This window comes from Ketobacter alkanivorans (genome assembly GCF_002863865.1).
Taxonomy (GTDB): domain Bacteria; phylum Pseudomonadota; class Gammaproteobacteria; order Pseudomonadales; family Ketobacteraceae; genus Ketobacter; species Ketobacter alkanivorans.
On the sequence record NZ_CP022684.1, the window covers coordinates 1,575,172 to 1,632,842 of the forward strand.

47 protein-coding genes, 2 tRNA genes, 1 other RNA gene and 1 riboswitch (2 of these 51 only partly in view) are annotated in these 57,671 nt (G+C 51.9%); of the genes, 16 read left to right on the plus strand and 34 right to left on the minus strand.

The features are described 5' to 3' along the window. Positions 1 to 109 carry the end of a fatty acid cis/trans isomerase gene (locus Kalk_RS06785; protein ID WP_101893470.1) on the plus strand. 2,234 nt of this gene lie to the left of the window's left edge, so 109 of the gene's 2,343 nt are visible here — the last part of the coding sequence; the start codon falls outside the window, past its left edge; its stop codon occupies positions 107 to 109. A 75-nt stretch (positions 110 to 184) separates the two neighbouring features. Here Kalk_RS06785 and Kalk_RS06790 read toward each other — a convergent pair whose 3' ends face one another. The 16 genes from Kalk_RS06790 to rlmE form a co-directional block, all read right to left on the minus strand. Further along, entirely contained in the window at positions 185 to 871 is a 687-nt protein-coding gene (locus Kalk_RS06790; RefSeq protein ID WP_101893471.1) for an START domain-containing protein, read from the minus strand. Positions 872 to 1,169: 298 nt separating this feature from the next. Beyond that, positions 1,170 to 3,287, minus strand: a complete 2,118-nt coding sequence (pnp, locus tag Kalk_RS06795; RefSeq protein ID WP_101893472.1) for a polyribonucleotide nucleotidyltransferase — start codon at positions 3,285 to 3,287, stop codon at positions 1,170 to 1,172. Positions 3,288 to 3,515: 228 nt separating this feature from the next. Further along, positions 3,516 to 3,785, minus strand: coding sequence for a 30S ribosomal protein S15 (gene rpsO, locus Kalk_RS06800; protein ID WP_101893473.1), 270 nt, complete (start codon positions 3,783 to 3,785; stop codon positions 3,516 to 3,518). Between the two features lie 79 nt (positions 3,786 to 3,864). Continuing rightward, entirely contained in the window at positions 3,865 to 4,788 is a 924-nt protein-coding gene (truB, locus tag Kalk_RS06805) for a tRNA pseudouridine(55) synthase TruB (protein ID WP_101893474.1), read from the minus strand. 2 nt (positions 4,789 to 4,790) lie between these two features. Further along, on the minus strand, positions 4,791 to 5,210 hold the full coding sequence (rbfA, locus tag Kalk_RS06810) for a 30S ribosome-binding factor RbfA (RefSeq protein WP_267892433.1): 420 nt from the start codon (positions 5,208 to 5,210) through the stop codon (positions 4,791 to 4,793). 7 nt (positions 5,211 to 5,217) lie between these two features. After that, a complete protein-coding gene (infB, locus tag Kalk_RS06815) occupies positions 5,218 to 7,911 on the minus strand; it encodes a translation initiation factor IF-2 (protein ID WP_101893476.1) in 2,694 nt (897 codons plus the stop codon). Positions 7,912 to 7,970: 59 nt separating this feature from the next. Further along, positions 7,971 to 9,467, minus strand: a complete 1,497-nt coding sequence (gene nusA / locus Kalk_RS06820; protein ID WP_101893477.1) for a transcription termination factor NusA — start codon at positions 9,465 to 9,467, stop codon at positions 7,971 to 7,973. A 49-nt stretch (positions 9,468 to 9,516) separates the two neighbouring features. Beyond that, positions 9,517 to 9,978: a ribosome maturation factor RimP gene (rimP, locus tag Kalk_RS06825; protein ID WP_267892434.1), complete on the minus strand. Its 462-nt coding sequence runs from the start codon at positions 9,976 to 9,978 to the stop codon at positions 9,517 to 9,519. A 341-nt stretch (positions 9,979 to 10,319) separates the two neighbouring features. Then, positions 10,320 to 10,396, minus strand: a tRNA-Met gene (locus Kalk_RS06830). Positions 10,397 to 10,527: 131 nt separating this feature from the next. Continuing rightward, a tRNA-Leu gene (locus tag Kalk_RS06835) sits at positions 10,528 to 10,614 on the minus strand. 64 nt (positions 10,615 to 10,678) lie between these two features. After that, a complete protein-coding gene (gene secG, locus Kalk_RS06840; RefSeq protein ID WP_233716840.1) occupies positions 10,679 to 11,080 on the minus strand; it encodes a preprotein translocase subunit SecG in 402 nt (133 codons plus the stop codon). Positions 11,081 to 11,093: 13 nt separating this feature from the next. Continuing rightward, positions 11,094 to 11,843, minus strand: coding sequence for a triose-phosphate isomerase (gene tpiA / locus Kalk_RS06845; protein WP_101893479.1), 750 nt, complete (start codon positions 11,841 to 11,843; stop codon positions 11,094 to 11,096). Between the two features lie 68 nt (positions 11,844 to 11,911). Then, positions 11,912 to 13,255 (minus strand): phosphoglucosamine mutase, encoded by a 1,344-nt coding sequence (gene glmM, locus Kalk_RS06850; RefSeq protein ID WP_101893480.1) that lies wholly within the window; start codon positions 13,253 to 13,255, stop codon positions 11,912 to 11,914. A gap of 24 nt (positions 13,256 to 13,279) precedes the next feature. After that, on the minus strand, positions 13,280 to 14,134 hold the full coding sequence (folP, locus tag Kalk_RS06855) for a dihydropteroate synthase (RefSeq protein ID WP_101893481.1): 855 nt from the start codon (positions 14,132 to 14,134) through the stop codon (positions 13,280 to 13,282). A gap of 15 nt (positions 14,135 to 14,149) precedes the next feature. After that, complete coding sequence (gene ftsH / locus Kalk_RS06860; RefSeq protein ID WP_199768021.1) at positions 14,150 to 16,081, minus strand: ATP-dependent zinc metalloprotease FtsH; 1,932 nt, start codon at positions 16,079 to 16,081, stop codon at positions 14,150 to 14,152. A gap of 127 nt (positions 16,082 to 16,208) precedes the next feature. Further along, positions 16,209 to 16,832 carry a 23S rRNA (uridine(2552)-2'-O)-methyltransferase RlmE gene (gene rlmE, locus Kalk_RS06865; RefSeq protein WP_101893483.1) on the minus strand — a complete coding sequence of 208 codons (624 nt, stop codon included), beginning with the start codon at positions 16,830 to 16,832 and terminating at the stop codon, positions 16,209 to 16,211. A gap of 140 nt (positions 16,833 to 16,972) precedes the next feature. On the opposite strand from rlmE, the gene yhbY reads away from it, so the two are divergent. The 4 genes from yhbY (at position 16,973) to Kalk_RS06885 (ending at position 19,855) form a co-directional block, all read left to right on the plus strand. Beyond that, on the plus strand, positions 16,973 to 17,281 hold the full coding sequence (gene yhbY, locus Kalk_RS06870; protein WP_101893484.1) for a ribosome assembly RNA-binding protein YhbY: 309 nt from the start codon (positions 16,973 to 16,975) through the stop codon (positions 17,279 to 17,281). A gap of 85 nt (positions 17,282 to 17,366) precedes the next feature. Next, positions 17,367 to 18,764 carry an ATP-binding protein gene (locus Kalk_RS06875; protein ID WP_101893485.1) on the plus strand — a complete coding sequence of 466 codons (1,398 nt, stop codon included), beginning with the start codon at positions 17,367 to 17,369 and terminating at the stop codon, positions 18,762 to 18,764. After that, a complete protein-coding gene (locus Kalk_RS06880) occupies positions 18,761 to 19,456 on the plus strand; it encodes a response regulator (protein WP_101893486.1) in 696 nt (231 codons plus the stop codon). The genes Kalk_RS06875 and Kalk_RS06880 overlap by 4 nt, the downstream gene beginning before the upstream one ends. A gap of 60 nt (positions 19,457 to 19,516) precedes the next feature. Continuing rightward, positions 19,517 to 19,855 carry a Spy/CpxP family protein refolding chaperone gene (locus Kalk_RS06885; protein WP_158643348.1) on the plus strand — a complete coding sequence of 113 codons (339 nt, stop codon included), beginning with the start codon at positions 19,517 to 19,519 and terminating at the stop codon, positions 19,853 to 19,855. Between the two features lie 52 nt (positions 19,856 to 19,907). Here Kalk_RS06885 and Kalk_RS06890 read toward each other — a convergent pair whose 3' ends face one another. The 10 genes from Kalk_RS06890 to hrcA form a co-directional block, all read right to left on the minus strand. Then, positions 19,908 to 20,330: a hypothetical protein gene (locus tag Kalk_RS06890; protein WP_101893488.1), complete on the minus strand. Its 423-nt coding sequence runs from the start codon at positions 20,328 to 20,330 to the stop codon at positions 19,908 to 19,910. A gap of 65 nt (positions 20,331 to 20,395) precedes the next feature. Then, entirely contained in the window at positions 20,396 to 20,872 is a 477-nt protein-coding gene (gene greA / locus Kalk_RS06895; RefSeq protein ID WP_101893489.1) for a transcription elongation factor GreA, read from the minus strand. Beyond that, a complete protein-coding gene (gene carB, locus Kalk_RS06900) occupies positions 20,869 to 24,090 on the minus strand; it encodes a carbamoyl-phosphate synthase large subunit (RefSeq protein ID WP_101893490.1) in 3,222 nt (1,073 codons plus the stop codon). Before carB ends, greA begins: the two co-directional genes overlap by 4 nt. Positions 24,091 to 24,108: 18 nt before the next feature. Continuing rightward, entirely contained in the window at positions 24,109 to 25,245 is a 1,137-nt protein-coding gene (carA, locus tag Kalk_RS06905; protein ID WP_199768022.1) for a glutamine-hydrolyzing carbamoyl-phosphate synthase small subunit, read from the minus strand. A 373-nt stretch (positions 25,246 to 25,618) separates the two neighbouring features. Further along, entirely contained in the window at positions 25,619 to 31,789 is a 6,171-nt protein-coding gene (locus Kalk_RS06910) for a fibronectin type III domain-containing protein (RefSeq protein ID WP_101893492.1), read from the minus strand. Between the two features lie 245 nt (positions 31,790 to 32,034). Beyond that, on the minus strand, positions 32,035 to 32,850 hold the full coding sequence (gene dapB / locus Kalk_RS06915) for a 4-hydroxy-tetrahydrodipicolinate reductase (protein ID WP_199768023.1): 816 nt from the start codon (positions 32,848 to 32,850) through the stop codon (positions 32,035 to 32,037). A gap of 35 nt (positions 32,851 to 32,885) precedes the next feature. Next, positions 32,886 to 34,028 (minus strand): molecular chaperone DnaJ, encoded by a 1,143-nt coding sequence (gene dnaJ / locus Kalk_RS06920; RefSeq protein ID WP_101893493.1) that lies wholly within the window; start codon positions 34,026 to 34,028, stop codon positions 32,886 to 32,888. Between the two features lie 147 nt (positions 34,029 to 34,175). Further along, positions 34,176 to 36,143, minus strand: coding sequence for a molecular chaperone DnaK (gene dnaK, locus Kalk_RS06925; protein ID WP_267892441.1), 1,968 nt, complete (start codon positions 36,141 to 36,143; stop codon positions 34,176 to 34,178). A 152-nt stretch (positions 36,144 to 36,295) separates the two neighbouring features. After that, the gene (gene grpE / locus Kalk_RS06930; RefSeq protein WP_101893495.1) at positions 36,296 to 36,898 is read right to left on the minus strand and encodes a nucleotide exchange factor GrpE; all 603 of its coding nucleotides are present in this window, start codon (positions 36,896 to 36,898) and stop codon (positions 36,296 to 36,298) included. An 88-nt stretch (positions 36,899 to 36,986) separates the two neighbouring features. Next, complete coding sequence (hrcA, locus tag Kalk_RS06935) at positions 36,987 to 38,018, minus strand: heat-inducible transcriptional repressor HrcA (RefSeq protein ID WP_101893496.1); 1,032 nt, start codon at positions 38,016 to 38,018, stop codon at positions 36,987 to 36,989. A gap of 133 nt (positions 38,019 to 38,151) precedes the next feature. Between hrcA and recN the strand changes: the two genes are divergently transcribed. Beyond that, positions 38,152 to 39,822, plus strand: a complete 1,671-nt coding sequence (gene recN, locus Kalk_RS06940) for a DNA repair protein RecN (protein ID WP_101893497.1) — start codon at positions 38,152 to 38,154, stop codon at positions 39,820 to 39,822. 36 nt (positions 39,823 to 39,858) lie between these two features. On the opposite strand, the gene fur is transcribed toward recN, so the two are convergent. After that, complete coding sequence (fur, locus tag Kalk_RS06945; RefSeq protein WP_101893498.1) at positions 39,859 to 40,266, minus strand: ferric iron uptake transcriptional regulator; 408 nt, start codon at positions 40,264 to 40,266, stop codon at positions 39,859 to 39,861. Between the two features lie 123 nt (positions 40,267 to 40,389). Between fur and Kalk_RS06950 the strand changes: the two genes are divergently transcribed. Beyond that, positions 40,390 to 40,851, plus strand: a complete 462-nt coding sequence (locus tag Kalk_RS06950) for an outer membrane protein assembly factor BamE (protein ID WP_101896238.1) — start codon at positions 40,390 to 40,392, stop codon at positions 40,849 to 40,851. A gap of 36 nt (positions 40,852 to 40,887) precedes the next feature. Here the strand turns inward: Kalk_RS06950 and Kalk_RS06955 are convergent, their stop codons facing one another. Beyond that, a complete protein-coding gene (locus tag Kalk_RS06955; RefSeq protein ID WP_101893499.1) occupies positions 40,888 to 41,211 on the minus strand; it encodes an RnfH family protein in 324 nt (107 codons plus the stop codon). A gap of 1 nt (position 41,212) precedes the next feature. Next, positions 41,213 to 42,568: a sodium-dependent transporter gene (locus tag Kalk_RS06960; protein ID WP_101893500.1), complete on the minus strand. Its 1,356-nt coding sequence runs from the start codon at positions 42,566 to 42,568 to the stop codon at positions 41,213 to 41,215. A gap of 188 nt (positions 42,569 to 42,756) precedes the next feature. Between Kalk_RS06960 and smpB the strand changes: the two genes are divergently transcribed. The 3 genes from smpB to ssrA all read left to right on the plus strand — a co-directional run bounded on the left by smpB (position 42,757) and on the right by ssrA (position 44,154). Continuing rightward, the gene (gene smpB, locus Kalk_RS06965) at positions 42,757 to 43,227 is read left to right on the plus strand and encodes an SsrA-binding protein SmpB (RefSeq protein WP_101893501.1); all 471 of its coding nucleotides are present in this window, start codon (positions 42,757 to 42,759) and stop codon (positions 43,225 to 43,227) included. A gap of 78 nt (positions 43,228 to 43,305) precedes the next feature. Then, positions 43,306 to 43,704, plus strand: coding sequence for a DoxX family protein (locus tag Kalk_RS06970; RefSeq protein WP_101893502.1), 399 nt, complete (start codon positions 43,306 to 43,308; stop codon positions 43,702 to 43,704). A gap of 98 nt (positions 43,705 to 43,802) precedes the next feature. Beyond that, positions 43,803 to 44,154: a transfer-messenger RNA gene (gene ssrA, locus Kalk_RS06975) on the plus strand. 129 nt (positions 44,155 to 44,283) lie between these two features. Here the strand turns inward: ssrA and Kalk_RS06980 are convergent. The 3 genes from Kalk_RS06980 to Kalk_RS06990 all read right to left on the minus strand — a co-directional run bounded on the left by Kalk_RS06980 (position 44,284) and on the right by Kalk_RS06990 (position 48,350). Beyond that, the gene (locus Kalk_RS06980) at positions 44,284 to 45,561 is read right to left on the minus strand and encodes a glycosyltransferase (RefSeq protein WP_101893503.1); all 1,278 of its coding nucleotides are present in this window, start codon (positions 45,559 to 45,561) and stop codon (positions 44,284 to 44,286) included. A 321-nt stretch (positions 45,562 to 45,882) separates the two neighbouring features. Further along, positions 45,883 to 46,305 (minus strand): hypothetical protein, encoded by a 423-nt coding sequence (locus tag Kalk_RS06985; protein ID WP_101893504.1) that lies wholly within the window; start codon positions 46,303 to 46,305, stop codon positions 45,883 to 45,885. 11 nt (positions 46,306 to 46,316) lie between these two features. Beyond that, positions 46,317 to 48,350 carry a M64 family metallopeptidase gene (locus Kalk_RS06990; protein ID WP_158643349.1) on the minus strand — a complete coding sequence of 678 codons (2,034 nt, stop codon included), beginning with the start codon at positions 48,348 to 48,350 and terminating at the stop codon, positions 46,317 to 46,319. 313 nt (positions 48,351 to 48,663) lie between these two features. Then, positions 48,664 to 48,759: riboswitch (cyclic di-GMP riboswitch) on the minus strand. Between the two features lie 256 nt (positions 48,760 to 49,015). Between Kalk_RS06990 and Kalk_RS06995 the strand changes: the two genes are divergently transcribed. The 5 genes from Kalk_RS06995 (at position 49,016) to Kalk_RS07015 (ending at position 54,680) form a co-directional block, all read left to right on the plus strand. Continuing rightward, positions 49,016 to 49,921 (plus strand): LysR family transcriptional regulator, encoded by a 906-nt coding sequence (locus tag Kalk_RS06995; RefSeq protein ID WP_101893506.1) that lies wholly within the window; start codon positions 49,016 to 49,018, stop codon positions 49,919 to 49,921. A 146-nt stretch (positions 49,922 to 50,067) separates the two neighbouring features. Then, a complete protein-coding gene (locus tag Kalk_RS07000; RefSeq protein WP_101893507.1) occupies positions 50,068 to 51,711 on the plus strand; it encodes a L,D-transpeptidase family protein in 1,644 nt (547 codons plus the stop codon). Between the two features lie 37 nt (positions 51,712 to 51,748). Next, complete coding sequence (locus Kalk_RS07005) at positions 51,749 to 52,678, plus strand: M15 family metallopeptidase domain-containing protein (protein WP_158643350.1); 930 nt, start codon at positions 51,749 to 51,751, stop codon at positions 52,676 to 52,678. A gap of 297 nt (positions 52,679 to 52,975) precedes the next feature. After that, positions 52,976 to 53,911 carry a dienelactone hydrolase family protein gene (locus Kalk_RS07010; protein WP_158643351.1) on the plus strand — a complete coding sequence of 312 codons (936 nt, stop codon included), beginning with the start codon at positions 52,976 to 52,978 and terminating at the stop codon, positions 53,909 to 53,911. Positions 53,912 to 54,002: 91 nt separating this feature from the next. Further along, positions 54,003 to 54,680, plus strand: a complete 678-nt coding sequence (locus tag Kalk_RS07015; RefSeq protein WP_158643352.1) for a hypothetical protein — start codon at positions 54,003 to 54,005, stop codon at positions 54,678 to 54,680. Positions 54,681 to 54,695: 15 nt separating this feature from the next. On the opposite strand, the gene Kalk_RS07020 is transcribed toward Kalk_RS07015, so the two are convergent. After that, positions 54,696 to 55,415 (minus strand): P-loop NTPase family protein, encoded by a 720-nt coding sequence (locus Kalk_RS07020; protein WP_101896239.1) that lies wholly within the window; start codon positions 55,413 to 55,415, stop codon positions 54,696 to 54,698. Between the two features lie 306 nt (positions 55,416 to 55,721). Between Kalk_RS07020 and Kalk_RS07025 the strand changes: the two genes are divergently transcribed. Next, positions 55,722 to 56,750, plus strand: a complete 1,029-nt coding sequence (locus Kalk_RS07025) for an AraC family transcriptional regulator (protein WP_101893511.1) — start codon at positions 55,722 to 55,724, stop codon at positions 56,748 to 56,750. A 30-nt stretch (positions 56,751 to 56,780) separates the two neighbouring features. Here the strand turns inward: Kalk_RS07025 and Kalk_RS07030 are convergent, their stop codons facing one another. After that, positions 56,781 to 57,671 carry the 3' portion of a hypothetical protein gene (locus Kalk_RS07030; protein WP_158643353.1) on the minus strand. It continues 402 nt past the right edge of the window, so the window shows 891 of its 1,293 coding nt (coding positions 403-1,293); its start codon lies beyond the right edge, outside the window — the gene reads right to left on this strand; the stop codon is at positions 56,781 to 56,783.

Sequence of the window (57,671 nt, forward strand, 5' to 3'; positions counted from 1 at the left end):
CAGTTCCCCCAGGTTCTGGCGGTTCAGCGATGAACTACATCAGGCTTATCAACAGGCGAACCCCATCTCATTCGGTTACTTGGACTACAACCGCCTTGATAACCGCTAACACAAATCACAGGCAATAAAAAAGGGGCTATATTTAGCCCCTTTTTTATCTCAATTTTCGAGTCGTTGCGCTGAACTATTGTGTCATCGCAACCTTGCCACCAACGGGCTCTTTGATAAATGCAAATTTAGCACCTTCGTATTTGCCCAAGGCCGACGCTTTTAAATTTTTAATGGTGTTGTAGGGCATCTCATAGGTGAACATATCCAACAACCAGCCCTGAACATCACCACCCGGATCATAGTCAGAAGTGTATGCCACTTCTACCATGCCACCACTTTTTGGCGTGAGCACCCACTCTGCCTCAAAGCTGGGGCTGCGGATCATGCTGCTATCTTTGTTCAAATACTGTGGTTCTGAAAACACCTTTTTGGTAACCACTAAGGTTTCAGGATTCTGTTCCCAACGTGAATACAGTACGCTGTCGCGATCTCTTTCAGGCCAAGGTGCATCTACTACTGTATAGGTGATGCTTTCTTTTTCACTGATGTCTTTCAGTTTCTCAACCTTCGCGACCTTGTCCATCCACTCGGGAAAAGCAGAGTGATCAGACAGGAAAGACACCAAACTGGAAAGACTGGCCTTCACATTGGTGACCACTTTCACTTGTTTGAGGGGGCTGCTTTGAGATTCTTTGGTATAGAGCTGAATCCCGTTTTCATCCATGTCCAACTGCCAATCATTGGCGAGCGTCACACTTGAAAAAAGCAAAGCTGAAGACGCAACCAGTGCTCTGAAGCTACTCATTTTTTGCAATGGCATATTCCCTTTCCTCCGGAATTATTGTTCTTTTTAATACTCTGTAGTTACTGCGTAGCCATCTTTGAGCTACTTTTAATCAATTACTAACACTTCATCTTGCACCGTAAATGCTGCAGTAATCATGCGTATGTCAGTACATCGCATCAAGCAATAGACGTAAGTATTGTCATCTAAAGTGCCTGTTAGGGTACGCAATGCCCCTTACAAACACAACTGTATTTTATATAACCAAGTGTAAATAAAAAGGGAGCTGTTAGCTCCCTTTTTTATAGCTACCTATACAATATAGCTATTTTGTTTACTCAGCAGAACCGTCTGCGGCCTGATCGGCCAACGCTTCTTTAATACTGAGCTTGATGCGGCCACGATTGTCCACATCCAACACTTTTACGGTTACTTCCTGACCTTCCTGCAAGTAATCACTTACGTTGTTCACACGATCCTCAGCAATTTGAGAAATATGAACCAAGCCGTCAGTACCAGGGAAAATGTTAACGAAAGCTCCAAAATCAACAATCTTCTGCACCTTACCGGTGTACAGCTTGCCAACTTCAGCCTCTGCGGTAATACCTTCAACCATAGACAACGCCTTTTCCGCAGCTGCCTGATTCTGGCCGTATATACGAACCTGGCCATCATCCTGGATGTCGATTTCTGCGCCGGACTCTTCACAAATACTGCGAATCATCGCGCCGCCCTTACCGATGACATCACGAATTTTGTCCGGATGGATCTTAATGGTAAGGTAAACAGGAGCATCTGACGACAAGGTGCCGCGTGGAGCAGCCAGAACCTTGTTCATCTCGCCCAATATGTGCAAACGGCCTTCACGCGCCTGATTCAATGCCGTTTCCATGATCTCTTCGGTAATACCGGTGATCTTGATATCCATCTGCAATGCAGTGATACCATTGTCTGTACCGGCCACCTTGAAGTCCATGTCGCCCAGATGATCTTCATCACCCAGGATGTCGGACAGAATTGCGAAACGCTCGCCTTCTTTCACCAAGCCCATGGCAATACCAGCAACCGGTGCCTTGATCGGAACACCAGCATCCATCAGCGCAAGGCTGGTGCCGCAAACCGAGGCCATGGAAGAAGAACCGTTGGACTCAGTAATTTCAGATACAACACGCATCGCATAAGGGAAATCTGCACTGTCAGGCAACATAGCCTGAACACCACGGCGAGCCAGGCGACCATGCCCGATCTCTCGACGCTTGGGGCCAAGCTGGAAGCTGATTTCGCCTACGCAGAAAGGAGGGAAATTGTAATGCAGCATGAAAGGATCAGTTTTCATACCTTCAATCGCATCGATGTTCTGCGAATCACGCAAGCTGCCTAATGTAGCAGCTACGATGGCTTGAGTTTCACCACGGGTGAACAATGCCGAACCGTGGGTTCTAGGCAACACACCCACTTCCACACTGATTGGACGAACGGTTTTCTGATCGCGACCATCAATACGTGGCTTACCTGACAGGATATTTTCCCGAACAGTCACGTATTCCAAGTCATGGAATGTGTCTTTGACTTCACGTTCCGTAGGAGCACTTTCGTCTTCTGGTTTGCACAGGGCAGCAACGGCATCGTTACGCAACTCGCCAACACGTGTGTAGCGTTCCTGCTTATCGTGTATCTGGTACGCCTCTACCAGCTTCTCGCCAACCACAGACTTAACAGCCTGAGTCAGGCTTACATTTTCTTCAGGCGCTTTCCAATCCCATGAAGGCGTCGCCACTTCAGCGGCAAATTCCTTAATGGCGGTAATCGCCTTCTGCATTTCCATGTGACCGAACAGAACGGCACCCAGCATTTGATCTTCGGTCAGCTCTTGCGCTTCGGATTCAACCATCAACACGGCTTCGTCGGTTCCTGCCACAACCAGATCCAGTTGCGATGTTTCCAACTGCTTATAGGTTGGGTTGATCATGTACATACCATCGGTATAACCGACACGGGCAGCACCTATCGGCCCCATGAAAGGAATGCCGGCGATCGCCAAAGCAGCAGAAGTACCAATCAACGCAGCAATATCGGGATCAGTCTGCTTGTCAGTAGACATTACCGTAGCAATTACCTGAACTTCGTTAGTAAAGCCTTCGGGGAACAGTGGACGAATAGGACGATCAATCAAACGACAGGTTAAGGTTTCCTTTTCAGTAGGACGACCTTCACGCTTCATAAAGCCGCCGGGTATACGGCCAGCAGCATAGAATTTTTCCTGATAGTTTACTGTCAGCGGGAAGAAATCGACTCCCGGTGCAGCTTCTTTTCGGGCAACGACTGTGACCAGCACGGAGCAAGATTCAGTGGAAACAACGACAGCGCCGGTTGCCTGACGGGCAACTTTTCCTGTTTCCAATACAAACGTCTGATCACCAAATTGAAATTCTTTTTTAACCACTTTAAACATTATTCACCTTCCGTTTCGAGACTTCGGCACAACTCGTTTCCAATGATGTCTTAATTCTGTAGCCGAAGTTTTACCAGTATTTTCAATGTTATTAGAGCACTTAAAAAAACACGGCACTGATCCGAAGATGAGTGCCGTGTTTTTTAGCGTATCAGGATCGCACCTTTCGCGCAGAGCACATGCTTTGCGGACAGGTGAACCCTGAATATCTGCCTGGCCAATGCATCATTAACGACGCAGACCCAGCTTGCCGATCAGTGAAGTATAACGATCCAGATCCTTGCGCTTCAGGTAGTCCAGCAACTTACGACGCTGGTTAACCATGCGGATCAGGCCACGGCGTGAGTGGTGATCCTTGTTATGCGCTTTGAAGTGACCTTGCAGCTGATTGATCTGAGCAGTCAGCAGGGCAACCTGCACTTCTGGGGAACCGGTATCGCCTTGACCACGTTGATGATCAGCAACAACTTGAGCTTTTTGTTCAGCACTTAATGACATTGTGTTTTCTCCAATATGCTTGCAAAAAAACCAACCGGACCACGCATATTTACAGTTCGATCGGCTACTACGTTAACAGCTAATTGCTGTTACTTATTAAGCGTCGGGGAGCCACTTTCCCATCGTCCAGCACCTCGCCAACGCCAATAAACTCTTGATTGGGGCCAATCATCTTGACCCAGCCCTCTACAGGGGCACCCGGTATTTGCACGGGATTACCATTACGCAGGTAAAACGCGGTGGATTCCGACAGCTCCAGCTCCGGCCAGTGATCAGCACTGGTACCCAAAGGCAGAAGCAGCTCATCCAGTGCCTTATGTCCACCAGAATCAAGGACTTGCGACAGTGTTTCCACAGTAACAGCCTGCTCCAGCGTATAAGGCCCAGCTTGTGTGCGGCGCAATTCTACCACATGCGCCAGGTTACCCATAGCGGCAGCAATATCTTCCACAAGATTACGTACATAGGTACCTTTGCTGCACGAAACCGCCAGACTGAAATGGGTCGCATCAAACTCCAGCAATTCTAGACTATGAATGCGTACCTTGCGGGCAGGTCGCTCCACTTCTACACCTTGACGAGCCAATTTGTACAGTGGTTGACCATTATGCTTGAGGGCTGAATACATAGAAGGGATCTGTTCGATCTCCCCGGTAAACTGTTCCAACACCGGCAGCAAAGCTGCCTGGGTCAAGCCATCGGTAGAACAGCGCTCTACCACTTCGCCATCAGCATCAGAGGTATCTGTGCGTTCGCCCCACTTTGCTTTCACAACATAGGCTTTGTCTGCATCCAGAAGAAACTGGGAAAACTTGGTCGCCTCACCAAAACACAGCGGTAATACACCAGTCGCTAATGGATCAAGGCTGCCGGTATGCCCTGCTTTAGCGGCACCGTACATACGCTTGATCCGTTGCAGGATTTCATTGGAGGTACAGCCAGGTGGCTTATCCAGCACCAATACGCCATCAATGGCCCGGCCTCGATTTCGTCGTTTTGCCAAACTTATTCTCCGACCGATTCGCCAGGCTCATCATCACCATGCCGGGCTTTATCTTTCGCAACGGCTTGATCAATAAGACGTGACATTCGAGGACCATCCACGATGGTGTGGTCATAGTGAAAACGTAAGCGAGGCATAACGCGCAACTGAATACTTTTGGCCAAAAGACTGCGCAGGAAACCAGCGGCATGATCCAGCACCTCGAGGGATTCCTGCACGTTTTGATCTCCATCTATGCCCATAAACGTGACATAAACATCGGCGTACGCCAGATCTTTACTAACGTTCACACTGTTAATAGTCACCATACCAACCCGAGGATCCTTGATCTCCCGCTGCAATAGCATGGCCAGATCACGCTGGATCTGGTCAGCTATTCGATCAGTACGTTTGTAACCCCGAGCACTGTGACGCAATGCCAATTACCTCTTATATGGTACGAGCTACTTTTTTCACGCTGAAAACTTCGATCTTGTCGCCAGCTTTCACATCGTTGTAGCTCTTAACTGCGATACCACATTCGATACCAGCATTAACTTCGTTCACGTCATCTTTGAAGCGACGCAGCGATTCCAATTCACCCTGGAACACCACCACATCATCACGCAGTACGCGGATAGGTTTGTTTCGATAGAGCGTGCCTTCAATTACTTTACAACCCGCTACCGCACCAAACTTAGATGAGCGGAACACATCACGCACTTCAGCCACACCCATAATTTCTTCACGCAACTCAGGTGCAAGCAAGCCAGACATAGCATTCTTAACATCTTCAATGATGTCGTAAATAACGCTGTAGTAACGCAGCTCGATGTCTTCTTCCTGGCACAGCTTACGCGCTGAACCATCGGCACGAACGTTGAAACCAATCACTACCGCACTGGAAGTCAACGCCAGGTTGACGTCGGACTCGTTGATACCACCAACCCCAGACGACACGATATTGACTCGAACTTCATCGGTAGACAGATCAACCAATGCGGTCTGCAAGGCTTCCAAAGAACCCCGCACATCGGTTTTCAATACGATATTGACCGAGGCTGCTTCGCCAGACCCCATGTTCTCGAAGATATTTTCCAACTTGGTGGCTTGCTGGCGAGCCAGACGGTTATGGCGCAGTTTCTTCTGACGGAACTCAGCCACTTCACGTGCCTTACGCTCATCAGGTACGACCTGGAACTCTTCTCCGGCATCAGGCGCACCGGCCAGACCCAGGATTTCGACCGGAATTGACGGGCCAGCTTCTTTAATCGGCTTGCCGTTCTCATCCAGCATGGCTCGCACGCGACCAAAGTGTTCGCCCGCCAGTACCATATCGCCGTGATTCAAAATACCGTTTTGAACCAGCAGGCTGGCTACCACACCACGCCCTTTATCGACGCGAGATTCGATGACAATACCTTTAGCTGCCCCGGTGGACACCGCTTTCAGCTCCAGTACTTCTGCCTGCAGCAACACTGCATCCAACAGCTCATCGATGCCCATGCCGGTGTGAGCAGACACGTGCACAAACTGAGTGTCGCCGCCCCACTCTTCAGAGATAACTTCTTTCTGAGAAAGGTCAGACTTAACCCGCTCAGGGTCAGCGTCTTCTTTATCCATTTTGTTAACAGCAACGATGATCGGCACGTTCGCCGCACGAGCGTGATCAATCGCTTCTGCTGTTTGCGGCATCATGCCATCATCTGCCGCTACCACCAGGATAACGATATCTGTACAGGAAGCACCCCGCGCCCGCATTTGCGTAAATGCAGCGTGTCCGGGTGTATCCAGGAACGTAATCATGCCGTGGCCGGTTTCAACGTGGTATGCACCGATATGCTGCGTTATACCACCCGCTTCACCTGCTGCTACGCGGGTACGACGGATGTAATCCAGCAATGACGTTTTACCATGATCAACGTGACCCATAATGGTGACAACGGGGGCACGCGGAGACTTATCGCCTTCAGACTGAGAATCTTCCAAGTGCTCGACCAGGGAATCCTCAACGGCGTCCTCGCTGACCAGTTTCACGTTGTGTCCAAACTCTTCAACAATCAACTGCGCAGTATCACGATCGATGGACTGATTCATCGTTGCCATGATGCCCAAGTTAAACAGGGATTTGACAACGGAAGCACCTTTTATAGACATCTGCTGCGCGAGGTCGGACACGGTAATGCTGTCGCCCAACGCCACTTCGCGCACCACAGGGCCAGTAGGATTCTGGAAGCCATGTCGATTAACTCGAGATGCCGATACTTTAGGAACGATTCTTCGCTCCGGCTGCTTATCTTTACCCTTTTTCTTCGGCACTTTTCGGGCACGCTTAGCCTGACGGGCTTCGCGATCAAGGCTGTCTTCAAACGCACGCTTAACAATGGCGTCCTTCTCTTCTTCCAACAGCACTTCTTCTTTAGTTTCAGGCTCTTTGCTGCGCCCTTCCAACTCACGAGCTATGCGACGAGCTTCTTCCAGAGTGCGCTGGCTGGCTTCTTCTTCCGCTTTTTTACGAGCTTCCTCACGACGCTTGGCGTCTTCAGCACGGCGCGCATCTTCGGCCGCCTGCTCTTCAGGGGTAAGCTCCGGCTTCTCTGGCTTTTCGGCCTTTTTAGGCGCTTCTTTCTTAGCAGGAGCCTTTTTGCTCGGCTTTTCAGCTGCTGGTTTCTCTTCAGCTGCCGCCTTTTTGGCTTCTTCGGCCCGGCGCGCTTCCTCGGCAGCTTTTTTCTCTGCCTCGATGCGTTCTTGCTCGGCTTTCTTCGCCGCTTCTTCTGCTGCGCGCGCTTCCTCTTCCAAACGAGCTGCTTCTTCTGCTTTGGCTGCCTCTTCAGCTTCTACCGACGAGCGCTTTACATAGGTACGCTTCTTACGCACTTCAACGTTGACGGTTTTGCTGCGACCCTGAGAGCCGCTCACTTTCAGAGTACTCACACTCTTGCGCTTCAAGGTGATTTTCTTGGGTGCGGAATCAGATTCACCATGGGAGCGTTTCAAGTGCGCCAACAGTTGCTCTTTCTCATTATCCGAGACAGCTTGCGCTGCGTCTTTGTGAGCCAGCCCCGCGTCTTTCATTTGCTGCAATAAGGTCTCTACGGGTACACCCACGACATCTGCTAGCTGTTCGACGGTCACTTCTGCCATATCAGCGTCTCTCACTCCTGTTCTTCGTGCCTGTTAGTTGCTTGGGGTTAAGGATCAGGTTATTCCTGACCCTCAAACCATGGGGCACGTGCAGTCATAATCAATTGCGCGGCGCGTTCTTCATCAATGCCTTCGATGTCTAAAATATCATCGACGGCTTGCTCAGCCAGATCATCCATTGTGATGATACCGGCCTTGGCCAGCGCGTAGGCGGTGGTTTTATCCATACCGTCCATATTCAGCAGATCTTCAGCAGGCGCCTGCTCGCCTTCAAGCTTCTCTTCTGATACCAATGCTTTGGTCAGCAGAGCGTCTTTGGCCCGACGACGCAGCTCATCCACCACATCTTCGTCGAAGCCGTCGATTGACATCATTTCTTCTTTTGGTACGTAGGCCACTTCTTCCAGACTGGTAAAGCCTTCTTCAACCAGAACAACTGCCACATCTTCATCAATGTCCAGATCGTTCATGAAGCGCTCAACCAGCTCTCCGGCTTCTTCTTCTTGCTTGCTCTGGGCCTGATCGATGGTCATTACGTTCAGATCCCAACCAGACAGTTCGCTGGCCAAACGGATATTCTGACCACCTTTACCGATAGCCTGAGCCAGTTGTTCTTCATCTACTGCGATGTCCATGGCGTGACGATCTTCATCTACCACGATCGACACCACATCAGCCGGTGACATAGCGTTAATCACGAACTGTGCAACGTTGTCGTCCCACAGCACGATATCGATACGCTCACCACTTAACTCGTTGGAAACCGCTTGCACCCGGGCACCACGCATACCAACACAGGCTCCCACAGGATCCACTCGCTGATCGTGGGTTTTCACCGCAATTTTGGCACGTGCACCTGGGTCGCGAGCCGCACCTTTAATTTCAATCAAGTCTTCGCCAATTTCAGGCACCTCGATCTTGAACAGCTCGATTAACATCTCAGGGCGTGTGCGGCTCACAAACAATTGCGGCCCACGGTTCTCACGATTCACATCATGCAGTACCGCGCGAACACGATCGTTCATGCGAAACGTTTCACGGGGAATCATTTCATCACGGGGCAGCAGAGCTTCTGCGTTATTGCCCAGATCGAGGATGACGCTGTCTCGGGTCACTTTCTTGACCGTGCCGCTAATCAGTTCACCAATGCGATCCAAATAGGCTTCTATGACCTGCTGACGTTCGGCCTCACGGACCTTTTGGACGATAACCTGCTTGGCGGTCTGGGCGGCAATACGACCAAAATCGATGGATTCAATCGGCTCTTCCCAGGTGTCACCAATATTCAGGGACTTGTCCACGTCATGGGCTTCATCAAGCGTCAAATGACGTCCGGGGAATTCGAAGTCTTCATCGGCCACAACGTGCCAAAGACGATAGCTATCGTAATCACCCGTGACCCGGTCGATATTGACTCGAATCTCTACATCATCGGAAGGGAATCGCTTTTTAGTGGCCGTTGCCAGCGCCAATTCTACTGCGCCGAAGATCACGTCCTTATCAACGCCTTTCTCGTTAGATACGGTATCCGCTACCATTAATATTTCTTTGCTCATTTCACTGCCTCACCCTGAGACTGCGCACGATAGAGTATCTATCAGCACGTTAGTCGAATATTGGGACCAGGTTTGCCTTATCAATTTGGTTGATGGAAACGGTCAGCTGCTGCTTATCTACTTCAAAGGTGAGCGAATCATCTTTCGCTTCCAACAGCTTGCCGGTGAAATTCCTCATGCCGTTAATGGCCATCTGCAAACGAACTTTGATCAACTCTCCTGAATAACAGGCGAACTGATCAAAGTTGAATAGGGGTCTGTCCATGCCTGGAGAAGATACCTCCAGGTTGTACTCGCCACTGATTGGGTCTTCTACATCCAGCACTCCACTGACCTGATGAGACGCTGCCTCACAGTTTTCAATGGTTACGCCATCTGCAGAATCTATGTACACACGCAGCACAGAGTGTGGCCCCTGGGACAAGAACTCTATGCCCCATAGATCCATCCCTACAGCATTGACTGCGGGTTCTAGCATTTCTCTCAGAGATTCGATTCGTTTTGAGGACACGTAATCCTTGGCTCTTCTCTTAAATCACAAACAAAAAGTGGGCACCAAGGCCCACGACTGTTTGGCCTGAGGTGGTCGGTTGAGACTGCCTGCGGCCAAAACTTATCCTAACAAAAAGCCCCTATATGTAGGGGCTTTTTATAATTCTTACTACTAGCTCTGCTCGGATAAAACCTAAACTTGCAAGGCTTTAACCCAGTCCCATCGGCTGCGGATTATAGCAATGATTGACTCAGCGCTTCAACCACAATGCCATACTGCAAACAAACTAAAGAGACTTCAGAGTCGCTTCAGTGGTTTAACAGGGCTGGTAACTCCTGAAAAACCACTGAGCATTTGATTGGTAGCGGGGGCTGGATTTGAACCAACGACCTTCGGGTTATGAGCCCGACGAGCTACCAGGCTGCTCCACCCCGCATCGACAAGACGCGCATCTTAGAGACTTTATTTTGACCTGTCAACACAATTCCAAAAATAAAGGTTCATCTAAGTGCTGGTAATTAAAACTATTTTTCTAACAACCCCCATTACGGCGGGCGCTTTGAATAATGGTGCCGAAGGCCGGACTTGAACCGGCACGACCAGAAGGCCACTACCCCCTCAAGATAGCGTGTCTACCAATTTCACCACTTCGGCGGGGAGGCATAATTTAACGGATAACGCGTTGACGTTCCACAGAAATTACGCCTGATTCGTGCATTTATTCTACCGGGGCGGACTCTACAGGCGCATCTGCCGCTTCGACAGCGGGTGCAGCAGGCACGTCTGAAACCGGCTCAGCTTCTTCTTGATACTGAGGCACATCGGTTTCTACTGCTTGCTCTACCTGCACATCCGGCGCGTCAAAAGAAAGCTCGCCTCCTGCGGCTTTGTCCCGGGCAATATAGGCGAGCCCTAAACAAACCACAAAAAACACTCCAGCAAGAAGCCATGAGGATTTAGTCAGGAAGTTGCCCGTACCGGCACTGCCAAATACGGTTTGGGATGCTCCCCCACCGAACGACGCTCCTGCATCAGCTCCTTTACCCTGCTGTATCAACACCAGACCGATCAGGGCCAGCGCCACACACACCAACACGATCAACAATACGGTTTCTATCATTTTAATTTCCTAATTACTCTGCCGCCTGGCAGATCGCCAAAAATTCTTCTGCGTCCAGTGACGCACCACCGATCAACCCACCATCAATATCGGCACAACTGAAAAGCTCTGCCGCATTGGATGCTTTAACGCTGCCTCCGTAAAGGATCGACAGCTTTGAAGCTACTGCTTCATCCAGGTCACGCAGACACATGCGCAATATTTCATGCACTTCCTGCGCCTGACCCGGGGTGGCCGTAAGGCCTGTACCAATAGCCCATACCGGCTCGTAAGCCAAAATAGCGCCAGCAAACGATGCTATGCCTGCTTTATCAACAACCGCCATCAGCTGCTGCAGCACAACGGTATTCGTTTCACCCGACTCACGCTGCTCCAGAGTTTCTCCCACACAGAGAATGGGGGTCAACCCAGCAGCCAATGCAGCGCAAAATTTATCCGCTATCACGTCATCCTGCTCGGAAAACAAGGCCCGCCGCTCAGAGTGCCCCAGTATGACATGAGTGCAACCAAAGTCTTTCAGCATCTCCAGCGAGACTTCGCCAGTATAGGCACCGGCGGTATGCTGGCTTACATTTTGTGCCCCCCACTGTATAGGTGAACCACTCAGCTCATCTGATACCTGGGACAAATAGGGAAACGGCGCACAAACAATCACTTGCGTACGGCCAGGAGCCAAGCCGGCCTTGAGTCCACGCAACAGGGATGCAACGGTCGCCTTGGTGCCGTTCATTTTCCAGTTGCCTGCTACAACAGCTGTCCGCATGCCATTCCGCCTCCAATTTAACAAGGCGGCAATGGTAGCGAAGAAGGTGTCAACATACAAGAATGGGGTTAGGTGCGAATGACCTCTTCCACCACATCGGCGATCTGTCGGCACAATGCAGCCACTTCATTGGCATTATCGCCTTCCACCATCACCCGAATTAGAGGTTCTGTTCCAGATGGGCGCAACAAGACACGCCCCCGCCCGGACAGTTGAGCCTCTGCCGTTTTCACTGCGTCCTGAACCTGCGGGATGCTGACGACTTCGCGCTTTTCAGGCAGGCGTACGTTGATCATAACCTGGGGCAACTTGGCCATGCCGCCACGCAACTCCGCAAGAGTCTTATTCTGGGCCATCATCACCGCAAGCACCTGAAGGGCCGACACGATGCCATCTCCGGTGGTAGTTTTATCCAGACACACAAGGTGACCTGACGATTCACCACCCAACAACCAGCTACGATCCCGCAATTGTTCCATTACATAACGATCACCGACACTGGCCCGAATGAAATCTATACCCAACCCTTGCAAGGCCAGCTCGAGCCCATAGTTACTCATCAGCGTGCCAACCACCCCCCCTTGCAGGGCGTTATCCTGTTGACGGCCCTGGGCAATGATAAACAGAAGCTCGTCACCGTCCACCAACTCGCCCTCTGCATCCACCATCAATACGCGATCACCATCACCATCAAAGGCGATGCCCAGATCAGCCCGCAGCTCCAGTACTTTTTCCTGTAACAGTTCAGGGTGAGTGGAACCACAGTTGAGGTTGATATTGAGCCCATCTGGCTTCACAGCCATGGGAATAACTTCAGCGCCCAGCTCCTCGAACACCGCAGGGCCCGGAGCGTAGGTCGCCCCATTGGCGCAATCAACCACTACGCGCAGGCCTCGCAGTGAGAGATCCCGCGGGAAAGTACTTTTGCAGAACTCGATATAACGACCACGGGCATCCTCCAGCTTCCGGGTCTTACCGATCTGATCGGAAGGCACCGTATCCATGGGCAGATCCAGATAATCTTCAATGGCATGCTCCACGTCATCGGGCAATTTTTTGCCCTCGGTACAGAAAAACTTGATGCCATTGTCGTAGTAAGGGTTGTGAGAAGCGCTGATCACGATACCTGCCGCCGCGCGGTAAGTTCGCGTTAGATAGGCAATGGCCGGGGTCGGCATTGGCCCCAGCAACATGACATCCACACCGGATGCGGACAAACCTGCCTCCAGCGCGGACTCGAACATGTAACCGGAGATACGCGTATCCTTGCCGATAAGTATTTTCTGCCGCCCCTCACCGGTGGCAAAGACTTTTCCCGCCGCCCAACCCAGCTTAAGCATGAATTCAGGTGTAATAGCGCCTTTACCCACCGCCCCACGAATACCATCGGTTCCAAAATATCGCTTGCTCATTATTTTTCCTTAAATCGCTATAAACTACGCCGTCTCCAGCACAGCGGAAACTATCTTTAGCGCATCCACCGTGGGCCCTACATCATGCACCCGGATGATACTGGCGCCGTTGTGCGCTGCAATGATGGCAGCAGCCACACTGCCATGGAGCCGCTCATCTACATGCTTGCCCAATATCGCGCCAATCATAGATTTGCGCGACATCCCTACCAACACGGGGAAGCCTAACGCCACCAGCTGATCAAGATGCTTCAACAGGCTGAGATTATGTTGCAAACTTTTGCCAAAGCCAAAACCTGGGTCCAGCAGGATACGGTCATCGACAATCCCCGCATCACGGCAGGCACGGACCCGCTCCATAAGATAGCCAGCCACATCGCTCACGACATTACTGTATTGAGGATTATTCTGCATTGAAACAGGATCACCCTGCATGTGCATAAGACAGACGGGAAGTGTGCTGTTTTTTGCACACTCGAGGGCTCCCTCTCGCTCCAGGGCTCGCACGTCATTGATCAAACCGGCACCAGATGATTCGGCCTCCGCCATCACAGCGGGCGTACTGGTATCGACAGAAATGATCGCATCCACTTCAGCCGCCAGCGCCAGCACCACTGGGATCACCCGATCCAGTTCCTCTTGCTCTGAAACCGGATCGGCTCCCGGACGCGTAGATTCACCCCCCACATCAATGATAGCGGCACCCTGGTCAACCATGCGCAGAGCCTGGCTGATGGCTTGCTCATGATTGCAGAATTTTCCACCATCGGAGAACGAATCAGGCGTGACATTGAGCACACCCATAACAGCAGGTTTTGACAGATTTAAAAAACGGCCTCCGCACTGGAGACCGTTTGGGGGCGAACCTTTTTCGGGCATTCGCTTATCTTGATGTTAATGAGTGTTGGCGGGGCCACCGATGGAACCGGTGCTTGAATCATCCTGCTTTTCTGTCGCAGACGTATCCACCGCAGGGCTGCCACCGGTAGGGCCTTCATTGGAATCATTCCAACCCTTAGGTGGTCGCGGCTTACGGTCGTTCATAATATCCTCTATCTGCTGGGCATCGATGGTTTCATACAGCATCAGTGCTTCAGCCATCGCGTGCAATCTCTCCATATTTTCTTCTAATATGGTCTGCGCCCGCTGGTAGCATTCGTCAATTATCTTACGAACTTCAGCATCAATTTCTTTGGCTGTCTGGCTGGACACCATTTTGCGCTGAGTATATTGGCGACCCAAAAAGACTTCGCCTTCATCCTCTTCGTAGCTCAGTGGCCCCATCTTCTCCGACAACCCCCACTTGGTGACCATATTGCGGGCGATCTCAGTGGCACGATGAATATCGTTGGAGGCTCCGGTGGTAACACCATCCCGACCTAAGGTTATCTCTTCGGCAATACGGCCACCGAACAATGAACAAACCATGCTTTCGAGGGCGCGCTTGCTCTGACTGTATTTGTCTTCCAAGGGCAGATACATGGTCACACCCAGCGCACGACCACGGGGAATGACGCTGACTTTGTATACCGGATCATGCTCAGGCACCAGGCGCCCGACAATCGCATGGCCTGCTTCATGGTAGGCTGTATTGAGTTTTTCTTTCTCGGACATGACCATACTGGTGCGCTCAGCGCCCATCAGGATCTTGTCTTTAGCTTTTTCAAATTCATTCATTTCCACCACGCGCTTACTGGCACGGGCAGCGAACAAAGCAGCTTCGTTGACCAAATTGGCCAAGTCCGCGCCGGAAAAACCGGGTGTGCCTCGGGCAATAGCCTTGGCATCCACATCGTCGCCCAAGGGCACTTTGCGCATGTGTACTTTCAGGATCTGTTCTCGACCCCGGATATCCGGAGCAGATACCACAACCTGGCGATCGAAACGACCAGGACGCAACAAAGCGGAATCCAGTACATCCGGGCGGTTGGTAGCGGCAATAACAATAACGCCATCGTTGGGCTCGAAGCCGTCCATTTCAACCAGCAACTGGTTCAGAGTCTGCTCACGCTCATCGTGACCACCCCCTAAACCAGCTCCACGGGAGCGGCCTACCGCATCGATTTCATCAATAAAGACGATACAGGGTGCTTGCTTTTTCGCCTGCTCGAACATGTCACGAACGCGGGACGCGCCCACACCCACAAACATTTCCACAAAGTCGGAGCCTGATATGGTAAAGAAAGGCACTTTGGCCTCACCCGCTATGGCTTTAGCCAACAGGGTTTTACCCGTACCTGGCGAACCCACCATCAGCACGCCGCGCGGGATCTTGCCGCCAAGGCGCTGGAATTTTGCAGGGTCTCGCAAAAACTCTACCAGCTCTTGCACTTCGTCTTTGGCCTCATCACAACCGGCAACGTCGGCGAACGTGGTTTTGATCTGATCTTCGCTTAATAAACGAGCACGACTCTTACCGAACGTCATGGGGCCGCCACGACCACCACCGCCGCCCTGCATCTGGCGCATGAAGAACATGAAAATGGCAACGATCAGGATAATCGGGAAACAGGCAACCAACAGCTGAGCCCACAAGCTCTGCTTTTCAGGAGCGCGACCTTCAATAGCAACGTTGTTTTCCAACAGCATTGGCATCAAGTCAATATCAGCAATAGCGGGTAAGACGGTTTCGAACTTCTCGCTGGTAACGGTTCGACCGGACACTGTCTCACCATCAATGACCACTTTGTCCACCTGGCCATTCTGTACGTATTCAATAAACTGAGAATACGGAATCGCCTGGGAGCTGGTATTGGCGCTGAAATTATTGAAAACGGAAAGCAGGACAATTGCGATCACAACCCACAAAATTAGGTTTTTTGCCATATCGTTCAAGGGTTTACCCTCTCTTCACATTCGTCATGAGCGAGTCAGACGAGAATACTTATTACTGCGTTTAATGACCTACATTACTACACAATAGACGCTTACACCATCTTTCGCAGGAAACAGGTCACGAACCTAGAAACCCCTTACCAAGCAGATACACTTCCTTGGAGCGGGGCCTTGATGCGTCGGGTTTGCGGGTAATCAGCTTACCAAAACAACGCTGCATATCCTGACGGTATTCGGGCAACCCTGCTCCCTGGAATACTTTGACCAAGTAATCTCCGTTTTTGTTCAGTACTTGCTTCACCATATCTAAAGCAAGCTCAGCGAGATACATACCACGGGGCTGATCAACCGCATTCACCCCACTCATATTGGGGGCCATATCGCAGATTACAAGGTCAACGGGGCGATTTCCTATAATTTCAAGCAGTTGTTGATAGACCGACTCTTCACGGAAGTCGCCCTGCAGGAAGCTGACTCCGGCAATGGGATCCATTTCCAGAATATCCGAGGCAATCACCAAGCCATGATCACCCACCAGCTTGGCGGCTATCTGGCTCCAGCTTCCCGGCGCAGCCCCCAGATCCAGCACCGTCATCCCGGGTTTGATCAGCTTATCCTTTTCGTTTATTTCCAACAACTTATAAGCAGCTCGCGAGCGCCAGCCCTCATCTTTGGCTCGTTGCACATAGACATCATCAAAATGCTCACGCAGCCATTTACCACTGGTTTTGGATCGCGACAAAACCTACCTCACCTAATTATTCGAATTACCAAGCGCCTATTTTGCCTGATGGCGCTCTGCGCTGCGAATTTTTTGGTGTCCTGAGCCGGACTGCTCTACAATACGCGCCCGGTGACTTTCAGGTAGGCAGGTAAATTTCCATGGCTTTGACTCAAGATCAGAAAAAACGCTTTCGCAAGCTGGCCCATCATTTAAAGCCGGTGGTTATGGTGGCGGAAAACGGCCTGTCCGAAGGGGTTATGGCAGAGCTGGAGCGCGCCCTGGAAGACCACGAGCTGATCAAGATACGCATTAACGTGCTGGATCGAGACGAAAAAGTCGCCATCATTGAGGAAATCTGCAAGCAAACCCGTGCCGAAAAGGCCCAGGTGATCGGCAAAATGGCTGTGATTTATCGCCCGGCCAAGACACAAAACCCAAAGCTGTCGAATCTGCTCCGCTTCCAGTAGCAACCGCTGCTGATCAGCCCCTCTCCAAAGTTCTTGGACATTTTACCGGTATACTGACTCTAGAGATCAAACTTGAAGAGTCAGTATGTCCATCCATAAAAAGCTTGCTCTAATCTTTATTGCATTCAGCTGCGTGCTGATTATTTGTATGGCGCTGCTGGTTAAGTGGAGCTTCCAGCGCAGCTTTACGGATTACGTGCAGGAACAAAACCGCACCCGCCTGCAAGAAACCGCGTTGCGCCTGGGAGACTACTACCGCCAGACCGGAAGCTGGGCATCCTTGCGTGACAACCCCCGACTATTGCGACGACTGGCTGGCCGCTCGTTCCACGAGCAAGCACAGGACACAGGAGAACACCACACCAAAGAGGAACACCCACGCAAACCCAAACCGCCATTGCGCGCCCTGTTCCTGCTGGATGCCAACAGGCAACCGGTGGCAGGCGAGCACATAGATACCGCATCGACCAGAGCAGCCATCCCGATCGAAGTAGACGATGTTGTTGTGGGCTATACCGGTTTCAAAGTGGGCCCCAGACCATTCAGCATGACCGATGAGCGCTTTGCCAAGCGTCAGGGCGAACATTTGCTGCTGATCTCTGTCACGGCCGTGATTCTCTCGCTGATGTTCGCCCTGCCTTTATCACGCTTTTTGGTGAACCGCATTAACCTGCTGGGTCGACAGATTCGACTGCTGAGTGAAGGCCAGTTTGACGAGCGAATCACGCTGAGCGGTCACGATGAGTTGTCGCAACTGGCCAATCATTTAAATCATCTCGCCCTCACATTACGGCAAACCGAACAATCAAGGCGCAAATGGGTAGCCGATATCTCCCACGAGCTGCGCACACCTCTGGCCACCTTGCGTGCCCAGCTGGAAGCCATCGAAGACGGTGTTCACCAATACAACGATGCAACGCACACTCGATTGGCTAATCAGACCCATCGCCTACAACAGCTGGTTGAGGATTTGTACCAATTGTCACTGGCGGATGTTGGGGCTTTGCAATACAAAAAACAAAACTGTAATGCAGTGCAGCTGCTGGACGAGAGCATTCAACCATTCAAGCAACGCTTTGAACAAGCCGGGCTCTCGCTGCGCTGCGACTTCGAACTGGACGATAATGCGCTTCTGTTCGCCGACCCGCAGCGAATTCAACAGCTTTTCAATAACCTTTTGGAAAACAGCCTGCGCTACACCCGCGCGCCGGGCGAAATCAGGATTGGTGCCCTCTGCGAACACAGCAACTTGATCATCACCATAAGCGACAGTGCGCCGGGGGTACCGGAGCCGCAACTGCACCGTTTATTTGAGCGTTTCTTTCGTGGGGAAAGCTCACGCAATAGAGACACTGGCGGGGCGGGGCTTGGTTTGAATTTGTGCCGCACCATTGTGGAGGCCCATGAGGGCACTATCACCGCTCGCCACAGCAAACTCGGCGGCCTCGAAATCATTATAAACGTGCCGATGGATTGCCCATGAATCGCATTTTTATCGTTGAAGATGAAAAAGATCTAGCCCACCTGCTTGAGGACTATCTGCGACACCATCAGTTTGACACCAAGATTGCGACCGACGGCAATGACGTCATCAGCGGGGTAAAAAACTTTGATCCGGATCTAATACTGTTGGATCTGATGTTACCCAACAAGGACGGCCTCACCCTGTGCAAAGAAATTCGCAGTTTCAGCACGGTGCCGATCATTATGGTAACCGCCAAGGTAGAAGAGATCGACCGCCTGCTGGGATTGGAGCTGGGGGCCGATGACTATATTTGCAAACCTTACAGCCCCAGGGAAGTAGTCGCTCGCGTGAAGGCTGTTCTGCGCCGCGCCGCGCCGTTGCAGCCGGGCGCAGACAGACCCCCATCGGCATTGATCATGGATGAGGCCTCCCTAAGCGTATCCCTGTTGGGCCGCCCGCTGGCGCTGACCGCAGTAGAATTCCGCCTGCTCAAAGCCCTAAGCGACGACCCTCGCCGCATTTTTAGCCGCGATCAATTAATGGATCGCATCTACCGCGATCATCGCATTGTGCATGACCGCACTATTGACTCTCACATCAACAAGTTGCGAAAGAAGCTATCGTTAGCGTGCCCGGAACACGAGGTAGTGCATTCGGTATACGGCATCGGCTACAAGTATGAGCTTCCACATTCTTTGGATAATTACTGAGTTTTTGTTGCACAGAGTGCGACGACAATGACTCCACACTTAAACGAAAGGAGCTACACCATGAGAACATTTATAGCACTGGTAATCAGCGCAGTGATTGCCATCCCCGTATTAGCCATGCCCCCTGGCGACGGCAGCCACATGCTGAAAGGTTTAACTCGGCATTTGGATCTATCAGAGGAGCAGCAAGCCCAGGTCAAAGCCATTCTTGATGCGAAAAAGCCTCAAATGGATGCAATCCACAAGCAAATGCAGGCATTGAAAGCTGAAACTGATGGTGAAATCAAAGGCATCCTGACCACGGAACAAGTTGAGAAATTTGAGTCTATGCAGGAAAAGCGCAAAGAAAGATTCAAGGAAAAACGGGAGCATCGCAAGGAAAAGCTCAACAAGGAATAGACTGAAACCAATATCTTAACCTGTAAAACGCCGCCTCCCCTGCGGCGTTTTTTTATTCTGTATGCAAACGCACTGACACAAAATAACCCAACCCCAATAGCGATTGCAGCACGCTGACCCAGCTGCGATATTGCAGCGTCTGAGATAGATCCTGCATCAACATCATCGCCAGAGAAAGCCCGGCAATTACAACAACGAAGCCCAGCGGCATCCACTGGCCCGCCGCAGCGCGGCCCTGAGCCAGCCTCACCACAATCAACACCGACGCCAAACCCAACACCACCAGCCACTGCAGGGTTTGCACCGATTCAGGCACCTGCAGATCACCCCCATTTTGGAAATATGGCATCCACACCAGCACAAACAACCATACCGCGCCCAACAGCAGAGTCTCCAGCGCCTCCATCAAAAAACGCGGCGATACCATGGCAGGTTGGTCTGGCGCAGCGCTGGTTTGAACGGGAATTTTTTTCATAAATAAAAAAGGGCGGTTAACCCGCCCCTCCTGTTGATCATCGCAAACCTTTACGGGCGCAAATCTTAGATATGCTTAACCTTGAGGATCTCATATTCAACTGTACCCCCAGGGGTGTCCACAGCCACCTCATCCCCTTCGAACTTGCCAATCAAGCCGCGGGCAATCGGTGAATTCACCGACAGCTTGCCTTGCTTGATATCGGCTTCATCGTCACCTACGATCTGGAAGGTTTTTTCTTCTTCCTTATCCAGGTCGTATAAATCCACCGTCACACCAAAGATCACCTTACCGGTGTAATCAATTTTGGAGATATCGATAATTTGGGCGTTACCCAGCTTACCTTCGATCTCCATGATACGGCCTTCCGCGAAACCCTGCTCTTCTCGGGCTGCGTGGTATTCCGCATTCTCTTTGAGGTCACCGTGCTCACGGGCTTCGGCGATAGCCGCTACGATTCGGGGCCGCTCCACTCTCTTCAAGTGATCCAGCTCTTCGCGTAGCTTCTCCGCACCTTGTACGGTCATTGGAAATCGATTCATGATTGCAGCTCCGCGTGCAGATCTTGTAAACGTCGAACGGTAGTTTCCACATTAGCCTCCAGCGCAGCACAGATAGCCTGAGCGCCTGCTATGGTGGTGGTGTAGCATACTTTGCTTTGCAGGGCCTCGCGGCGGATATGATAAGAATCTGCCACCGCCTTGGTACCCTCGGTGGTATTGATAATCAAATCCACTTCGCGATTCTTGATGGCGTCCACAATATGGGGGCGACCTTCTTTCACCTTGTTGATGGATTTCACCGGTAAGCCTGCTTCTTTCAATACCCGTGCGGTTCCACCGGTGGCAATCAGTTTGAAACCGAACCCAACGAGCTTGCCAGCCACCTCAAGCGCGGCTGGTTTGTCGCTTTCGCGCACGCTGATAAACACGCTGCCTTTGGTAGGCAGCTTTTCACCTGCCCCCAGCAATGCCTTACCGAATGCCTCACCAAACTGGTCACCTACACCCATCACCTCTCCGGTGGACTTCATCTCCGGCCCAAGAATGGGGTCGACTCCCTGGAATTTGGCGAAGGGGAAGACGGCCTCTTTTACAAAGTAATGCTTGGGTACGATTTCGCTGGTGAAGCCTTGCTGTTCGAGGCTGATTCCAGCCATACAGCGGGCAGCCACTTTGGCCAGGGACACACCGATGCACTTGGACACAAAAGGCACCGTACGAGAGGCACGAGGATTCACTTCCAGCACGTAGACTTCGTTACGCTTAACGGCAAACTGTACGTTCATCAAGCCGACCACGCCCAGTTCAAGGGCCATCTTGCGGGACTGATCACGCATGATGTCCTGCACTTCCTGGTTGAGGCTGTATGGCGGCAGGGAGCAGGCAGAATCGCCAGAGTGAACACCGGCTTGCTCAATGTGCTGCATCAAGGCTCCGATAACAACCTGCTTACCGTCTGAAACGGCGTCCATATCCACTTCGATGGCATCATCGAGGAAGCGATCCAGCAACACCGGCGCATCATTGGACACGCTGACGGCTTCTGTCATGTAACGTCGCAGCTCGGATTCCTTGTAGACGATTTCCATCGCTCGGCCACCCAACACGTATGAAGGGCGCACCACCAATGGATAACCAATATCTTCAGCAAAGCGCACGGCCTCTTCGGTAGAGCGCGCTGTACGGTTGGGCGGCTGACGCAGCCCCAAGCGCTCTATCATTTGCTGGAAACGCTCACGATCCTCGGCCCGGTCGATGGCGTCAGGGGTGGTGCCAATAATAGGCACACCTGCAGCTTCCAATGCGCGCGCCAGTTTCAGCGGGGTCTGACCGCCGAACTGAACGATGACGCCCTTGGGCTTCTCCAGATCAACGATAGCCAATACGTCCTCAAAGGTTACCGGCTCAAAATAAAGCCGGTCAGAGGTATCGTAATCCGTCGAAACCGTCTCGGGGTTACAGTTCACCATGATGGTTTCATAGCCATCATCACGCATGGCAAGTGCCGCGTGCACACAGCAATAATCGAACTCAATGCCTTGACCAATACGGTTGGGACCACCACCCAGAACCATGATTTTGTCACGATTGCTGGGTGCAGCTTCGCACTCTTCCTCATAAGTCGAGTACATATAGGCAGTTGTGGTCGCAAACTCGGCTGCACAGGTATCAACGCGCTTATAGACAGGCTTGATGCCCATCTCCAATCGGCGCTGGCGTACCTGCTTTTCGGACACACCCAGCAGCTTGGCCAGGCGGGCATCCGAGAACCCTTTTCGCTTTAGTTGCCACAGACGATCTCTGTCAACGTCACTGATGGCGGTTTTTTTCAGCGCCTGCTCATCGCGGATGATGTCTTCGATCTGCACCAGATACCAGGGATCAATACCGGTGAACTCGTATATGTCTTCGATGGGCAAACCCGCACGGAAAGCATCACCCAGCACCCAAATGCGATCCGGGCCTGGCGTTTTAAGCAGGTGACGCAACTGATCTTCTGCATCATCGGCTTCCAGATCCAGGTAGGGATCAAAGCCGTCGACGCCCACTTCCAAGCCACGCAGCGCTTTATGCATGGACTCTTGGAAGGTACGGCCAATGGCCATGACTTCGCCCACTGATTTCATCTGGGTAGTCAGTACCGGTGCAGACTTGGGGAATTTTTCGAAATTGAAACGAGGAATTTTGGTCACAACGTAATCGATGGAGGGTTCGAATGACGCCGGGGTGTTACCGCCGGTAATGTCGTTCTGCAACTCATCCAGGGTGTAACCCACTGCCAGTTTGGCAGCCACTTTGGCAATCGGGAAACCGGTGGCTTTGGAGGCCAGTGCCGAGGATCGAGATACCCTTGGGTTCATCTCGATCACCACCAGACGCCCTGTCTCTGGGCACATGCCGAACTGCACGTTGGAGCCACCGGTTTCTACGCCGATTTCGCGCAGCACGGCCACCGAGGCATCCCGCAGGATTTGATATTCTTTGTCGGTTAGGGTTTGAGCCGGCGCTACGGTGATGGAGTCACCGGTGTGCACCCCCATCGGATCAAAGTTTTCGATGGAGCAGACAATGATGCAGTTGTCGTTTTTGTCCCGCACCACTTCCATTTCATATTCTTTCCAACCGATGAGGGACTCGTCGATCAACAGCTCATTGGTGGGAGACAGATCCAGGCCGCGTTCACAGATTTCCATGAATTCTTCGCGGTTGTAGGCGATACCACCGCCAGAGCCACCCATGGTGAAGGAGGGGCGAATGATGCAGGGGAAACCCAGCATATCCAGCACCTGCAACGCTTCTTCCATGCTGTGAGCGATGGAAGCGCGGGGCGTTTCCAGGCCGATGGCTTTCATGGCGTGATCGAAACGCTCACGATCCTCTGCCTTGTCGATCGCATCCTGGCTGGCACCGATCAGCTCACAACCGAATTTTTCCAGTACACCGTTTTTGGCCAGATCCAGGGCGCAGTTCAGCGCCGTCTGCCCGCCCATGGTGGGCAATACGGCATCGGGGCGCTCCTGCTCAATCACTTTGGCAACGGTTTTCCATTCCACCGGCTCTATATAGGTGGCGTCGGCCATGGCTGGGTCGGTCATGATGGTGGCGGGGTTGGAGTTCACCAGAATGACCCGGTAGCCTTCTTCACGCAGGGCTTTACAGGCTTGCGCGCCGGAGTAGTCGAATTCGCAGGCCTGACCGATCACGATGGGACCGGCACCCAGAATCAAAATACTTTTTATGTCAGTACGTTTTGGCATTGCATCCTACCGTTGGCGTTAATTGGCTTGCTTGGCGCTTTCTTGCATCAGTTCAATAAAGTGATCAAACAGCGGCGCTGCATCGTGCGGACCGGGGCTGGCTTCCGGGTGACCCTGGAAACTGAACGCCGGTTTGTCCGTACGGTGAATACCCTGCAGAGAGCCATCGAACAATGAGCGATGGGTTGCACGCAGATTGGCAGGCAGGGTTGCTTCGTCTGCCGCAAAACCGTGGTTCTGGCTGGTGATCAGTACAGTATTGTCATCCAGATTCTTAACCGGGTGATTGGCACCATGATGGCCAAACTTCATTTTTACCGTCTTGGCACCGCTGGCCAGCGCCAGCAACTGATGGCCCAGGCATATTCCAAACACCGGAATGTCGGTTTCAAGAATGGCTTTGATGGCGTCAATGGCGTAGTCACAGGGCTCTGGATCGCCGGGGCCGTTAGACAGGAAAATACCATCTGGATTCATGGCCAGCACGTCGCTGGCGGGGGTTTGTGCAGGCACTACCGTGAGGTCACAACCGCGATCCACCAGCATGCGCAGGATGTTGCGTTTTACGCCGAAATCGTAGGCTACTACTTTAAATGTGCTGGCTTCTGGCTTGCTGTAGCCTTCGCCCCAAGCCCAGCTGCCTTCTTTCCACTGGTAAGCCTCTTTGACGGTGACTTCTTTCGCCAAATCCATGCCTTTCAAGCCACCGAAACCTTTAGCGGCGGCAATGGCTGCGGCTTCGTCGATGTCACCGGCCATGATGCAACCGCCCAGAGCGCCCTTCTCCCGCAGGATTCGGGTGAGTTTGCGGGTATCTATGTCGGCAATACCGAGGATATTTTTGTCACGCAGGTATTGATCCAGACTCTTCTGGCTGCGCCAGCTGCTGGCCATCAAGGGCAGGTTGCGAATGATCAGGCCGGTGGCCCAGATCTGAGCAGACTCTTCGTCCTCGTCGGTTACGCCGGTATTGCCAATATGGGGATAGGTCAGGGTGACCATCTGGCGGGCATAGGATGGGTCAGTCAGGATTTCCTGATAACCGGTCATCGCTGTATTGAAAACTACTTCGCCTACGGATTGCCCGTCTGCGCCAATGGATACACCCCGAAACAGGGTGCCGTCTTCTAGGGCCAAAATGGCTGGTTTGTTCAAGCCAACCTCCATTGCTGGTCGATGCGGGTGCAGAGCACTGTGTTAGAGCAATAAAACACCAGTTGCAAAAAAGCGGAATAGATTTGGTGAGATCCATCCCGCTTCCTAATATTGTACACTGGCTTGATCATATCAAGTCGTTGCGGCCGGGCAATCTACTCTTTCTGCTGAACTCTGGGCCGAACAATACCCGGCTTGATACAGTTGACTGTTAAGCCTTTCGATATTGTAAGTAGATGAATATGGCAGATGATGGCAGCCCGACCATAAGCTGATCGGGCGGTATTTTATCGAATAGACACCAGTGCGTCTACGCTTTTATGGACATGAACAACAAGGCTTGGGGGGTGTGCTGGATCACACCCCGATCACCTTAGCGATACTCTATGTGTAACGTCGGCGCAGCGGCCCTTTCACCGTTGTATGACTCAACAGTTCTGGTGCCACTACCAGTGAAGATAAATGACATCGCGCCGCCGCTGACCCAGTCACCACGATCCACCAGCACCTGAATCAGGCTGGACAGATCGGCGGTGTTGAAACGCTGATCCACGCTCCAGGCACCGGATATATCCCACTGCACGCTGGACACCAGCGTTGTACGGTTGGTGATATTGTAGGCATCATTACTGAAAGTAACGGGGTTTGCGCTGTCCTCTGCCGTGATACTGATAAAGGCATCGCCCGACGAGGCTTCATCAACTTCGAAGGTTATATAGGCATTGACGATTTCAGCGTTGGCAGGAATCGCCACGCCCTGGAACCTGACCCCTACGGTTTGCAGGCTGTAGCCCACTTCATCGACGATCTCAAGATCCGAGCTGTACAACTGGATGGAGCCATCGGCCTGCTCTTCGGCGTCGTCTTCGGACAATGAAACCTGAATATCCAGGGTTTGCACGACAGAGTCGATCACGACCACGGCAGAGGTGGACTCATCTGATTGGTTACCGGCATAGTCATAGGCTCCAACCACATAGGTGTAGCTGCCTACCCCCAGGCCTGAATCCACAAAACCGCCCGCACCTGACTGATCCGATACCTGTACACCATTCCGGTATACCCAATAACCAGCAACACCGGTATTGTCGGTAGAGGCTGCCCAGTTTACCAAGACATCACCATTGGCTTGCAGTACAGCACTGACGCCCTGAGGCACCGAGGGCGACTCGATATCAGGGGCCAGCACCGTAACAATGACGCTGTCGCTGGCGGTAAATTCACCGTCGTCCGCAGACAGTTGCAGTTCATAGGTGCCTTCCGCCATGAAGGTGGCATCGGTTACCGCTGCCATATCATTGCTGAAGGTAACACCGGCCGGGCCTGAGAGAACAGTCCAGGATAGATCCATATAGCTGGTCAAACCATCATCAATGAGGCTGCCATTCAAGGTTATGGTGTCCGCAGGCAAGCTGAGCAACTGATCCGCTCCCGCATTCACCACTGGCGCCTGGTTAACCGGCTCGCCTTCGTAATATTCAATGTGCAGAACCGGAGCCGCTGGTCGCTCACCGTTATAGGACTCTGCTGTGCGAGTGCCCGTGCCGGTAATGACAAAGCCCAGTGCGTTGCCAGCCCCCCAGGTAGAGCTGCTTACCAGAGGCTGAATCAGGCCTGCCAGATTCGGAGACTGGTGCACTTGATCAACCGACCAGGCGGGTAACGCATCCCAGATCACACTGCCAGCGGTTGCACGGGAGGACACGTTGTAGGCATCCGCCGTGAAGGTGGGCATATTGGCTTCATCTACAATGGCGATGGTCAGGGTAGAGGCACCGGAGCCCGCTTCATCGGCTTCGAATTGCAGCCAGGCATTGGTGATCACCACCCCTGCTGGCAGCTGCACATCGGCAAACCGCAAGCCAACGCGCTGGTTACCCATACCCACTTCGTCGACCAGCTCAAGATCCGTGCTGTACAAATCCATACGACCATCTTCGCCTTCTTCCACATCGTCTTCGCCTGCGGAAATAGCCACATCCAGCGTAAACACTGCATCCGGAATAAACGGCGTAGTAACACCGACGGTGAACGAGTAAATTGATTCATTACCCGCTGCATCCAGCGCGCTGATCTGGTATTCGTAGTAGGTTTCAGAATCCAGACCCACGTCTGTAAAAGTGAGATCAGCAACTTCTGCTATCTGCAGGGCGCTACGGTAAACACGATAGGCCACCACGCCGACGTTATCAGTCGCAGCATTCCAGCTCAGCGTTACCGAGGCATCGCCGTTTGCCACGGCGACCACACCAACAGGTGCGTCGGGTGCAGTTGCATCCGGTGCGGTGACGGTAACGGTTACGGTGTCAGACACGATGAACTCACCATCATCGACACTGAACATCAGTGTGTAGACGCCCGCATCGCTGAAAGTTACCTCAGGTGATGCCACATCAGGCGCTGAGAACACGACCATTGCCGGGCCTCCTACCTGACTCCACTCCACGGTCACGGGAGTCACGCCATCATCGGCATAGGCACCTGACAATACCGTCACAGGGCTGGACATGGACACAACCAGATCGCTGCCGGCATTGGCTACCGGAGCCTGATTCACCGGATCACCCTCGTAGTATTCAACGTGCAGTATCGGTGCGGCTGTGCGCTCGCCGTTATAAGATTCCGCGGTGCGGGTACCGGTTCCGGTGATCACAAAGCCCATAGCATTGCCTGACACCCAGCCTGGGTTGTTCACCACTTGCTGCACCAGCCCGGCGATATCCGGGGTAACGTGATTCTGATCCACGCTCCAGGCTGGCAGCGAGTTCCACTGCTCTGCGGCCGTCACGTTGCGAGATGAGATGTTAAAGGCGGCCGAAGTAAAGGTGGGCGTGTTGGCTTCATCAATGGCTCGAATGTTCAAGTTGGTAGCAGAACCGCCAGCCTCATCAGCCTGGAATTGCAGATAGGCATTGGTGATGATGGCACCAGCCGGTACCGGCACGCTGGCGAAGCGCACACCAACGGTCTGGTTGCCCATGCCGACTTCATCCACTAATTCAAGATCGGTGCTGCCCAGATCTATGCGACCATCATCTGCTTCTTCTGCATCATCGGTACCGGTACTTACAGCCACATCAACCACTGTGACTGAATCCGGTACGAACGGTGTGGTAGCGCCATCGGCAACCGACAAAGGCGAAGTATTACCTGCTACGTCCACAGCAAGAACCTGGTATTCGTAATAGGTTTCAGCGTCCAAGTCGGTATCAACGTACTCCAGCCCGGCCAATTCCACCAGCAGAACGCCATCCCGATATAAACGATAGAGTTGAATGCCTACGTTGTCGGTGGCAGCAGACCAGCTGACGGTAATGGAACCCACACCACTGACTGCCGCGGTGAGGCTGTCCGGTGCTATCGGCGCAATCAGATCAGGCTCAGAAACGGTTACTGTAATACTATCGGCGGCCACAAATTCACTGTCATCCGCTTGCAACTGTAATACGTAAACGCCTGCCGTGGTGAAGGTTGCAGTAGTGGATGCCGACCCCGGTGCGGAAAAACTCACTGTGTCCGGCCCGGAAATCACGCTCCACTCTAGATCGAGCGAGCCACTTAAGCCGTCGTCGGTAACAGAGCCGGTCAGCGCTAGCTGATTGTCAGGCAGAACCAGCACTGCATCTGCGCCAGCATCTACAGTTGGTGCCTGATTAACCGGCGCGCCTTCGTAGTATTCAATATGCAGGGTGGGAGCGGCGGCTTGCTCGCCATTATAAGATTCCGCTGTGCGGGTGCCTGTGCCGGAAACCACAAAGCCCATGGCATTACCCGCAGCCCAGCCAGGGGTGTTGACCACAGCCTGAACCAAAGACGCGATGCTTGGAGTCTGGTGTTTCTGATCCAGCGCGTTCCAGGCTGGCAGGTTGTTCCAGGCAACCGAGCCCATTGTGCTACGGGAGGTGATGTCGTAAGCAGCTGTGCTAAACGCGGCAACGTTGGTATCGGCAAAAATGGCGATATTCAGGGAGGTAGCTGAACCACCGGTTTCATCGGCTTCAAATTCCAGCCAGGCATTGGCAATGGTGGCTCCGCTGGGCACAGGCACACCCACAAAACGCAACCCTACATGCTGATTACCCATACCTATTTCATCGACCAGTTCCAGATCGGTGCTGCCCAGGTCAATGCGGCCATCATCGGCCTCTTCCGCATCATTGTTACCAGAGCTGATTCTAATATCCACCATAATGCCTGGCAGCGGCGCAGCGGGAACCGTGACAAACTGAACAGCGCTGAGGGCTGACACGTTACCAGAGAAATCTTCGGCCTGGATCTGATAACCATACTCGGTAAGCTCGGACAAGCCGACATCCATATGGGTCAAGGCAGCCAGATGGGCCACTTCAACACCATCACGATACACATAATAAGCCTGCACCCCGGTGTCATCCGTGGCGGCTTCCCAGGAGATAGTCACCGAGCCATCATTGGCTGCAGACAGCTGGACGTTAGCAGGTACGCTGGGAGCGGTAACGTCCGGCGCGTACACCGATACCGTTACCGTATCAACAACGCTCAATTCGCCATCGCTCACGCTCAGTTCCAACTCATACACACCGTCCATAGGGAAAGTCGCGGTAGGAGAAAGGCTGTATGCATCCGAGAACACAACAGAATCGGGGCCACTTACCTGACTCCAAGTGCTGGTTAATGTACCCGCAGGCAGGCCATCATCGGCGGCACTGCCACTCAACATAAGCTCGTATGTTGGCAACAGCAGGGTTGCATCATCACCAGCATCCACCATCGGTGCTTGGTTGACTGGCGGGCCCATTATGTATTCAACGAACAGGCGTGGCGCAGCATAAGGCGATGCATCATAGGATTCCGCTACTCGACGACCACTGCCGGTAATCACAAAGCCCAGGTTATTGCCACTTTGCCAACCCGCACGATCCACCAGCTCTTGTACAACAACAGCGATATCCACCGATGCGTGCAACTGACCCACCGTGTTCCAAGAGGGCAATGAATTCCAATCAGCATAAGCAACGGTTTGGGGGCGACTGGAGATATCAAAAGCGTTACCACTGAAGGCAGCAGGTGCATCCTCTGCCAGACCGCGAATGGTCAGTGACGTTGGCTCGGAACTGGTTTCATCGGCTTGGAATTCCAGCCATGCATGCACGATCTCGACACCGGCAGGCAACGCAACACCCTGGAAGCGCAGCCCCACATGCTGAGCGCCACGGCCACCGTCTTCCACCAATTCCAGATCGCCGCCAAAGCGATCCACGCCACCGTCGACAAATTCTTCTGCATCGTCAGCACCGCTGCTGATCTGCACGGCCAACAGGGCCTCAGACAGGGTCACCACAACCCCGCTGGACAGGTCGGAGACATTACCGGCAGGATCTTGCGCCTGCACTGTGTACCAATAAGTGGTCGCTGCATCCACCATGAAATCGCGATAGAACAGATCCGTGGTAGTGGTCAGCAGGACATCGTTTCGATAAATATTATAGTGTTGGACAGCGATGTTGTCGGAGCTGGGCTCCCAGGCGAGGGCAACCCCGGTATTACTTAGCGTGGAACCTTGCAGGTTAAGTGGAGCAGTCGGTGCCTGGCTGTCGGCCGCCGTAACGGTGACAGTCATAGTATCCAGACTATTGAGCACACCATCAGAGGCAGTCAGTTGCAGCTCATAGGTGCCGACTTGAGGAAATGTAACCTGAGAACCCGGTGATGCAGAATTACTGAACAGCACTCCAGCAGGGCCAGATACCTGAGACCAGGCAGAAGTCAGCGTGTCTGAAGGCAAACTATCATCCACGATACCACCGGCCAACGTTACAGTATCGGCTGGCAGGCTGATGATCCGATCACTGCCGGCATCAACCTCGGGGGCGTAATTACCCTTGGCGGCTGAATGCAGCGCTGCCGCTCCAGCCAGTTCGGGCACACCCAGCTGTGGATAAGCAGGGTTGTACCAAGCCACATCACCGTTTTCCATCAAAGGAGAGGTGAGGAATACTCGGTAAACGCTGGCTCCTTCTGCCACGCCGAGATCCGACAGGTCGATATAAGCAATGGTGACCTGAATACAGTTATTGTAATAGGGCGTGGGCATGGCCACAGGATCAGAAATAACGGTCACAGAGCCTGGGGCATAGGGCGCTTGAATGGACGCTTTGTCCAAACCAACCCGAACCGAGTTGGCAGTACCGATCTGGAACACGGCCAAGTCATTGCCGGGGTTATTCACCACCACGTTATCGGTAAACGCCAACTCGATATATTGATAAGGAGGGGCGGCACTGTTGTAGTCGCCATTGGGGCCCGGCTCCATATCATGGTAGCCGTAGTTGATCCAGGTGTTGAGATCGCTACCGGCAATAGCCTCATCAATAGAGGCGGGAACGACACCACCACACCCGGTCAGATCACCGGTAAAATCGGTGGAAAGCACCCGGTCTGCAAACGCATTATCGTCGAAACTGATGCCGCCAAACTCGATAGCGGCCTGAGACCATGAAGCACTAACACTAGCAATCGTGAGCAAGGCGGGCTTTATCCACGATTTAACAGAAATGATGGTCATTGTCTGATTTCACCCTTAAAGCGTCTAAATAGGAACGTCAGTATTATAATGAAAGGGCTTTCTGCAAAAATCAGACCATAGAATAAAGGCAATACTTTTCAATAAGTTGCATTGCATTCAAGATAAAAAAGGAGGGGAAACTGTAATTTTTTTCGACAACAAAAACGATTAGGAAAGAGCCAGATATGGCCAAGATGGATTGAAATAGGCGCCACCCTGCCCGGCAGCGCCTCAACGTCAGACGTTCAGCGCAGACCTAATACGTCCTGCATGTCATAAAGACCCGCCGCTTTGCCATCCAACCAACGACAAGCACGCACTGCGCCCCGCGCAAAGTTCATACGGCTGGTGGCTTTATGGGTGATCTCTACCCTTTCGCCGTCGGCTGCGAACATCACTGTGTGCTCACCCACGATGTCACCCGCCCGAACTGTCGCAAAACCGATGGTGTTGCGGTCTCGAGGGCCATCCTGTCCTTCACGCCCGTAGACTGCGACCTGCTTCAGGTCACGGCCCAGGGTTTCGGCAACCACTTCACCCATACGCAGAGCCGTTCCGGAAGGGGAATCCACTTTATGGCGGTGATGGGATTCCAGCACTTCGATATCCACCTCATCACCCAGCACCTTGGCGGCAATTTCCAGCAACTTAAAGCACAGATTGACCCCCATGCTCATGTTGGGCGCGAACATAATGGCTGTTTTCTGGGCAGACGCGGCCAACTGAGCCTTTTCATCATCATTGAGGCCGGTGGTACCGATGGCCATTTTCTTGCCATGCTCGGCACAGAATCGGGCGTTGGCTACCGTGGCAGCAGGTGCCGTGAAATCGATCAGCACGTCGAAATCATCTTTCACCGCCTCAAGACTGTCCGCAACAGTAACACCCAATTTTCCGATGGCTGCCATTTCACCTGCGTCCGTCCCGATAAGAGAATTGCCGGGGCGATCAATGGCGGCGGTCAAAGCCACCCCCTCACCTTCTGTAATAGCCTGAATCAGGGCACGCCCCATGCGGCCAGCAGCGCCAATAACGGCGACTCGTACGTCAGAATTGCTCACGATTCTTCCTTCAAATTAATGGTTCTTAGCGGCCCTTAAAGCATGTCATCAAAGAACGATTTCACGCCGTCGAACCAGCCACTCTTTTTCGGCGACTGACGATGGCCTTCTTTTTCCAGGCTCTCCTGGAACTGTTTTAACAATTCTTTCTGCTCTTTGGAAAGGTTAACCGGCGTTTCAATGATAACTCGACACAGCAGATCGCCCGCGTTGCCACCGCGCACCGGAGTCACACCTTTGCCACGCAGACGGAACAGCTTTCCTGTCTGAGTTTCGGTAGGAATCTTCAGCTTAACGCGTCCATCCAGCGTGGGCACTTCCAGCTCACCACCCAAGGCGGCATCCACAAAACTGATGGGCACCTCAGTATACAGATCCTTGCCTTCACGACGGAAAATTGAGTGATCACGTACGGCTACCTGCACATACAAATCACCGGCCGGGCCACCGTTCATACCGGCTTCACCCTCCCCTGCCAAACGAATACGGTCGCCCGTGTCCACGCCTGGAGGAATTTTCACCGACAGTGTTTTACGCTTTTCTTTGCGGCCCTGACCATGACAGTCGGAGCAAGGATCTTTAATTATTTTGCCCTGGCCACGACAGGCCGGACAGGTCTGCTGCACGGAAAAGAAGCCTTGTTGCATACGCACCTGACCAACACCACCGCAGGTGGTACAGGACACAGGACTTGTGCCTTTCTTGGCACCAGAACCGTCACAGGTATCACAATGCACCATCGTCGGCACACGAATCTCTACGCTGGTGCCTTTTACGGCTTCCTCCAGATCCAGTTCCAGGGTATAGCGCAAATCCGAACCGCGATTATGGCGCGATCCGCCGCGGCCACCCGCTCCACCGCCACCAAAAATGTCGCCGAACACGTCACCGAATATATCGCTGAAACTGGCACCACCTGCACCGGCATGGAAACCGCCGCCGCCCATATTGGGGTCTACCCCGGCATGACCGTATTGATCGTATGCTGCTCTTTTTTGTTCATCAGAGAGCACTTCGTAGGCTTCGCTGGCTTCCTTGAACTTGGCTTCGGCCTCTTTGTCGTCCGGGTTACGGTCCGGGTGAAACTTCATGGCCAATTTGCGGTAGGCCTTTTTGATTTCCGGCGCTTCCGCAGATTTGCTAACCCCGAGTACTTCGTAAAAATCTCTTTTCGACATGCGTTCAGACCAATGTAATAAGTTTAATGGTGGAAAGCGTGAGAGCTTGACGCAAGAGCGCGGAGACAGGGCTCCGCGACTCGTTAACGCCTTTAGTAAACTAGCGAGGGGACCGGCTCACCAAGGAACCGGCCCGCCCCGTCACGCTTACTTCTTGTTTTCGTCCACTTCTTCGAACTCGGCATCAACCGCGTCATCGGCAGCACCGGCATTACCGGAATCTGCCGCAGCGTCAGTAGCCTGGGCACCGCCTTCGGCTTGCTGCTCAGCATACAACCGCTGGGCCAAGCCGGATGAAGCTTCGGTTAGGGCTTTGGTTTTGGCTTCGATATCGTCTTTATCATCGCCTTTCAATGCCTCTTCCAGTGCGGTAATCGCTGCTTCGATGGCCGTTTTCTCATCTGGCTGAACTTTATCAGCAGCTTCTTCCAGGGTCTTCTTGGTGGCGTGAATCATGCCATCAGCCTGATTGCGCACGGTGACCAGCTCTTCGAACTTGCGGTCTTCCTCAGCGTGAGATTCCGCATCGCGTACCATTTGTTCGATCTCTTCATCATTCAAGCCCGAAGAAGCCTTGATGACGATGGACTGCTCTTTACCGGTGGCCTTGTCCTTCGCGCTAACATTCAAAATACCGTTAGCATCGATGTCGAAGGTCACTTCGATTTGCGGCATACCGCGAGGTGCCGGTGGAATGTCGGAAAGATCGAAACGACCCAGCGACTTATTCTGGGCAGCTTGCTTACGCTCACCCTGGCACACATGCACGGTTACTGCAGTTTGATTGTCATCTGCTGTGGAGAAGATCTGCGATTTCTTGGTCGGAATCGTTGTGTTCTTCTCGATCAGGGACGTCATCACGCCACCCATGGTTTCAATACCCAGAGTCAGAGGGGTTACGTCCAGCAGCAATACGTCTTTTACATCACCCGCCAGAACCGCCGCCTGGATAGAGGCACCCACGGCAACCGCTTCATCCGGGTTCACGTCTTTACGTGGCTCTTTACCGAAGAAGTCTTTTACCTTCTCCTGTACCAGAGGCATACGGGTCTGACCGCCCACCAGGATAACCTCGTTGATGTCAGACGCTTTCAAACCGGCATCTTTCAATGCTGTAGCACAAGGCTTCAGCGAGTCCACCACCATTTTCTCAACCAGTGATTCCAACTTGGCGCGGGTCAGCTTGATGTTCAAGTGTTTCGGGCCAGAGGCATCGGCAGTGATATAAGGCAGGTTCACTTCAGTCTGCTGACTGGAAGACAGTTCGATCTTGGCTTTCTCGGCAGACTCTTTCAGACGCTGCAGAGCCAAAGGATCGTTGTGCAGATCGATACCGGAATCTTTCTTGAATTCATCGGCCAGATACTCGATCAGGCGCAAATCAAAATCTTCACCACCCAGATGGGTATCACCGTTGGTGGCCAGCACTTCAAACTGGTGCTCACCGTCCACTTCAGCGATTTCGATGATGGAGATATCGAACGTACCACCACCCAGATCGTAAACCGCTACCACGGAGTCGCCACGTTTTTTATCCATACCGTAGGCCAGGGCCGCTGCGGTAGGCTCGTTGATGATACGCTTGACATCCAAACCAGCGATGCGGCCGGCATCTTTAGTGGCCTGACGCTGGCTGTCATTAAAGTAGGCCGGTACAGTGATTACCGCCTCGGTTACTGGCTCGCCCAGATAGTCTTCTGCGGTTTTCTTCATCTTTTTCAGAATTTCCGCAGACACCTGAGGAGGCGCCATTTTCTTGCCCTGCGCTTCTACCCAAGCATCACCATTATCGGACTTGATGATTTTGAATGGGGCGCGCTTGAGGTCTTTCTGCACCTCGTCGTCAGTGAACTTGCGACCAATCAGACGCTTCACTGCGTACATGGTGTTATGTGGGTTGGTTACCGCCTGACGCTTAGCGGATTGCCCCACCAGGATTTCTCCATCTTCGTTATAAGCAATGATGGACGGGGTGGTACGATCACCTTCGCTGTTCTCGATAACCTTGGGCTTGTCGCCTTCCATTACCGCTACGCACGAGTTGGTTGTACCCAGGTCGATGCCGATAATTTTACCCATTTTAACTCTCCGCTGATTCGCTCGGTGCGGGCTTATAGCCCGTTTAATGTTTAAAAAACTGTTTAATTACTGTGTTCGAGGGATTGGCTGTATTAGCCTCACCCTGTGTCTGGTTACCTAGATGGGGACTGACGCCATCTTTTCAAGGGTTCTGCAATGTTCCTGCTGCAAACCGCTCACCCCGCAGATCAACCGGCTTTAGACACCACCACCATGGCGGGGCGCACCAATCGACCTTTCAGCACATAACCCTTCTGCATCACTGCCATAACGGAGTTAGGCTCCATATCGGGGTTAGGCACCATGGACATCGCCTGATGCAACTCAGGATTGAAGGGCTCGCCCATTGGGCAGATCTGCTCTACACCGTGTTTACTCAAGGTGTCCACAAACATCTTCAGAGTCAGCTCGACCCCGTCGCGCATCCCCTTAACCACCTCGTCCTCCAGGTTATCTGCCGCATCCAGGGCTCGCTCCAGGCTGTCGATCACAGGCAACAGATCCGAGGAAAACTTGTCCAGCGCGAACTTGTGAGCATTCTCCACATCCCGCTCGGCACGACGGCGCACGTTCTGCATCTCGGCCTGAGCCCGCAACACCGACTCAGACTGATCATTGATTTTGGCCTGCAACGCGGCAACTTCTTCCAACAGGGATTCGACTGTGGGCGCTTCCAAATTTTCAGTGGCTTCAGCTGAATCCGCTGCCTGCTCTACCGCTTCCGGCTCCGCTGCCTGGATTTGCTCTTCTTCCTGGGGTTCCTGGGGGCGCGTCGCTTCATCATTGGACATAAAGAATTCTCCAAATAAAACAAAAACTTACCTTAAGCCCTGCCAGACAGAGCCAGATAGTCGTAAAAATTTGAGAGCTATATGGGGATTAATTGGCAGGCTTCAAGGCCGCACTGAGAATTTTTGCAGTCAAATCAACCATGGGGATAACTTTCTGGTAGGGCATACGGGTAGGGCCGATCACCGCCAGCACTCCCAGCACCTCATCCTCGGTGCCATAAGTAGAGGACACCAGACTGCATTCATCCAGCATATGGTAGCCGGACTCCTGCCCGATGAAGATCTGCACACCGTCTGCTTTAACACAATGATCCATAAGATCCAGCAGATCCCGTTTGCGCTGGAAGGCATCAAACAGATCCCGCAGGCGATCAACCCCCTGATGATCCACCATACCCAGCAGATTCGACTGGCCAGACACCACACATTCCGATTCATTGGGGCTTTGAAAACTCTGGGATGCCACCTCAATCACTGTCTGCATCAACGAATCCATGCGGACTTTGTCATCCTGCATGGAGCACAGCAAACTGTCGCGAATCCGCCCCAGCGCATTACCAATAAAGTGCTGATTCAGATAGTTGGCTGCCTCCTGCAGCTCCGATTCGCTGTAGCGGTGGCTGGTGGTAATGATGCGGTTCTGCACCTCGCGGTCATTGAGCACCAGAATCACCAGCACCCGATTGCCCTCCAGCGGCAGAAACTCCACCTGTCGCAAGCTGGAGCGATCACTCTTGGGCACCATAACAATGCCCGCCATGGAGGTAAGATCGGACAGGACTTCAGACGCCTCCTCCATTAATTCCTGTGGCGTTTTGTCCGGCAACAGGCGCTTTTTCACCTGATCAACGTTATCAGCCCCCGGCGATGACACCGTCAGCAGAGTATCCACAAACATGCGGTACCCCAACTGCGTGGGCACCCGCCCGGCAGAAGTATGGGGAGAATGGATCAGCCCCCGCTGCTCCAGCTGGGCCATTACATTACGGATTGTGGCGGGGCTGGCGGAGTTGACCATAGCCTGCGCAATGGCTTTTGAGCCCACTGGCTCGCCATCCTGAATGTAGCGCTCAACCAGCGCTTTCAGCACCTCTTCCGCACGGTCTATTTTGGCTCGCATCAAGGTCCTGTCATATGATTGAATTGCAGCAACATTTTTTGATTCTAGCGCGGCTTTCCCGATGGCGACAAGCCGCCATTTTCTCTAATATGGGTCACTCACCCGGATCAAACAGGCGCGAACACGTCCAATCATGCTCACACACATCACCATAAGCAACTTCGCCATTGTCGAACAGCTGGATCTACACATCCCCAACAAACTCACGGTGATCACCGGAGAAACCGGGGCCGGTAAATCCATCATGATTGATGCACTGGGGCTCGCCCTGGGGGATCGCGCCGAATCGGGCTCGGTGCGCCATGGAGCCGACAAAGCCGAAATCCTGGCCACGTTCGACATCAGCAACAACCGGGATGCCCGCGACTGGCTGCAGTCCCGCGATCTGGACGCCGATCACGAGTGCATCCTGCGCCGGGTGGTATCCGCCGACGGCCGCAGCCGCGCCTACATCAACGGCACCCCCTCCCCCATCCAAAGCCTGAAAGAGCTGGGGGAGATGTTAGTAAGCATTCACGGACAACACGAACACCAGTCCCTGCTGAAAAAAGACACACACCGCGCCCTGCTGGATGAATTTGCCGGACTGAACCCCCAAGCCAAAACCGTTGCCGAAGCCTTCCGCCACTGGCAAAAGCAACAGCAGGCCTACGAACACTTCCGCGATCATGCCAAAGAAATGCAGGATCGCGCCGACCTGCTGCGCTTCCAGATCAGCGAGCTGGACGAACTGAAACCACAGGCGGACGAACTGGCAGAGCTGGAAGCCGAACACAAAAAACTGTCCAACGTTGACGCCCTGATGAGTCGCGGACAGCAAGCCCTTACCGGCTTAAGCGAAGGCGACTCCACCGTGGTGGATCTGGCTCAATCCATTTTGCACCTGTTAAAAGACATGCAGGAAGACGACCCGGACCTGAAAGACGTAACCGAGATGGTAGACAGCGCCCGCATCCAACTGGAAGAAGCCGGTTCCAGCCTGCGCCACTATCTGGATGGGCTGGACATCGACCCGGAACGCTATCAGGAACTGGATAACCGAATTTCCAGCTACTTCCACTTAGGCCGTAAACACCGGGTTGACCCACACCAACTGGCAGAGTTATGGCAGGAACTGCAACAGGAGCTGGACGCCATCGACGGTGGCGATGAGAAACTGGCCAAGCTGGAACAGGCTGCCAACCAGTCCCGCCAGGACTACCTGGGCGCGGCGGAAAAACTCTCCAAAGGCCGCAGCAAAGAAGCCAAAAAGCTCAGCAAACTGATTACCGAAAAAGTACAACCCCTGGGCATGCCCGGCGCGGAATTCCAAGTGGATTTACAGGCACTGGAAGCAGAACAATACAACGCCCACGGACTGGAACTGGTGGAATTTATTGTTCGCACCAACCCGGGCCAACCCGTCAAACCTTTAAATAAAGTGGCGTCCGGCGGTGAACTGTCCCGCATCAGCCTGGCGATTCAGGTTGCTTGTGCCGCCAAAACCAATGTGGCCACCCTGGTGTTCGATGAGGTGGACGTGGGCATCGGTGGTGCAGTGGCACAGATCGTAGGCAATCTGCTGCGAAAACTGGGGCAGGATAACCAAGTGCTCTGCGTCACCCACTTGCCACAAGTTGCAGCTCAGGGACACACCCATCTGCACGTCAACAAACAAACCAGCAAAAAGCAGACACACACCGACATCGCCGAGCTGTCACAGGATGAAAAAGTGGCGGAAGTCGCCCGTATGCTGGGGGGCTTGAAAATTACCGAACAGACATTGGCTCACGCCAGAGAGTTGATTGAGGAAAGCCAAGGCTAACAGCCATGGCTTCCTCGGATCACAAGAACGTGCTGGCTATTTTTTAGGCTTAACGTACAACACAAGCTTGTGATCCACCAGATCAAAGCCATGCTTTTCGGCAATGGTGTGCTGAAGCTGCTCGATCTCATCATCGACAAATTCAATGACCTGACCAGAGTCCACACACACCATATGGTCATGATGATCACCCTTATCCAGCTCGAAAACTGCATGCCCCCCATCAAAATTCAAGCGGCTCACCAGCCCGGCACTCTCAAACTGCGTCAATACGCGATAGACCGTGGCCAGCCCCACGTCGTCACCGGCTTCCAGCAGGGCCTTATAGACATCCTCCGCACTCATATGATGGCTGTCAGAAGCCTCCAATATCTGCAGGATCTTGACCCGCGGCAAGGTAACCTTCAGGCCAACCTTACGTAATTCCACATTTTCATTTGTCATAGGGATCTTTCTTCGTTTTCCGGTTTCTAATAAAACCGGGTTACCTGTATGATGTTCGTTTTTTGCGAAGATAGTGGAAAACCAAACCAGATGCAAAACTTGTTGAATTGTTTACGTTCCACAATGAAGATTCCTGCACTGATAGTGCTTGCCGTCGCCCTGCTGGTCAGCGGGTGCAGTTCACTGCGCTTTCCTGGGGTATTTCGAATCGACGTTGGCCAAGGCAACCTGATCACCAAAGAGATGATCGAAAAACTCCGCGTTGGCATGACACCCAGACAAGTAGAGTACGTTATGGGCTCAGCCATGATCACGGACACCTTCCACCCGGATCGCTGGGACTACCTATACAGCCTGGAGACAGGCAAAGGCATTTTGGTACAAAACCAACTCACTCTTTACTTTGATAACGAACGCTTGGCTCGCATTGACACTTCCCGCTACAAAGATCCGGAAGCCCTGAGAAACGATCTCCTGAAACAAATGGGCCTGCCCGTTCCTGCGGCCAACGCACCCGCTGCAGACTCAGAGATTCAACCCAAACCCGAACCCGATACAGCCCCACCAGAAAACGCAGAAGCCTGACGCAACACTGAGCAGGCTTTCTACCGACCGGCCCTGTTAGGCCCCGCCGTCAGCCCCCTGCTCTTCCGCCGCTTTTTTCGCAGCCCGCTTCTTACGCACCTCTTTCGGATCAGCAATCAACGGCCGATACAGCTCAACCCGCTCACCGTCTTCCAGCAAGCGCTCTTTAGGCTTGCGCTCGGCCTTGCCGAACACCCCCATTGGAACCGAATCCACATCCAGACCCTCAAACTTACTGCTGATGCCAGACTGCACCACAGCATCGTACATGGATGTGCCTTTCTTCACTGTTAACGGAATAATCATCTGCTTTTCGGGCAAAGCATAAGCCACTTCCACTTGAATCATCGGTTCACTCATATCATTCCATCAACTTATTGAACATCACCACTGCCACACCCACCGGCGCCACAAACCGCACCAGAAAAAACCAGGCCTTATATATAGAAGGATGATCGATATCCACTTCGGACCGCACAATGGCGCGATCCATTACCCACGCCACAAACACACAAATCAACAGCCCGCCCAAAGGCAACATAATATTGGTGGTTAGCTTATCGAAGAAATCAAAAATACTGTTATCAAAGATCTTAACATCCGACCAGATATTAAGAGACAGCGCACAGGCCACACCCAACACCCAGGCTGTAACCCCCACAATTAGAGCCGCCACTCCACGATTCATTCCCAAGGTTTCTACGGCCCAGGCCACCGCCGGTTCCGCCAGCGAAATGGCCGAACTCCAGGCCGCCGCCACCACCAGCACAAAGAACATCGTACCCAGCACCACCCCTCCGGGCATCTGGCTAAACGCTATAGGCAATGTCTGAAACATCAACGAAGGCCCCGCCCCAGGCTCCAAGCCATTGGCAAACACAATGCTGAAAATCACAATACCGGCCACCAATGCCACCAACGTATCCAACAGCCCCACCGTCACCACCGTGGACGCCAGATTCTGCTGCCGCGACATATAAGCCCCGTATGCCATGATCGCCCCCATACCCAGACTTAAGGTAAAGAACGAATGCCCCAGCGCACTCAGGATCGCCTCCTCAGTCAACTTGCCGAAATCAACCCTAAACATAAAACTAAGGCTGTCCGAGAACGAATCCAGCGTTGCGGAATAGCCCAATAACAGCAGCAGCATCACAAACAGCAGCGGCATCAACCACTGCACCGCCATTTCCAAACCTTTATGAATACCGTTAGCCACAACCACCACCGTCATGGCCATAAACAGCGTATGCCAATCCACCAGCTTGCCAGGATCACTCACCAGGTTGCCGAACTCCCCGCTGATCATCTCAGCATTCTGGCCTTCAAAAGTACCCGAAGCCATCAGATAGACATAAGAAACCGCCCATCCGGCCACCACACTATAGAAAGAAAGAATAAACAGGCCCGCCAATGCCCCCAGCCAGCCAATACCACCCCAAAAAGGCGTCGCTTTCGCCTCATTGGCCAGAGTATGCATACTGTTAATCGGGCTGGCACGCCCACGACGCCCCAGCAGAATCTCCGCCAGCATGACCGGAATACCAATCGCAAAGATAAAAAACAGATAGATCAGAACAAAAGCACCACCGCCGTTCTCCCCCGCCATATAAGGGAACTTCCAGATATTACCCAACCCAACCGCAGACCCTGTGGCCGCCAGAACGAAGGTCCAGCGTTTGGTCCAGATACCATGTATCGATTGCTGCTCAGACATTGAATGTCCCTTTTACGAAGCACAACATTATTAGGATTATTGAGCGCATTTTCCTTGCGTTTGGTCGGCCTGTCAAAACAACACCCTGTATTACTTGGGTTTCCAGGGTCAAAAGCCCTATACTTAGCCCCCTGCCCCGGGTTGAACAACCCAACGGCATGCTGTCTTACGCAACCCATTCGGAAACTATGTCAAAGAAGAAACCCGGCGGTGGCTCAACCATTGCCCTGAACAAAAAAGCCAAACACGAATTCTATCTGGAGGAACGCTTCGAAGCGGGCGTTGCCCTGGAAGGCTGGGAAGTCAAAAGCCTCCGCGAAGGCAAAATCAGCTTCATGGACAGCTACGTGCTCATGAAAGACGGCGAGGCGTTCCTGTTCGGCTGCCACATATCGCCCCTGCCCACGGTATCCACCCACTTCGTGCCAGATCCCACCCGCACCCGCAAGTTGCTGCTGCACCGCAAAGAGCTGGGGCGAATCTTTGGTGCCATCGCCAAACAACAACTTACCTGTGTGCCGCTGGCTCTGTATTGGAAAAACGGCGTTGTGAAATGTGAAATAGCCTTGGCCAAAGGCAAAAAGCTGCACGATAAACGCGCCACCGAGAAAGAAAGAGACTGGGATCGAGAAAAGCATCGAGTGCTGAAAACAGGCTAGACGCAAACAGTCAACCAATATTGACCATTTGGCATTTCAACGCTACAGTGGGGCCTCAGATCGAAAGGTACCCACTCCATGCTCATCACTGCACAAATCCTTAGCACCATACTCGGCCTCTTCTTTTTAGTCACCGGTTGGCTTAAAACCAGCGGCCACCCCCACATGATCGAAGAGTTCGACAAATTCCAATACCCCCACTGGCTGCGCGTCGTGGCTGGCGTACTGGAACTGATCAGCGCCCCAATGATGCTGGCGGTCTGGTGGTCACCCGCGCTCGCCAGCCTGGGCGCATTAATCATTAGTGCCGTGATGGTGGGTGCCGCCTACACCAACTTCGTCAAACGGCCCGCTGTGTTCGGCTGGGGCACACTCGCCATCCTTGCGCTGTGCCTTGCCCCTGTAGCAATACACTGGACAGAAACCGAACAAACTTTGCACCACATACTAAGCGTTGTGTTTCCGCCCTCGCCTTAACTATACCCGACCAGCCAGTGAACTTTTCCTGACGGGCGAGGTCGAAATGAGCGTAACCGTTATATTAAATATCGTGGACGTGTTACAATCGAAAAACTGGGGGCGACATTGGCTTCGACGTTGATTACAAACCCTTTGGTGCATGTCGTGTGGGTAGCAACACACGTACTTCAAGTGCTGCAAATGATAGTTGCAAACGACGACAACTACGCTTTAGCCGCTTAAGGCTAAACCGCCACAAGGGCTTGCTTGTGGGAACGAAGTGGCGGTAATTAAACACAAGATCGCGGCGCGGCCTGCCTGGTGCCAAACCGCTAAAACCTTACAGGCTGGCTTTTTACTCCCTGTCTAGTCGGGTCGTAACGAGCGAGATTAATAGACAAGACTAAGCATGTAGATCCTTAGGCAGCGGATTGGCGGACGCGGGTTCGATCCCCGCCGCCTCCACCAACAACGAAGCCCCTGCAGCGATGCAGGGGCTTTTTGTTTTCTACGCTGGGAAAGACAGCCGGGATGCTGCTATCACAACTATCAGGTGAGCGGCTTTTTCTCAGCCATTCCCTCATGGTTTCGCGCTACTTATTCCGGATCATTTTGTGCAGAGTTTTTTAACCGGTTTTTGGCTTCAATCCACTGCGACATATAGCGCGTACTTTTCAAACTGTGATGTCTCAGCATCTGGCTGTAGAAGTGCGCCTGCCGGTGCTCATCCAGCGTTGCCCTTAACTGGGTAATCCGCTGTTTCAAACGCGGTGCGTGGGTGGCAAATGAAAAGCGCTGCTCCAGTAACCCTAAGCCATTACGGTGCAGGGGCAGCCACTGATCTTCATTCTGATACAGACCCACCGCAGCTAACGCAAACGCCTCTGGCGTATCGGCCACCACAGCACATGGCGGGGCATCATCACCGTACATGCCTTCGGCACCGATGCTGGTGGTGACGGCAGGCGTGCCATTGCGGGCTGCATCAATCAATTTACCTTTAAGACCGGCGCCAAAGCGCAGCGGGGCCAGCATCACCCGTGCCTGCCCCACCACCTGTTGAGCATCCGGGGCCCAGCCTTTCACCAGAAAACCACTACGATCATTGTGGAGCTGTGTGGTTTTTTTCGGAGGGTAGGCGCCGTAAATATGCAGCTCCGCCTGTGGCAGTTGCTGGCGGATTAACGGCCACAAAGCCTCTTTTAAATAACGTACCGCGTCCCAGTTGGGTTCGTGGCGGAAATTACCGATGGACACAAAATGCGCCCGCTGTGCAAACGGCACGGTGCTTTGTGCATTCGTCACCTCTTCCATAAACGGCACGTACAGTAACTGAGTCGGCGGCGCCTGAAAAAAGCGGGTTAAATATTCGATTTCTGCTTCGGAAATCATCAGCGACACATCGCAGCGCAGTATAGAGGCCACCTCGCGCAGGGCTAGCTCGCTGTGACGGAATTCAATGTCAGGAATAAGCGGCATGTTGAGGGGCTGCCGCTTCAGCTGGGCGGCGCGGGCATGGCGCAGGCAGTGAAGATCTTCGGAGTCCAGCACACGCAATGCCCGCGGGCATTGCTCTTCAACGCGCCAGCCGAATTGTTCTTCCATCATAAATCGGTCGAACATCACCACATCCGGCTTTAGATCACGAATGAAGCCGTCAAAAGAGGCGCAATTCAACGCCAGTGCCACGGCCTCGATATCAAGTGCTGCCAGATCAGGGGCATGGGGACTGGCCTCCGCAGGCGTTCCATACACCACGCGATAACCATCCTGCTGAAAGGCTTGGATCAGCTGCAGCAGGCGGCTGCCTGCCGCAGAGGATGCGGGTTCCGGCCAGACATAGCCGATGACGAGTAATACGGGGGATACGGACATAATTCAGCTCAGAGTTAAACGAGCCTACATTATACATGTGTACCACCAGCGAGCAGGATAACGATGCACGACGCCATCTCCTGGTGGCGTCGAAAGGTTAACCACCAAGGAAGACAACGTCCTCTACCGCACACCCTCTCGTAGCTATGAGCTACGGTGGAATGGCATCTCTGGCACCTTACAGCACACCAGCTCAAACTATAAACCTGTCTGATTAGTTACGCGCATAATTAGAGTTTTCCAGCCCTCCGTATTGGGCCAAACTTCATATTAAATTTATGGCCAAACTTTTGGATGCGCCCATTCAGTTGGGGTATTTTATTACCAAACCTTATCAACAACCAACAAACGTTGTAACTCCGATGATTGCTCCATCTCGCTTATACTGCCTCGAAATAACTCAACACGATCTACATTCTGCGGATTAGGTATTTTTAGTATGTAGCTATCAGGCGCTTGGTAATCTTGTAGCGCTTCCACGGGTAACGCAGCGAGGCGAAGCCAACTGTCTTCCAAGAAATACTCATAAACTTGGCCACCTGAGTTGTTGTAAGCAACCACCCGAATGAACTGTTCTGCGGGGGCATTGCGTTCGGCGGCAACATCTCTCGTAGTTGTCCATGCTTTAAACAACCTATGGTTTTGATGTTCTACCGTTATTTGCAGCATAAGGGTGTCGGCATGGCTCAATGCAGATACGAACAACGCTGATACAAGTACAATCTTTTTAGTTACATTCATCATAAAAATTTCCCTTATTGAGCTGTGACTTGCCAATGGATTTCTGTAGATGAGTAATTATCCACGTCCTTCAGAATCGTTCCGCTCTGGTCGGTCACCACAGCGACAACTTCATAGCTCCCCTGTTTAAAATATGGAATTCTAAATTGCTTATCAGGGCTGCTGGCCATCAACATACCATCAACATACCAATCGACTTTCTGAATGCCAAATTCATGCACAGACTCTACCGAGAAAAGAGCGAGTTCGTTTCTACTATGAAAATACATCTGCGTAGTATCCGGAATCGCTGTATGCACCGGTTTGGCTTTACTGTATACCCGTAACGCCCAGGCTTCACTGTTGACTGCGTGAAACGGATTGCTTCCCGCCGAATTCATTTGTGAATTTATTGTTGGCCTCCAAACCCCGGAATTCCGATAGTTACCGCCTTCATACAACCCGACTTTGCCTTCACCTTCAGTCAAGTGCGCGGTAGGTTCGAGCCAGTGCCGCCATTTTACCGTTTCAAGGTCGTTATTAATGGTTATATTTGCATTGCCGGGTTCAGTAGTTCTTGGCTCCGACGATCCACCATATTCATCAGCCAGTCCGCCAAAGGAATGCCCTAGCTCATGAATACTCACACCAATGCTTGTAGGCGTTGCTGTCGATGTTGCAACACCACCAGCAACACCACCGTATTTCGTGCTATTAACCAACACAAGCACCGCATCGTACTGAGGGAAGTGCTCTGCGGCTACGCCTTTCGCAATAGTGCCATTCGCACTAACAACTCTGCTTGCACTGCTACAGCCTTTGCAAGACTCAAAGTATGTATCCTTTTCTATAGCAGGCTCAACTGAGCGGTCTGTTACCCCCGACTCATTTGATACCACACCCACCGCATGAATGTTCCAAGCCGATTGATGTATAGCGATTTCATGAAAACTCAAATACTTTTCTACAAAGTTTAGTACGGTTTGCTTGAACTTAGCTGCCTCTTCCTCTGTGAAACCATCACCGAGAACCACTAAATCTACGCCTTCACCATCATGTCGACCGATGAGAGTAACCGGCCCAAGGCCATCCCAGCGCTCTGCCGTGGGCAAAACAGAGTAGCTGTCCGTACACACCTGCTCACCACGGGCCGGCGTACCCTTAGCCGATACGGGGGTAACACAAGCCGATATCAACCTGCCAATATCGGCCTCTGCGGGTGTGTATCTGCGTTGATCAAATGTGACATCTCCCACCTGCCAAACTACTTCGCTGCTTCCTTCATTTGAAAAATCACGATCATAGAAGAAATAGTTTAGTGAAAGCTCCTCTCCAACGGCAGGAACCCGAGCGAAAGCAAGATTCTGAATTTCGGGGGCATAGCCAAACGGTCCGATTCCTCTCGAGACTTCTTCGGCATTACTCATGCCATCATCGTCTGCATCTTCATAGGCTCCATCAAGAGAAGACAATGGATCGAGCCCCCAACGGGCTTCTGATCCATCCAGAAGCCCATCAGAATCAGAGTCTTGCATATCTGGATTTGAGCCTATCAGGGTTTCACGAACGTCGGCCAAGCCATCGTTGTCAGAATCTAGCAGATCACACTCTGCTTTTACCTCAACCCTGAAAAACTCGGCCTTATATCCCACAAGCTGTAAGGTTTCAGTCCGGCTATCAAGGCGATCGATGTTATACCACTGGGTGGCAGGGGTATCGACAGCCGAGATGTCTAACCGCGGCTCGATGACTAAACCATCCTCCGCGCGGGTAAGTGTATAGTAACGGTTGCCCCACCAATCTCCCCTCGTATGGGTAACACCCAATTGATAGCTATCACAAAACATATCGCTAAGTGACAAATCTATATTCACTTTGTAATACAGAGAGTGCGTACTACTACGGAATTTTGCGTCGTCACCGCCGAAAGCAACCGGCGACAGACTGGCATTCAAATGTTGTTTGGTGACCAGTTGCGAGAATAGCTCCTCAGTCAAGGGGGCATCCCCCGAAGAAATATCAGAGAAGTCTTCTATTAGGTGGTAGTTAGTCGTGATAACAACCGGCATAAGCGGTCGCTGCTCTAGAAAGGGGGCAACAGAGTCTTGGGGTTCCTCACTGGCATCATCTACGCCGTCAGAATCGTTATCTACATTACTATCGCTACTGCCTGAACCCAATTGCGTCCCGTCACCCTGATTCCCTTCGGTGTTCGGCGCTGAAGTACTACCACCCCCGCCGCAAGCAGCAAGGGTTAACAGGGTATAAGCCAGAAGCGAGATTTTGAATCTAGACTGAAAGGGCATAGCTTTCCTCACCGATGATGTAAATTTCGAGAAAAGCAGCCCGGATTTACTGGGCTATCCGGCCAATGTCCGGAAATATGGCAACCCCGCTATCATAAGATCCCAATACAGGATCTCTTAGACTGGAAGCTTTGCGCCTCAAGGTTTTCACCCAGATTTGCCTTTCTCATAACAGTTCTAGGGCAGCTGAAAACGCCTGCCGCTGAGATTTCAGTGGTTAGTATCAAGTAACATGTCACTTAAATCCAATGCATTAAAATCACCATTACGATGCATTAAACGCATCATGGGTCTATGATTAGCGGGGTTCCTAAAGGGTTTTCGATAATGGCCATCACCATCAAGGTTTTAATGTCAGCGACGACAGCGGTTAACGCACGCAATAAAATTGCTTTAGATACAACAACATGTGAGCACATTAGATACGTATGATTAATTCTAAGAAAATCATGCATTTTGTTGGAGTCGCTAAAGCGGGAAACTTTAATGATGCCGCGCGGCAACTGCACATATCGCAACCAGCACTATCAAGGAGCATTCAAAGCCTAGAACAAAGCCTCAATGTAACGCTGTTCGATAGAAGCCAGCGCGTCATCAAACTGACCAAGGATGGATTCCACCTGCTAAAACATGCCCACTCTGTCATGCAGGATCTGGAAAACTTTGTTATCGAGTCTAAACGGCTAACCCAATTAGAAGCAGGATCTTTAACTGTTGGTACAGGCCCCTTGCCTGCCGATCATGTTGGTGCGCAAGCCTGCGCAGACTTTCTAATTCAACATCCGGATGTACAACTCACCCTCACCGTCGACGAACCAGCAAACCTGGTTAAGAAATTAGTTCAAGGCGAAATTGATATATTGATTGCGGATCCCCGCGGCCTGGACTCTGTTGAAAACCTTCACTTTGCTCACTTATCTAAATTCCCGACACTGGCTGTCGCGAGAGCAAACCACCCTCTATCGACCAAACACAGTTTAACCGCTGAAGACATTACACAGTTCCCTCTTGCCAGCATCAGCAAAGCTGCTTCTCGTTTTTTCATGGATCACCTCGGAGTTGCAGATAGTGGGGGGAACCGGTTTTTCAATTACCACTGTAATAGCGTACAACTCATGCTCACAACTTTAAAACACAGTGATCTGATAGGCATATTGTTAAGCTGTAACGTTATCAAAGAATTGGAGCGAGAGGAGTTATGTATCCTAGACGTACCAGCTATTAACCATAGAATATACAGCGACTACGCGATTATCACTTATCAGCCCAGGCTGCTTTCACTCGCAGCAGAGGCTTTCATTGAAATATGCAAAGAACTCATAGCATCAAACTGATTCTATTGGTGAACACCATAAGCGATCCAACCCCTAGTTCAAACTCTCCAATAAAAATATATTATTAAACTACATATTGTTTGTGTCTCCGCGTTCTTCTATCCTTCTATTCATCTTCCTTTCATACCGTAAATTTGAGGCTGTTAATGCTCAATCTGCCCCACCGAATAGTGGCTTTGAGGCTTGCCCGCACAGTTGTTTTGGCACTGGCTGCCGTATTCCATTCAAGCACCTTGTTGGCAGACAGCTTACCGCCAAGCGTTATTGTCATTAGGCAGCTGCTGGAAAGCTGGGGTGCAGGCTACCCTGCACAAATCAAAGATAGCGTGATTCATAATCACCAGGCCTTATTAGAGCTTTACACCGAGCGTGGCTTTACTCCCATTTGGTTAGCTGTCGAGGAAAGCGGCCAGCTGGAGCCAAACCACTCTGCTACAGAGTTGCTACAGACTATCAGCAACGTTGGTGATGAGGGCCTTAACGCATCAGATTACCACTTCAACGCAATCCAGGATGCGCTACAAGATGGCACATCAATGTCATTGGATCTGCTTCTAACTGATGCTTTCCTAACGTTGGCCCAACACCTGCTATCAGGAAAGGTTGACCCGGAGAAACTCACCTCTGAGTGGAAAAGCTATAGGGAATACATAAACCCCAAGGCCTTAATCGCAAATCTGGATCACCAATCCGTAGCTGAAGTATTGGATTCTGTTCGCCCACGCCCACCGCGCTACAGACGCTTGATTAAGGCACTCGCCATGCTGAAAGATTTGCCCAGTGATAACTGGGGCCCGCTGGCGCTTAGCCCTGCAATCAAACCAAATCAGCAAGATGATCGCCTACCTGAAATCACCCGAAGATTGACTGTTTGGGGGGATCTGGAAGCAGGCTTCTATTCTGATGAAACTTACAACCAAGCGTTGAACGCTGCAGTGATACGATTCCAAACACGCCATGGTTTGGATGCGGACGGCATTATAGGTAAAAACACGCTGACTGCGCTTAATCTGTCCCCGGCGGATAGGGCCAATCAAATCGTTGTCAACCTGGAACGCTGGCGCTGGCTGGATCAGAATATGGGTGATTCCTTCATCGTCGTTAATATTGCCAATTTTGATTTGAGGGTATTCAACCAGGGCGAATTGGTCATGCAGATGCCCGTCATTGTCGGCAGAAATTTCAGAAAAACGCCAGTTTTCAGCGACAAGATCCGTTATTTGGTGCTTAACCCAACCTGGACCGTGCCACAAAAACTGGCTGTGCAAGATAAACTGCCTGAAATCAAAAAGGATATCTCTTATCTTAAAAAGTACGGCTTTACCCTTTATGACTTTGGCTCCAACAACGTTGTAAACCCTGAGAATGTCGATTGGGCCAGGCTGCACAAACAGTTCCCGTACCGTTTAGTTCAGTCTCCAGGCCCCCTGAACGCATTGGGACAGGTAAAATTTATGTTTCCGAATTCATACGATGTGTACTTGCACGACACACCATCCAGAGATTTATTCAGTAAAAACGAGCGGGCGTTCAGCTCTGGTTGTATTCGGGTTTCCAAACCAATTGAATTGGCGGAGTTGCTGTTACGGCCTCAGGGGATGACGGCGGAGGATATTAATCAGATACTTGCTGCCCCCAACAACGTTACTTTAAATTTAAAGCAGACAATGCCAGTACATATTGAATACTGGACTGCCTGGGTGGATGACCAAGGCACACTGCAATTTAGAACCGATATTTATGAACGTGACAACCCTGTCTTGGAAGCACTAAAGCAGCCTTTGGAATAATCGCTTTGATTCAACAAACGTGGCCATTGAGAACACTATGATTATTAGTTGGAAAAAAATATGCCTTACCATGCTGCTTATAGGTGCCGCAATGGAATCCTTTGCCTTTGAAACTGGCCAATCAGGGTATGTCATTAATGTGGGCGGTGCTAAATCAGAATACACATTGATGAGTTTCTTTGTATTACCCAACCAATCCCTGAGCATAGAGGTAGTAAAGGCCGGAAAACACATCCCATTTAAAGTGGGCTCTGGCACACATCTCAACAAATTTGACTGGACTGCCCCTGCCAACCCAGGCCTGCAAACGTTGCTGATACAACCCGATGGTGAACTGCCTTCAACGCTGCACATGTTTATCCTGCACCCCATGAATTTGGTAAAAAATAACAAACTTAATGGTTACACCATAGGCGAGTACCCTAAGGACGTATATAAAGGCCTGGATAGCTATCGCCCACCATTGGGTTTTGTAGAGGTAACCAAGTCCAATCAGGATATGTTGATTTCACCCCATTACACTTTGCGGCAGTTTCTGTGCAAGCAGAATGAGGGTTATCCTAAATATGTGGTGCTGCAAACACGGCTATTGCGAAAGCTGGAATACCTGACTACCGCAGTAAACGCACAAGGCATCGCAATGGACAGCTTTACGGTGATGAGCGGCTACCGTACGCCTTATTACAATACAGCCATCAAGAATAAAAAATATTCTCGACATCAATGGGGTGGTGCTGCAGACATCTATGTTGATGTAAACCCAAAAGACGGGGTGATGGACGATTTGAACCGCGATGGTAAGGTTAACGAGAAGGATGCGAAATACTTGTGGGACATGGTGGAATCATTTTACAGAGGTGTTCCAGAATATAAGCCTTTCATTGGCGGGCTGGGTTTATACAAAGCGAATGCAGTCCATGGCCCATTCGTGCATGTTGATGTACGCGGTACTCGGGCAAGATGGTAGAGCCTGCTATTTTTTGACAGCTATTCCCCCATCTACGCGCCAACAATAAGTTGATGTAGTTTTCATATGGCTACAATTACTGGGCAACCAGGCCAAACCAGCATATCAGGTTAGCGCCGATTATTTTTCCATACCTATACTTTTTCACGTTTCGTAGAAGCGGACAACCTTCCTCTATTTCCTTAACAACACAATGCAGTTGTTGCCACGGATGCAGTTAGCAGGGGCACCTGTAAGTAACTGTTCGATACCAATCGTGCAGTTACTTGATCTCAAAGAATATAAAAAGGAACGAACATGAGAAAGTACCCCACCTCTTCCAGATGGATTGCAGCTCTTAGTTTTGCTGCAATGGGATTGTTTTCAACCCAACTTCTAGCAATGAGCCAAGTACCACCCACTCCACCCACCGATGACCCCATGGGCGATTGTCCTTCCACGGCGATCTGTCGTGGGGAAGCCCCCGGCTCCTATAGTGGAAACGGCCCGTACGGCTCCCGCTCTTATACGTTGTCTCGGTTCCAAACACCGGGCGGTGCCACTGTTTATTACCCCTCTAATGCCGAGCCTCCCTATTCGGGCCTGGTATTCACACCACCTTACACCGGCACCCAAGCAATGTTCCGTGCGTGGGGTCCATTCTTTGCTTCCCACGGTATCGTTCTGGTTACCATGGATACCTCCACCACAGTAGATACTGTAGACCAACGCGCCAGCCAGCAAAAACGCGTATTGGATGTGCTGAAGCAGGAAAACACCCGCTCAGGCAGCCCGCTGCGTGGCAAGCTCGACACTTCACGTTTAGGTGCTGTAGGCTGGTCTATGGGCGGCGGTGCCACCTGGATCAACTCAGCAGAATACAATGGCTTGAAAACCGCTATGTCTTTAGCGGGCCACAACATGACTGCAATAGATCTGGATTCAAAAGGCGGCAACACCCGCGTACCTACGCTGTTGTTTAACGGCGCGCTAGATTTAACAATGCTGGGCGGCCTCGGCCAGTCCATCGGTGTTTATAACGCTATTCCCCGTGGCATTCCTAAAGTAATCTACGAAGTAGCATCTGCTGGCCATTTCGATTGGGGCAGCCCTACTGCAGCCAATCGCTCCGTTGCAGGAATTGCCTTGGCTTTCCACAAAACGTTTTTGGATGGCGACACTCGCTGGGTTTCTTACATCAAGCGCCCAAGCAGTGACGTAGCCACCTGGCGAACCGAGAACCTACCACAGTAAGCATACCGGTAGGATACATAGCCATAGATGTACCGATGCCCCCCTTGGTGCATCTATGGCTTCACCTGAAACGAACAGGAGGGAAAGATAAATGCCAGAATCAACTCTGCAAGCCAAAGCATCTCGCTTTAGGTGGCATTGGGTTATTATAATCGCTGCACTGACGACAGTGCTGTCTTACCATTTCCTATCCGGCGACTTCACCGACACACCAGCAGCTGATTCCTCTACATTAATAGCAGAACCAACAATGGGCGTGGTGGCATCGCCTGTAACATCCGAATTAGTGGCCAATACAACCATAGAAGTTGATGTGGAATCTTACGTAGAGGCATGGCCTACAGAAACCGAAACAGACCTGGATCAAAGCCATGAAAGCGAAAACGAGGCTCGCCGCCAACAATTACAGTACCTACAAGAAGTTCTGCCCCACACGTTAATGATACCCACAGAGAAGACTGAAGCCGAAATCGATCAGATGATGGCAGAGTTGGAGCAACACCGAACCCTTCAGCAAAGAATCGACGACAACTCCGCCACACTGGACGAACGATTTGAATACGTCGAATTACATCGACGAAAACTGGAAGAAGAGAAAGAATTGATCCAACTGTGCGAAAACGAAGCCGCCAACTCGCTTGCCTCAGCAGCAGAGCAGAACGCGCAGCTATGCACCCACATGGCAGAATCAGCGACTGAGCGGTTGCGCATTATCGAAGATCTACTGCTGGAACTGGACGACATTCTGCTTGCCGCTGAACTTAACTAGTTTGCGCCTCTACAATCAGTAGGCCGGGGCCAATGTGTCATTGGCCTCATACGTAAGAATGGTATCAATCTGCAGATAATTTTTATTCAACCAAGCCCGAACTCTATGCCGCTCAACAGTCGACATCAGATCCGTGTTATTGGCTGCAGCCCAAAAACTGGAATCGCTAAAATCGATTTTCTTAACCAAGGAGCTCTGCAGCTTGGATAACACCATCGTGTGAGCGCCCAACTCTTTAGCTTCCGCAAATATCCCAGACCCATCTATTAAATCAAAATCCTCACCACGGCCATGATTTTCAACCACAACCAATTGCACCTGATCCGGGTTAAAGCTTTGCAAGGTTTTGCCCAACAATGTCAGCGAGTCCGCACCATCGTCCATAACGTGCCATACATAAACCCGAAAACCCAACTCACCCATCAGCGCCAGTATTTCGCTTTCATCTATCCACTTATTCAAACTGGAAAACGTCTGAGCAGCCAGATCCACGATGATGTTTTGGTCCGGTTTCTGTTCTGCGGTTTCCACGATCCGATCCAGACTATCAAACGAATGGGTATTGATCGGCGATGCAAACTCCTGATAGAAACGAGAAAAGGTTCCGTGAGACTGATCAGAGTCAAAGCCTATAAACGGTTGTTGCTTGTCAATGAAATACTGAGCCAACAACCGAGCTGTAAATGACTTCCCCACACCGCCTTTTTCACCACCAACCAAATGCAAACTTGCCATACCCTGCTCCTGTAACATCGCCATCAACGGTTCTACTACGCTTATAAGTATGGATGGTACTTTTATAATCAACAGGTTGGAAGCAATTACTAAAGAATCGTTACCCCATCTCGTTGACGCCCCCCCCGAAAATCTCATTCCCCGGAATCTGCCCATAATTGTCTCACCCATTAGAGTCGCGCCCTATCATTGCACACAGAATCAACAAAACTATCCTTGTCACCCCTGAATCAGTATGACTACAATCAGGCCTAATAATAATTCGAAAGCGTTAATAACCCTGTCAATAGGGGCTTACTGGGGATCATGACACAAAGGACTGTATCGGCTTCGTGGCTCAAAAACCTATGTGATATGTTTGCAGCTGAAGGGGTCAACGTCGTTACGCTGCTGCAGGAGTGTGGCCTTACGGAGCAGGATCTTCTGGATAATGACGCTCGCCACCCCAGCGAATACGTTGGACACCTCTGGGATGCGGCCGTATTACAAACGGGCAACCGCCACCTTGGCTTAAAACGTGAGCTGTGCGATCGCTTCGGAGGATTACATCAAGTCGGGTTTGCCATGATGGCCAGCCCAACACTAATTGAAGCGTTGAAGATTTTGCACAACTACCTGGCTGTGGTGTCTGAGGACGTGAGCCTCACCTTGGAACCGTCAGAAGAGGGATACTGGCTCAAACTATCCCTCGCCAAACATCATGACGCGTTTCGAACCCGCATCGAATTCAGCTTTCTGACCACGCTGATGCTGTGTACCTGGATCACCCGAAAAAATATCACCCCCATTTCTCAGCAGTGGACTTTCACCGCCCCTCTGGATATTCAGCCTTACATGAGTGCATTTGGGTGTGAACAGCAGTTTGACCAAGCAGAAAACCGGATACTACTGGCAGGCGATGTACTGCAGGCTGAACTGCCCACCGAAAGCGCGGCAGTTTGCGAATTACACCAAAACATTCTGCGGGAGCAGATGGCTCGGCTGGGCTTCGCCTCAATCCATTATCGTGTTTACACTGAGATTCTGCGTAGCCTGCGCCACGGAGAGCCGCGCCTTAGCGACATAGCATCTTCCATGCACGTATCCGACCGCACACTGCAGCGCAAACTCAAACAAGAAGACCTTACTTATCAAGACGTATTAGACCAAACCCGCCGAGAATTAGCAGAGCAATACCTCGCCAACTCCGCTATCAGCATGATGGAAGTATCACAACAACTAGGGTTTGTGGATTTAAGCAATTTCTACAGGGCGGCTAAACGTTGGTTTGGTATTCCTCCCGGCCAATATCGCAATCAGCTCGAAGCCGAGCGCACACTTCACTTATCCAAGTAGCAGCGCTGGTCACACAATGGCGATCTGCATTTAGAACGCAAAACGCAGCGGGCGAACTTCTATTTCAGGCAAACTGCGGGCCTCGACGGCAAACAGCCGGGGATCACCCTCAAAGCCGTTACTCATTAACAAGCTCACCACCACACCGACAAACCCGCTTTTAGGGAACTCCTCAATCACATAACCCGTGTTAGGTAGCTGCCCCGGATACAGCTCGTTCGGGCGCTCTCGATGCAAGTCATCCTCTAACAGCAACGTCAATTTTGAGTCAAATCCTCCCAGATAATCCACATAAGACAAAAAGTCCAAATAGCGCTTAGTGCTCACCCATATCCAATTACTGTGTGGATCCAACCCTGCATCAATCAAACCTTGTTCGGCCTCATCAATCCTGCCATCGACCAAGCCGGTCAATTCAGGGTTGCCGGAGGATCGAATCGTTGCACCCAGTAATCCATTAGCATCAATGGACATTGTAATCGTGGGATCTACCACAAAACTGCGCCTGAATTCAGGAATCACACCCCGAACATCATAGATTAAGGACTGCGGCGCATGATGAATTTGTACACTAAGGTTTAAAATGGGTACCGACATAAACATGACATTAAATTCAAGCTGCGTAGTGGTTCTGATTGGCCCAATCAGCTCGCCTTTTGGTAATGCCACCAGGTCATTGCTATTTAATTCGACTTCTGCCAAAGACGTTAGTACACCGCCACGCAGGATCAACCGCAAGGAATCAAGTGGGCGATCCCCGACATAACTGCCGTAGCTAAAATCAACCCACTCTAGATGATTGTCTCGATTGTAGCGAATGCTATAGAAATCGGTCTCGACCAGGCCTTCTTCAGCGCTATAACGCACATATTGCTCATCGGATCGCAAGCGTGAATTACGCACCAGGTACACATATCGCAC

Bases quoted from the DNA above. Each gene is read 5' to 3' on its own strand.
- Kalk_RS06790 (WP_101893471.1), bottom strand. From the start codon at position 871: ATGCCATTGCAAAAAATGAGTAGCTTCAGAGCACTGGTTGCGTCTTCA.
- pnp (WP_101893472.1), bottom strand. From the start codon at position 3,287: ATGTTTAAAGTGGTTAAAAAAGAATTTCAATTTGGTGATCAGACGTTT.
- rpsO (WP_101893473.1), bottom strand. From the start codon at position 3,785: ATGTCATTAAGTGCTGAACAAAAAGCTCAAGTTGTTGCTGATCATCAA.
- infB (WP_101893476.1), bottom strand. From the start codon at position 7,911: ATGGCAGAAGTGACCGTCGAACAGCTAGCAGATGTCGTGGGTGTACCC.
- nusA (WP_101893477.1), bottom strand. From the start codon at position 9,467: ATGAGCAAAGAAATATTAATGGTAGCGGATACCGTATCTAACGAGAAA.
- secG (WP_233716840.1), bottom strand. From the start codon at position 11,080: ATGATAGAAACCGTATTGTTGATCGTGTTGGTGTGTGTGGCGCTGGCC.
- tpiA (WP_101893479.1), bottom strand. From the start codon at position 11,843: ATGCGGACAGCTGTTGTAGCAGGCAACTGGAAAATGAACGGCACCAAG.
- glmM (WP_101893480.1), bottom strand. From the start codon at position 13,255: ATGAGCAAGCGATATTTTGGAACCGATGGTATTCGTGGGGCGGTGGGT.
- folP (WP_101893481.1), bottom strand. From the start codon at position 14,134: ATGCCCGAAAAAGGTTCGCCCCCAAACGGTCTCCAGTGCGGAGGCCGT.
- ftsH (WP_199768021.1), bottom strand. From the start codon at position 16,081: ATGGCAAAAAACCTAATTTTGTGGGTTGTGATCGCAATTGTCCTGCTT.
- yhbY (WP_101893484.1), top strand. From the start codon at position 16,973: ATGGCTTTGACTCAAGATCAGAAAAAACGCTTTCGCAAGCTGGCCCAT.
- Kalk_RS06875 (WP_101893485.1), top strand. From the start codon at position 17,367: ATGTCCATCCATAAAAAGCTTGCTCTAATCTTTATTGCATTCAGCTGC.
- Kalk_RS06880 (WP_101893486.1), top strand. From the start codon at position 18,761: ATGAATCGCATTTTTATCGTTGAAGATGAAAAAGATCTAGCCCACCTG.
- Kalk_RS06885 (WP_158643348.1), top strand. From the start codon at position 19,517: ATGAGAACATTTATAGCACTGGTAATCAGCGCAGTGATTGCCATCCCC.
- Kalk_RS06890 (WP_101893488.1), bottom strand. From the start codon at position 20,330: ATGAAAAAAATTCCCGTTCAAACCAGCGCTGCGCCAGACCAACCTGCC.
- greA (WP_101893489.1), bottom strand. From the start codon at position 20,872: ATGAATCGATTTCCAATGACCGTACAAGGTGCGGAGAAGCTACGCGAA.
- carB (WP_101893490.1), bottom strand. From the start codon at position 24,090: ATGCCAAAACGTACTGACATAAAAAGTATTTTGATTCTGGGTGCCGGT.
- Kalk_RS06910 (WP_101893492.1), bottom strand. From the start codon at position 31,789: ATGACCATCATTTCTGTTAAATCGTGGATAAAGCCCGCCTTGCTCACG.
- dnaJ (WP_101893493.1), bottom strand. From the start codon at position 34,028: ATGTCGAAAAGAGATTTTTACGAAGTACTCGGGGTTAGCAAATCTGCG.
- grpE (WP_101893495.1), bottom strand. From the start codon at position 36,898: ATGTCCAATGATGAAGCGACGCGCCCCCAGGAACCCCAGGAAGAAGAG.
- hrcA (WP_101893496.1), bottom strand. From the start codon at position 38,018: ATGCGAGCCAAAATAGACCGTGCGGAAGAGGTGCTGAAAGCGCTGGTT.
- recN (WP_101893497.1), top strand. From the start codon at position 38,152: ATGCTCACACACATCACCATAAGCAACTTCGCCATTGTCGAACAGCTG.
- fur (WP_101893498.1), bottom strand. From the start codon at position 40,266: ATGACAAATGAAAATGTGGAATTACGTAAGGTTGGCCTGAAGGTTACC.
- Kalk_RS06950 (WP_101896238.1), top strand. From the start codon at position 40,390: ATGAAGATTCCTGCACTGATAGTGCTTGCCGTCGCCCTGCTGGTCAGC.
- Kalk_RS06955 (WP_101893499.1), bottom strand. From the start codon at position 41,211: ATGAGTGAACCGATGATTCAAGTGGAAGTGGCTTATGCTTTGCCCGAA.
- Kalk_RS06960 (WP_101893500.1), bottom strand. From the start codon at position 42,568: ATGTCTGAGCAGCAATCGATACATGGTATCTGGACCAAACGCTGGACC.
- smpB (WP_101893501.1), top strand. From the start codon at position 42,757: ATGTCAAAGAAGAAACCCGGCGGTGGCTCAACCATTGCCCTGAACAAA.
- Kalk_RS06970 (WP_101893502.1), top strand. From the start codon at position 43,306: ATGCTCATCACTGCACAAATCCTTAGCACCATACTCGGCCTCTTCTTT.
- Kalk_RS06980 (WP_101893503.1), bottom strand. From the start codon at position 45,561: ATGTCCGTATCCCCCGTATTACTCGTCATCGGCTATGTCTGGCCGGAA.
- Kalk_RS06985 (WP_101893504.1), bottom strand. From the start codon at position 46,305: ATGATGAATGTAACTAAAAAGATTGTACTTGTATCAGCGTTGTTCGTA.
- Kalk_RS06990 (WP_158643349.1), bottom strand. From the start codon at position 48,350: ATGCCGGTTGTTATCACGACTAACTACCACCTAATAGAAGACTTCTCT.
- Kalk_RS06995 (WP_101893506.1), top strand. From the start codon at position 49,016: ATGATTAATTCTAAGAAAATCATGCATTTTGTTGGAGTCGCTAAAGCG.
- Kalk_RS07000 (WP_101893507.1), top strand. From the start codon at position 50,068: ATGCTCAATCTGCCCCACCGAATAGTGGCTTTGAGGCTTGCCCGCACA.
- Kalk_RS07005 (WP_158643350.1), top strand. From the start codon at position 51,749: ATGATTATTAGTTGGAAAAAAATATGCCTTACCATGCTGCTTATAGGT.
- Kalk_RS07010 (WP_158643351.1), top strand. From the start codon at position 52,976: ATGAGAAAGTACCCCACCTCTTCCAGATGGATTGCAGCTCTTAGTTTT.
- Kalk_RS07015 (WP_158643352.1), top strand. From the start codon at position 54,003: ATGCCAGAATCAACTCTGCAAGCCAAAGCATCTCGCTTTAGGTGGCAT.
- Kalk_RS07020 (WP_101896239.1), bottom strand. From the start codon at position 55,415: ATGGCAAGTTTGCATTTGGTTGGTGGTGAAAAAGGCGGTGTGGGGAAG.
- Kalk_RS07025 (WP_101893511.1), top strand. From the start codon at position 55,722: ATGACACAAAGGACTGTATCGGCTTCGTGGCTCAAAAACCTATGTGAT.